This is a genomic window from Microbacterium oleivorans (assembly GCF_001691565.1).
Classification (GTDB): Bacteria; Actinomycetota; Actinomycetes; order Actinomycetales; family Microbacteriaceae; genus Microbacterium; species Microbacterium oleivorans_B.
Map to the genome: position 1 here is coordinate 1,211,256 of NZ_MAYO01000003.1, position 55,680 is coordinate 1,266,935.

59 protein-coding genes and 1 tRNA gene (2 of these 60 running past the window's edge) are annotated in these 55,680 nt (G+C 69.2%); 24 read left to right on the plus strand and 36 right to left on the minus strand.

Annotated elements, in window-relative coordinates:
• From BBA86_RS08580 to BBA86_RS08595, 4 genes are all read left to right on the plus strand, one after another.
• Positions 1-207, plus strand: partial view of a TlpA family protein disulfide reductase gene (locus tag BBA86_RS08580; RefSeq protein ID WP_065571184.1) — the 3' end only. Its footprint begins 231 nt before the window's first position; only the last 207 of its 438 coding nucleotides appear in the window; its start codon lies off the left edge, out of view; its stop codon occupies positions 205-207.
• A complete protein-coding gene (locus tag BBA86_RS08585) occupies positions 200-766 on the plus strand; it encodes a DUF4395 domain-containing protein (RefSeq protein ID WP_065571185.1) in 567 nt (188 codons plus the stop codon). Before BBA86_RS08580 ends, BBA86_RS08585 begins: the two co-directional genes overlap by 8 nt.
• A gap of 94 nt (positions 767-860) precedes the next feature.
• Positions 861-1,286, plus strand: a complete 426-nt coding sequence (locus tag BBA86_RS08590) for an OsmC family peroxiredoxin (RefSeq protein WP_018187194.1) — start codon at positions 861-863, stop codon at positions 1,284-1,286.
• Positions 1,279-2,169 carry a TIGR01777 family oxidoreductase gene (locus tag BBA86_RS08595; RefSeq protein WP_065571186.1) on the plus strand — a complete coding sequence of 297 codons (891 nt, stop codon included), beginning with the start codon at positions 1,279-1,281 and terminating at the stop codon, positions 2,167-2,169. Before BBA86_RS08590 ends, BBA86_RS08595 begins: the two co-directional genes overlap by 8 nt.
• A gap of 17 nt (positions 2,170-2,186) precedes the next feature.
• Here the strand turns inward: BBA86_RS08595 and BBA86_RS08600 are convergent, their stop codons facing one another.
• The 6 genes from BBA86_RS08600 to BBA86_RS08625 form a co-directional block, all read right to left on the minus strand.
• Positions 2,187-2,636 carry a tetratricopeptide repeat protein gene (locus BBA86_RS08600; protein ID WP_065571187.1) on the minus strand — a complete coding sequence of 150 codons (450 nt, stop codon included), beginning with the start codon at positions 2,634-2,636 and terminating at the stop codon, positions 2,187-2,189.
• The gene (gene dapB, locus BBA86_RS08605) at positions 2,633-3,445 is read right to left on the minus strand and encodes a 4-hydroxy-tetrahydrodipicolinate reductase (RefSeq protein WP_065571188.1); all 813 of its coding nucleotides are present in this window, start codon (positions 3,443-3,445) and stop codon (positions 2,633-2,635) included. The genes BBA86_RS08600 and dapB overlap by 4 nt, the downstream gene beginning before the upstream one ends.
• Before the next feature lie 9 nt (positions 3,446-3,454).
• Positions 3,455-4,276, minus strand: coding sequence for a sulfite exporter TauE/SafE family protein (locus BBA86_RS08610; protein WP_065571189.1), 822 nt, complete (start codon positions 4,274-4,276; stop codon positions 3,455-3,457).
• Between the two features lies 1 nt (position 4,277).
• Entirely contained in the window at positions 4,278-4,877 is a 600-nt protein-coding gene (locus tag BBA86_RS08615; protein WP_065571190.1) for a histidine phosphatase family protein, read from the minus strand.
• Between the two features lie 77 nt (positions 4,878-4,954).
• Positions 4,955-5,974 (minus strand): aldo/keto reductase, encoded by a 1,020-nt coding sequence (locus tag BBA86_RS08620; protein ID WP_065571191.1) that lies wholly within the window; start codon positions 5,972-5,974, stop codon positions 4,955-4,957.
• 215 nt (positions 5,975-6,189) lie between these two features.
• Positions 6,190-8,454 (minus strand): polyribonucleotide nucleotidyltransferase, encoded by a 2,265-nt coding sequence (locus BBA86_RS08625; protein WP_065571192.1) that lies wholly within the window; start codon positions 8,452-8,454, stop codon positions 6,190-6,192.
• 295 nt (positions 8,455-8,749) lie between these two features.
• Here BBA86_RS08625 and BBA86_RS08630 point away from each other — a divergent pair, with 295 nt between their 5' ends.
• Positions 8,750-8,932 carry a DUF5302 domain-containing protein gene (locus BBA86_RS08630; RefSeq protein WP_065571193.1) on the plus strand — a complete coding sequence of 61 codons (183 nt, stop codon included), beginning with the start codon at positions 8,750-8,752 and terminating at the stop codon, positions 8,930-8,932.
• A 63-nt stretch (positions 8,933-8,995) separates the two neighbouring features.
• On the opposite strand, the gene BBA86_RS08635 is transcribed toward BBA86_RS08630, so the two are convergent.
• On the minus strand, positions 8,996-10,435 hold the full coding sequence (locus BBA86_RS08635) for a cation:dicarboxylate symporter family transporter (protein ID WP_065572233.1): 1,440 nt from the start codon (positions 10,433-10,435) through the stop codon (positions 8,996-8,998).
• 125 nt (positions 10,436-10,560) lie between these two features.
• Between BBA86_RS08635 and BBA86_RS08640 the strand changes: the two genes are divergently transcribed.
• Complete coding sequence (locus BBA86_RS08640; RefSeq protein WP_065571194.1) at positions 10,561-11,826, plus strand: ATP-binding protein; 1,266 nt, start codon at positions 10,561-10,563, stop codon at positions 11,824-11,826.
• Positions 11,823-12,503 (plus strand): response regulator, encoded by a 681-nt coding sequence (locus tag BBA86_RS08645; protein WP_065571195.1) that lies wholly within the window; start codon positions 11,823-11,825, stop codon positions 12,501-12,503. Before BBA86_RS08640 ends, BBA86_RS08645 begins: the two co-directional genes overlap by 4 nt.
• Positions 12,504-12,510: 7 nt before the next feature.
• On the opposite strand, the gene BBA86_RS08650 is transcribed toward BBA86_RS08645, so the two are convergent.
• Positions 12,511-14,427, minus strand: coding sequence for a GDSL-type esterase/lipase family protein (locus BBA86_RS08650; protein ID WP_223247055.1), 1,917 nt, complete (start codon positions 14,425-14,427; stop codon positions 12,511-12,513).
• Between the two features lie 190 nt (positions 14,428-14,617).
• Between BBA86_RS08650 and BBA86_RS08655 the strand changes: the two genes are divergently transcribed.
• The gene (locus BBA86_RS08655) at positions 14,618-15,214 is read left to right on the plus strand and encodes a DedA family protein (RefSeq protein WP_065572234.1); all 597 of its coding nucleotides are present in this window, start codon (positions 14,618-14,620) and stop codon (positions 15,212-15,214) included.
• 4 nt (positions 15,215-15,218) lie between these two features.
• Here BBA86_RS08655 and BBA86_RS08660 read toward each other — a convergent pair whose 3' ends face one another.
• Positions 15,219-15,863: an FMN reductase gene (locus BBA86_RS08660; protein WP_065571197.1), complete on the minus strand. Its 645-nt coding sequence runs from the start codon at positions 15,861-15,863 to the stop codon at positions 15,219-15,221.
• Complete coding sequence (locus tag BBA86_RS08665) at positions 15,860-17,056, minus strand: LLM class flavin-dependent oxidoreductase (RefSeq protein WP_141677900.1); 1,197 nt, start codon at positions 17,054-17,056, stop codon at positions 15,860-15,862. The genes BBA86_RS08660 and BBA86_RS08665 overlap by 4 nt, the downstream gene beginning before the upstream one ends.
• 142 nt (positions 17,057-17,198) lie before the next feature.
• On the opposite strand from BBA86_RS08665, the gene BBA86_RS08670 reads away from it, so the two are divergent.
• Entirely contained in the window at positions 17,199-18,311 is a 1,113-nt protein-coding gene (locus BBA86_RS08670) for an acyltransferase family protein (protein ID WP_065571199.1), read from the plus strand.
• Here BBA86_RS08670 and ald read toward each other — a convergent pair.
• Positions 18,284-19,393, minus strand: a complete 1,110-nt coding sequence (gene ald / locus BBA86_RS08675) for an alanine dehydrogenase (RefSeq protein WP_065571200.1) — start codon at positions 19,391-19,393, stop codon at positions 18,284-18,286. The genes BBA86_RS08670 and ald overlap by 28 nt on opposite strands.
• 126 nt (positions 19,394-19,519) lie before the next feature.
• On the opposite strand from ald, the gene BBA86_RS08680 reads away from it, so the two are divergent.
• Together BBA86_RS08680 and BBA86_RS08685 are read left to right on the plus strand one after the other, a co-directional pair.
• Positions 19,520-20,023 (plus strand): Lrp/AsnC family transcriptional regulator, encoded by a 504-nt coding sequence (locus BBA86_RS08680; protein ID WP_018187176.1) that lies wholly within the window; start codon positions 19,520-19,522, stop codon positions 20,021-20,023.
• Positions 20,024-20,082: 59 nt separating this feature from the next.
• Complete coding sequence (locus tag BBA86_RS08685) at positions 20,083-21,093, plus strand: isopenicillin N synthase family dioxygenase (protein WP_065571201.1); 1,011 nt, start codon at positions 20,083-20,085, stop codon at positions 21,091-21,093.
• A gap of 96 nt (positions 21,094-21,189) precedes the next feature.
• On the opposite strand, the gene rpsO is transcribed toward BBA86_RS08685, so the two are convergent.
• The 4 genes from rpsO to BBA86_RS08705 form a co-directional block, all read right to left on the minus strand.
• The gene (rpsO, locus tag BBA86_RS08690; RefSeq protein ID WP_018187174.1) at positions 21,190-21,459 is read right to left on the minus strand and encodes a 30S ribosomal protein S15; all 270 of its coding nucleotides are present in this window, start codon (positions 21,457-21,459) and stop codon (positions 21,190-21,192) included.
• Between the two features lie 167 nt (positions 21,460-21,626).
• Complete coding sequence (locus tag BBA86_RS08695) at positions 21,627-21,995, minus strand: FKBP-type peptidyl-prolyl cis-trans isomerase (RefSeq protein ID WP_065571202.1); 369 nt, start codon at positions 21,993-21,995, stop codon at positions 21,627-21,629.
• Positions 21,996-22,037: 42 nt separating this feature from the next.
• Complete coding sequence (locus BBA86_RS08700) at positions 22,038-22,601, minus strand: YceI family protein (RefSeq protein ID WP_065571203.1); 564 nt, start codon at positions 22,599-22,601, stop codon at positions 22,038-22,040.
• 225 nt (positions 22,602-22,826) lie between these two features.
• A complete protein-coding gene (locus tag BBA86_RS08705) occupies positions 22,827-23,984 on the minus strand; it encodes a PrsW family intramembrane metalloprotease (RefSeq protein ID WP_065571204.1) in 1,158 nt (385 codons plus the stop codon).
• Positions 23,985-24,044: 60 nt separating this feature from the next.
• Between BBA86_RS08705 and BBA86_RS08710 the strand changes: the two genes are divergently transcribed.
• Positions 24,045-24,908, plus strand: a complete 864-nt coding sequence (locus tag BBA86_RS08710; protein ID WP_065571205.1) for a fumarylacetoacetate hydrolase family protein — start codon at positions 24,045-24,047, stop codon at positions 24,906-24,908.
• 61 nt (positions 24,909-24,969) lie between these two features.
• Here BBA86_RS08710 and BBA86_RS08715 read toward each other — a convergent pair whose 3' ends face one another.
• From BBA86_RS08715 to BBA86_RS08745, 7 genes are all read right to left on the minus strand, one after another.
• Entirely contained in the window at positions 24,970-25,422 is a 453-nt protein-coding gene (locus BBA86_RS08715; protein ID WP_065571206.1) for a DUF4190 domain-containing protein, read from the minus strand.
• A 78-nt stretch (positions 25,423-25,500) separates the two neighbouring features.
• Complete coding sequence (locus BBA86_RS08720) at positions 25,501-26,958, minus strand: aspartate ammonia-lyase (RefSeq protein ID WP_065571207.1); 1,458 nt, start codon at positions 26,956-26,958, stop codon at positions 25,501-25,503.
• 68 nt (positions 26,959-27,026) lie between these two features.
• The gene (locus tag BBA86_RS08725; protein ID WP_065571208.1) at positions 27,027-28,007 is read right to left on the minus strand and encodes an aldo/keto reductase; all 981 of its coding nucleotides are present in this window, start codon (positions 28,005-28,007) and stop codon (positions 27,027-27,029) included.
• Positions 28,004-28,393, minus strand: coding sequence for a MerR family transcriptional regulator (locus BBA86_RS08730; RefSeq protein ID WP_065571209.1), 390 nt, complete (start codon positions 28,391-28,393; stop codon positions 28,004-28,006). The genes BBA86_RS08725 and BBA86_RS08730 overlap by 4 nt, the downstream gene beginning before the upstream one ends.
• A gap of 45 nt (positions 28,394-28,438) precedes the next feature.
• Positions 28,439-29,341, minus strand: coding sequence for a phosphodiesterase (locus BBA86_RS08735; RefSeq protein WP_065571210.1), 903 nt, complete (start codon positions 29,339-29,341; stop codon positions 28,439-28,441).
• A 36-nt stretch (positions 29,342-29,377) separates the two neighbouring features.
• Positions 29,378-29,713 (minus strand): peptidase, encoded by a 336-nt coding sequence (locus BBA86_RS08740; RefSeq protein ID WP_065571211.1) that lies wholly within the window; start codon positions 29,711-29,713, stop codon positions 29,378-29,380.
• On the minus strand, positions 29,710-30,960 hold the full coding sequence (locus tag BBA86_RS08745) for an inorganic phosphate transporter (RefSeq protein WP_065571212.1): 1,251 nt from the start codon (positions 30,958-30,960) through the stop codon (positions 29,710-29,712). Before BBA86_RS08745 ends, BBA86_RS08740 begins: the two co-directional genes overlap by 4 nt.
• Positions 30,961-31,145: 185 nt before the next feature.
• Between BBA86_RS08745 and BBA86_RS08750 the strand changes: the two genes are divergently transcribed.
• The 5 genes from BBA86_RS08750 (at position 31,146) to BBA86_RS08770 (ending at position 37,130) form a co-directional block, all read left to right on the plus strand.
• Positions 31,146-33,245 (plus strand): S9 family peptidase, encoded by a 2,100-nt coding sequence (locus BBA86_RS08750; RefSeq protein ID WP_065572235.1) that lies wholly within the window; start codon positions 31,146-31,148, stop codon positions 33,243-33,245.
• Between the two features lie 39 nt (positions 33,246-33,284).
• Complete coding sequence (locus BBA86_RS08755) at positions 33,285-34,187, plus strand: hypothetical protein (protein ID WP_065571213.1); 903 nt, start codon at positions 33,285-33,287, stop codon at positions 34,185-34,187.
• 195 nt (positions 34,188-34,382) lie between these two features.
• Complete coding sequence (locus BBA86_RS08760; protein WP_189318443.1) at positions 34,383-35,414, plus strand: TerC family protein; 1,032 nt, start codon at positions 34,383-34,385, stop codon at positions 35,412-35,414.
• A gap of 62 nt (positions 35,415-35,476) precedes the next feature.
• Positions 35,477-36,763, plus strand: a complete 1,287-nt coding sequence (locus BBA86_RS08765) for a hemolysin family protein (RefSeq protein ID WP_065571215.1) — start codon at positions 35,477-35,479, stop codon at positions 36,761-36,763.
• A gap of 70 nt (positions 36,764-36,833) precedes the next feature.
• Complete coding sequence (locus BBA86_RS08770; protein ID WP_065571216.1) at positions 36,834-37,130, plus strand: hypothetical protein; 297 nt, start codon at positions 36,834-36,836, stop codon at positions 37,128-37,130.
• Between the two features lie 14 nt (positions 37,131-37,144).
• On the opposite strand, the gene BBA86_RS08775 is transcribed toward BBA86_RS08770, so the two are convergent.
• From BBA86_RS08775 to BBA86_RS08785, 3 genes are all read right to left on the minus strand, one after another.
• Positions 37,145-37,543: a hypothetical protein gene (locus tag BBA86_RS08775; RefSeq protein ID WP_189318444.1), complete on the minus strand. Its 399-nt coding sequence runs from the start codon at positions 37,541-37,543 to the stop codon at positions 37,145-37,147.
• Positions 37,544-38,017: 474 nt separating this feature from the next.
• Positions 38,018-38,093 (minus strand) — tRNA-Thr (locus tag BBA86_RS08780).
• 30 nt (positions 38,094-38,123) lie between these two features.
• Positions 38,124-39,059 carry a DsbA family protein gene (locus BBA86_RS08785; RefSeq protein ID WP_065571218.1) on the minus strand — a complete coding sequence of 312 codons (936 nt, stop codon included), beginning with the start codon at positions 39,057-39,059 and terminating at the stop codon, positions 38,124-38,126.
• Positions 39,060-39,286: 227 nt separating this feature from the next.
• On the opposite strand from BBA86_RS08785, the gene BBA86_RS08790 reads away from it, so the two are divergent.
• Together BBA86_RS08790 and BBA86_RS08795 are read left to right on the plus strand one after the other, a co-directional pair.
• A complete protein-coding gene (locus tag BBA86_RS08790) occupies positions 39,287-40,390 on the plus strand; it encodes an ABC transporter ATP-binding protein (protein ID WP_065571219.1) in 1,104 nt (367 codons plus the stop codon).
• A 79-nt stretch (positions 40,391-40,469) separates the two neighbouring features.
• Positions 40,470-41,777, plus strand: coding sequence for a DUF4032 domain-containing protein (locus tag BBA86_RS08795; protein WP_065571220.1), 1,308 nt, complete (start codon positions 40,470-40,472; stop codon positions 41,775-41,777).
• 9 nt (positions 41,778-41,786) lie between these two features.
• Here BBA86_RS08795 and BBA86_RS08800 read toward each other — a convergent pair whose 3' ends face one another.
• From BBA86_RS08800 to cysS, 3 genes are read right to left on the minus strand one after another with little or no spacing between them, the layout of a single operon-like run.
• Positions 41,787-42,425 carry an NAD(P)-dependent oxidoreductase gene (locus BBA86_RS08800; protein ID WP_065571221.1) on the minus strand — a complete coding sequence of 213 codons (639 nt, stop codon included), beginning with the start codon at positions 42,423-42,425 and terminating at the stop codon, positions 41,787-41,789.
• Between the two features lie 11 nt (positions 42,426-42,436).
• Positions 42,437-43,423, minus strand: a complete 987-nt coding sequence (gene rlmB / locus BBA86_RS08805; protein ID WP_065571222.1) for a 23S rRNA (guanosine(2251)-2'-O)-methyltransferase RlmB — start codon at positions 43,421-43,423, stop codon at positions 42,437-42,439.
• Positions 43,416-44,822 carry a cysteine--tRNA ligase gene (cysS, locus tag BBA86_RS08810; RefSeq protein ID WP_065571223.1) on the minus strand — a complete coding sequence of 469 codons (1,407 nt, stop codon included), beginning with the start codon at positions 44,820-44,822 and terminating at the stop codon, positions 43,416-43,418. Before cysS ends, rlmB begins: the two co-directional genes overlap by 8 nt.
• A gap of 58 nt (positions 44,823-44,880) precedes the next feature.
• On the opposite strand from cysS, the gene BBA86_RS08815 reads away from it, so the two are divergent.
• Both BBA86_RS08815 and BBA86_RS08820 read left to right on the plus strand, forming a co-directional pair.
• Positions 44,881-45,807 carry a DMT family transporter gene (locus BBA86_RS08815; protein WP_065571224.1) on the plus strand — a complete coding sequence of 309 codons (927 nt, stop codon included), beginning with the start codon at positions 44,881-44,883 and terminating at the stop codon, positions 45,805-45,807.
• A 1-nt stretch (position 45,808) separates the two neighbouring features.
• Entirely contained in the window at positions 45,809-46,282 is a 474-nt protein-coding gene (locus BBA86_RS08820) for a GNAT family N-acetyltransferase (protein WP_065571225.1), read from the plus strand.
• A gap of 8 nt (positions 46,283-46,290) precedes the next feature.
• Here BBA86_RS08820 and ispD read toward each other — a convergent pair whose 3' ends face one another.
• The 3 genes from ispD to BBA86_RS08835 form a co-directional block, all read right to left on the minus strand.
• A complete protein-coding gene (gene ispD, locus BBA86_RS08825) occupies positions 46,291-47,481 on the minus strand; it encodes a 2-C-methyl-D-erythritol 4-phosphate cytidylyltransferase (RefSeq protein ID WP_065571226.1) in 1,191 nt (396 codons plus the stop codon).
• Positions 47,478-48,755 (minus strand): acyltransferase family protein, encoded by a 1,278-nt coding sequence (locus BBA86_RS08830; protein WP_065572236.1) that lies wholly within the window; start codon positions 48,753-48,755, stop codon positions 47,478-47,480. The genes ispD and BBA86_RS08830 overlap by 4 nt, the downstream gene beginning before the upstream one ends.
• Before the next feature lie 91 nt (positions 48,756-48,846).
• Positions 48,847-49,329 carry a CarD family transcriptional regulator gene (locus BBA86_RS08835; RefSeq protein WP_065571227.1) on the minus strand — a complete coding sequence of 161 codons (483 nt, stop codon included), beginning with the start codon at positions 49,327-49,329 and terminating at the stop codon, positions 48,847-48,849.
• A gap of 133 nt (positions 49,330-49,462) precedes the next feature.
• On the opposite strand from BBA86_RS08835, the gene BBA86_RS08840 reads away from it, so the two are divergent.
• Positions 49,463-49,948: a DNA modification methylase gene (locus BBA86_RS08840; RefSeq protein ID WP_065571228.1), complete on the plus strand. Its 486-nt coding sequence runs from the start codon at positions 49,463-49,465 to the stop codon at positions 49,946-49,948.
• A gap of 62 nt (positions 49,949-50,010) precedes the next feature.
• On the opposite strand, the gene BBA86_RS08845 is transcribed toward BBA86_RS08840, so the two are convergent.
• The gene (locus BBA86_RS08845; RefSeq protein ID WP_065571229.1) at positions 50,011-50,694 is read right to left on the minus strand and encodes a response regulator transcription factor; all 684 of its coding nucleotides are present in this window, start codon (positions 50,692-50,694) and stop codon (positions 50,011-50,013) included.
• Entirely contained in the window at positions 50,691-51,887 is a 1,197-nt protein-coding gene (locus tag BBA86_RS08850) for a sensor histidine kinase (protein ID WP_065571230.1), read from the minus strand. Before BBA86_RS08850 ends, BBA86_RS08845 begins: the two co-directional genes overlap by 4 nt.
• Positions 51,888-52,065: 178 nt before the next feature.
• On the opposite strand from BBA86_RS08850, the gene phoU reads away from it, so the two are divergent.
• Positions 52,066-52,737 carry a phosphate signaling complex protein PhoU gene (phoU, locus tag BBA86_RS08855; protein WP_065571231.1) on the plus strand — a complete coding sequence of 224 codons (672 nt, stop codon included), beginning with the start codon at positions 52,066-52,068 and terminating at the stop codon, positions 52,735-52,737.
• A gap of 80 nt (positions 52,738-52,817) precedes the next feature.
• On the opposite strand, the gene BBA86_RS08860 is transcribed toward phoU, so the two are convergent.
• On the minus strand, positions 52,818-53,567 hold the full coding sequence (locus BBA86_RS08860; protein WP_065571232.1) for a phosphoglyceromutase: 750 nt from the start codon (positions 53,565-53,567) through the stop codon (positions 52,818-52,820).
• 41 nt (positions 53,568-53,608) lie between these two features.
• Here BBA86_RS08860 and BBA86_RS08865 point away from each other — a divergent pair, with 41 nt between their 5' ends.
• A complete protein-coding gene (locus tag BBA86_RS08865; protein ID WP_065571233.1) occupies positions 53,609-54,433 on the plus strand; it encodes a class I SAM-dependent methyltransferase in 825 nt (274 codons plus the stop codon).
• 7 nt (positions 54,434-54,440) lie between these two features.
• Here the strand turns inward: BBA86_RS08865 and BBA86_RS08870 are convergent, their stop codons facing one another.
• The gene (locus BBA86_RS08870) at positions 54,441-55,535 is read right to left on the minus strand and encodes an FUSC family protein (RefSeq protein ID WP_223247056.1); all 1,095 of its coding nucleotides are present in this window, start codon (positions 55,533-55,535) and stop codon (positions 54,441-54,443) included.
• Positions 55,536-55,537: 2 nt separating this feature from the next.
• A protein-coding gene (locus tag BBA86_RS08875; protein WP_223247057.1) for a YgfZ/GcvT domain-containing protein crosses the window boundary here: on the minus strand, positions 55,538-55,680 show its 3' portion. It continues 940 nt past the right edge of the window; 143 of the gene's 1,083 nt are visible here — the last part of the coding sequence; its start codon lies off the right edge, out of view — the gene reads right to left on this strand; it ends in the stop codon at positions 55,538-55,540.

Genomic DNA, 55,680 nt, shown 5'->3' on the forward strand with positions numbered 1-55,680 from the left:
GCCGACGACCGCGACGGCGTCCTGCACCTGAACGTCGACCTCACGCACCGCGTCGACATCGCCCAGCACTTCCGCGTCCTGCAGACACCGACGACCCTCATCCTCGACAAGCACGGCCAGGTCCGCTCCCGCTTCGGCGGCGTGCCCGGGCGCCAGGTCGTCGAGATGGAACTCGACCGCGTGACGACGGGAGCCGACCGTGGCTGACGCGCGAGGGATCGATCCCCGGGGTCCGCGCTTCGCGGCATCCATCACGGCGGTGCTTCTGCTGATCGCGACACTGCTGGCCCTGCTCGGCGGCTCGACCGCCCACACGGACGCCGGATTCGGCTCGTTGAGCCCGCTCGGCGGCGGCATGTTCATCGTTCCCGCGCAGGGCTGGGTGCTCCCCTTCACCCCCGTGGACATGCGAGTCCGAGACCTCGGCTTCCTCGCCGTCCTCGTCATCGCACTGCTGTTCCTGTGGGGCGTCGTCTCGCCGCGCACCGCGCCGTGGGGCGTGCTCTACCGCCGGGCGGTCCAGCCGCGCCTCGCTCCCCCGACCGACCTCGAAGACCCGCGCCCGCCGCGCTTCGCGCAAGGGGTCGGACTGTTCGTCACGACCGTCGGCCTCGTCCTGCACGTCCTCGGCGTGCCGCTCGCCCTTCCCATCGCGGCGGCGCTCGCGTTCATGGCCGCGTTCCTGAACGCCGCGTTCGGCCTGTGCCTCGGATGCCGGTTGTGGCTGCTCCTGCAGCGCGTCGGGCTCGTCGGCCGCACCGCCTGAGTCCCCTACGCCACCGCGTCAAGACATATGACCCGCTCATTCGAGCGGCATATGCTCGGCAGCGATCGGTCACGACCACGACAGAGGAGACACCATGAGCGTCACGAGCGAAGCCACCACCAGCTGGAAGGGCACCCTGTTCGAAGGATCGGGCGAGGTCGCCCTGGAGAGCTCCAACCAGGGACCGCTTCCCGTGAACTGGAAGGCGCGCAGTGAGGGCTCGACGTCGGTGACGACGCCCGAGGAACTGATCGCGGCGGCCCACTCGTCGTGCTTCAGCATGGCCCTCTCCAACGCCCTGGCAGAGAACGGCACCCCTCCCGAGAGCGTCGAGACGACGGCATCCGTCACCTTCATCCCCGGGACCGGCATCACCGGCTCGCACCTGAACGTCAGCGCCACCGTTCCCGGCCTGTCGGCAGAGGACTTCGACCGCATCGCGAACGAGGCGAAGACGGGATGCCCCGTCTCGGCAGCTCTCTCGGGCATCGAGATCACGCTCGAGGCGACGCTTGCCTGAGCGTCGCGTCGTCGTGTCGGGTGCGTCCGGCCTGATCGGACGCGCCCTCATCGACTCGCTCACGGCCGACGGCTACACCGTCACGCGGCTCGTGCGACACCCCGCGCAGGGGCGGGACGAAGTGACCTGGGCGCCCGGCGAGAAACCGCTCGAACCCGCCGTGCTGGCGGGCGCAGAGGCGGTCGTCAACTTCAACGGCGCGACCATCGGCCGCTTCCCGTGGACGTCCTCGTACAAGAAGGAGCTGGTCTGGTCGCGCCTGCACCCGACGCAGACGATCGCCCGCGCGCTTCGCGAGCTCGGCGAGGACGCGCCGCTGTTCGTCAGCTCATCGGCGTCGGGCTACTACCCGCCCGACGGCCGTGGGCGCACGTTCGACGAGTCCGGTCCGCGCGGCGACGCATTCCTGTCCGAGCTCTGCGGCGAGTGGGAGGCGGCCGCGGTCGCATCGGGCGCCCGTACGGCGCTCCTGCGCACCGCCCCGGTCGTGCACCGGGAGGGCGTGCTGAAGCCGCTCCTGCTGCTCACGAAGCTCGGACTGTCGGGACCGCTCGGTCGCGGCACCCAGGTGTGGCCCTGGATCTCGCTCGATGACGAGATCCGCGGCATCCGTCATGTCATGGACCGCGGCATCACGGGGCCCGTCAACCTGACCGGGCCCGAGCGCGCCACGGCGAACGACCTCGGGTTCGCGCTCGCTCGTCGCCTGAACCGTCCGTACCTGCTGCGCGCACCGCTGTGGGCGATCCGGCTGGTTCTGGGTAGAGATGCCGTCGACGCGCTCCTCGCCACGGACTCGCACGTCGTGCCCGCGGTCCTCCTCGAGTCCGGGTTCGAGTTCCACCACCCGACCGTCGAAGACGCGGTGGCTGCGGCCATCTGAGGCTGCTCAGCGGTCGATCAGCGGCGGCGCTCAGTCCGCTCGCGCGAGATCGCGGTGCGGATCGCGCCGCGAGCGCGCCGGCGGTCGCCGGCACCGTCGTAGAGCAGCCCGAGGCGGTACCAGGCGCGCCAGTCCCCCGGATCCGCCTCGACGGCGTCACGGTAGGCGGGGAACAGCGCGTCGACCTCGGACTGCACCGGCCTGCCGCTGGGGCGGAGCGCGAGCTCCTCCGCGGGCAGGCCGCCCTCGGCCTCGAGACGTCGACCGAGACGCTCGGCGCCGGCGCCGAAGCTCAGCTCGCGCCACAGCGCCCAGACGGCGACGACGGGAAGCAGCACGAGCGCGACGCCCATCGCGATGCCCACGGCCTCTCCGCTCGTGAACAGCAGGACAGCGCGCTGCGCGACCAGGGCGATGTAGAGGACGAGGACGACGGCGACGATCCCGACGCCGATGCGCGTCCTCATCGGGTGGTCGCCGCCGCGGCCTGATCCGACGCGTCGCCGTCGACGACGGGTGCCGTGCGCCTCGGCTGCGGCAGCCGGATCCCGATGTCGATCATCGAGTCGAGGCCGAGCACGACGCCCGACGCGTCGCGCGCCGCCGCGAGGGCGACGCGGATACCGGGGGCATAGGCCGCGGCCGGGTCGATCGTGTCGTGGACGATGCTGAGCGACTCCCCCGGCCCCGACAGAATCGTCTCCTGTCGGGCGACGACACCAGGCCGTCGCAGGGAGTGCACCGGTACGCTCGCGATCTGCTGGCCGCGAGCGCGCTGGTCGACGTGCGGCGCCTCCACGGGACCGGCCTCGGAGCGGGCAGCCGCGATGAGTTCCGCCGTACGCACGGCGGTACCGCTGGGCGAATCGACCTTGGTCTCGCGGTGCGTCTCGACGATCTCGATCGACGGGAAGAACGGCGCGGATGCCGCAGCCAGAGCGGATCCGACGACGGAGCCGAGCGAGAAGTTCGGGATGAAGACCGCGCCGGTGCCCGCGGCATCCACCAGGGGACGGACGAGGGCGATGCGCTCCGCGGACCAGCCCGACGTCCCGACGAGAACGTTCTTCCCGCGTTCGATCGCGGCACGGACCACGTCGATCGACACCGCAGGGGTCGACGCGTCGACCACGAGGTCAGCGGCGTCGAGTTCCGAGAGATCGCTCGCGGAGCCGAGGACCGCCACGGTGTCGAAGTCCTCCGTCGCGTTGATGACCTCGGCGATGATGCTTCCGAGCTTGCCGGTCCCGCCCACGAGGGCCACGCGCGTCGTCATGCCTCCAGCCTAGGCGGGCAGGAACTCGGCGATCGTGTCCCACGCGAGCTTGACGACCAAGAGCCCGAGCACGACGAGGAAGACCACGCGGACGAAGCCGTTGCCGCCGCGGGTGGCCATCCGGGCTCCGATGAACCCGCCGGTGATGTTGGCGCAGGCCATCACGAGTCCGAGCGCCAGGATGATCTCCCCGTGGACGCCGTAGACGATCAGCGCGGCGAGGTTGGTGGTGAGGTTCGCGATCTTCGCATTGACGCTGGCCTGCAGGAAGCCGAATCCGAGGACCCCGACGAGCAGGATGACGAAGAACGACCCGGTGCCGGGACCGAGGATGCCGTCGTAGAAGCCGACGCCGAGCCCGATGAGGCCCGAGCGCCACATGACCGCGTGCCGTTCGGTGTGGCGCGGCTCGTGATGCAGGCCCATCTTCGGACGAAGGAGCGTGTAGACGCCCACCGCGACGACCGCTACGAGGACGACCGGCGTCAGCACCTCCCGGGGAACGTACCTCGAGAGCGCGGCACCCACGGCGGAGCCGGCGAACGCGCCGAGGACGAGCGGGATGAGGAGGACGAGATGGACCTTCACCCGTCGGAGGTAGACCCAGCTCGCCGACAGCGTGCCGAAGAACGAGCTCAGCTTGTTCGTGCCGAGGATGAAGGGGGTCGCCACGTCCTTCGGGACACCGATGACGAGGGCCGGGAGCTGGATCAGACCCCCACCGCCCACGACGGCATCGACCCAGCCGGCGACGCCCGCCGCGACCACGAGGAACAGCAGTGCGCTCGCGGAGACGGGGAGCCAGTCGGCGAGCAGAGGGCCGGTCAGCACCTCACACCGAGAGGATGTCGGGAAGCCCCGTCCGGAGCTCGACCGGGAGATGCGCGAGGTCGTTGTGAGCCACGAGGGACCACGGTCGCCCCGGACGCTGAGCGAGGACTGTCAGACCGCAGTGCGCCTGGTTGATCGTCAGCCAGCGCCATTCCGGCGCCTGCAGCACCTCTCGGACGAACCAGGCGATCACGAAGTTGTGCGTGATGAGCAATTCGTGCGCATTCGGACGGTGCGCGAGGAACTCCGCGCCGGCATCCGCCATCTGCGCCGCGCCGGCGTCGGCCTCCGCCTCGGTCACTCCCCCGAAGAACGGCTCGTACACGTTCGGAGTGTCGGGGGTCATCCCGCTCGGGACGCAGTCGAACAGCAGGGCGGTCGGTTCGGGATCGACGGCGGGGAGCCGCTCCGAGACGGCGCGCGCCGTCTCGGCGGCCCGCACCAGGGGCGAGTGCCAGACAGCAGTGAGCGGAACGCCGGACAACCGGTCGGCGAGGAGCTCCGCCTGCCGCCGTCCTCGCGGGGAGAGCGGCCCGTCAGCCAGCCCGTGCTCGGCGTCGAGGTGCTCGCCGTGCCGCACCAGGTACAGATAGTGCGTCACGTGGTCGCTCGCTTCGTCGTGGTTCCCAGGGATGTCCCCAGAAGATCCTCCGGGGCGTCTCCCAGCCTAACCGAGGCTCAGTCCGTGGCCCGGGCGATCTCGGCGAGATGTGCGCGGCTGAGGTGGACGCCGACGCCCTGGACGAGCTCCTCGACGTGCGCGACCGCGTAGGCGTTCACGATGGGGGCGACGACGACGCGCTGCGCGAGGAGCCACGCGATCGCGACCGCCGCGGGAGGAACGGCGAGTTCGCCCGCGATGTGATCGAGGGCTCGCAGGGTACGGGCTCCGCGGCGATTCATGCTGGCTGCCAGCTGCCTGCCGCGGACCGACCCGCCCACCCGGTCGCGAGCCCGGTGCACCCCGGAGAGGTAGCCGTGCTCCAGGGCCTGGGAGGGCGTCACGGCGATGCCCTGGGCGCCGGCGACGAGGCGGAGGTCGCCGTCGAACTCGTCGCGTCGCAGGACGTTGTACGGGACGTCCAGCACCGTGAACCGCGGATACCCCGCCGCCGAGAGGATGCGCGCCTCCACCAGCTGCGCGGCGCGGTAGCCGGCGGCACCGATCGCGCGCACCTTGCCGGACTCCACGAGCCACTCCGCCGTGGCAAGGGTGTCTTCGAGGATCGTGGTGCGGTCGGACGTCCCGTCGAGCGCCAGGACGTCGATCCGATCCGTCCCGAGCCGGATGAGGGATGCCTCGACGGCACGCACGAGGTTCACGGACCCGAGCCCCGGATTGTCCGCGCCGCGACCGACCTTGACGGTGAGAACGAGGTCGTCGCGATTGCGCCGCGCGGCCATCCACCGACCGATCGCGTGCTCGCTTCGCCCGGCGGCGTAGGAGTCGGAGGTGTGGACCGCGTTGCCACCGCGCTCGACGTACCGGTCGAGGATCGCGTGCGCCGCGGCGATGTCGACATGCCAGCCGAACTCGGCGCCACCGAGGATGAGCGGGAAGACGGAGAACCCGGTCTCACCGAGGGGGACCCGGATGTTGCGCCCGACGGGCGCGCCGTGGACGGGGAGCGGACCGGACGGGTGGATGCCGGGCACGGCCGTCGGCGACGCGTGACCCGCCGTGTCGAACGCTGCCATACCCGTCTCCTTGCGGAGCGCTCGAGGGTACGCGTGTCCACGCACCCTCTGATGCGCTCACTTCGAGGGTAGAACAGCCCTCGGACGCGACGCGGACGCACGCAGCGCAGCGGGTGACGTTTCCATAACGGTTCGATCACACCGCGCGAGGCGACGTTCCCGCACACGGCGAACGCCCGCCCTCCGAAGAGGACGGGCGTTCGTCAGAGCGTGGCTCAGGCCTCGGCGGGCGCCTCTGCCGGCGCGTCGCCGGCCGTAGCCGACTCCTCGACGACGGGCTCGAGCGAGAGCTTTCCGCGGTCATCGATCTTCGTGATGCGCACGAGGATCTTCTGGCCGACACCGAGCACGTCCTCGACGTTCTCGACGCGCTTGCCGCCGGCGAGCTTGCGGACCTCGCTGACGTGCAGCAGACCGTCCTTGCCGGGGAGGAGCGAGACGAATGCACCGAAGGTCGCGATCTTGACGACCGTGCCCAGGAACTGCTCGCCGACCTCGGGGTTGGTCGGGTTGGCGATCGCGTTGACCTGCGCGCGGGCCGCCTCTGCCGACGGGCCGTCGACGGCGCCGATGTACACGGTGCCGTCGTCCTCGATCGAGATCTGAGCACCGGTCTCGTCCTGGATCGCGTTGATCGTCTTGCCCTTCGGGCCGATCAGCTCGCCGATCTTGTCGACCGGGATCTGGACGCTGATGACGCGGGGCGCGGTGGGCGCCATCTCGTCGGGCGCGTCGATCGCCGAGTTCAGGACGTTCAGGATCGTGAGGCGAGCCTCCTTGGCCTGGGTCAGCGCGGCGGCGAGCACCGACGACGGGATGCCGTCGAGCTTCGTGTCGAGCTGGATGGCCGTGATGAACTCGCTCGTTCCAGCGACCTTGAAGTCCATGTCGCCGAGGGCATCTTCGGCGCCGAGGATGTCGGTCAGCGCGGCGTAGCGCGTCTGACCGTCGACCTCGTCGGAGACGAGACCCATCGCGATGCCGGCGACGGGGGCGCGCAGCGGCACACCCGCGTTCAGCAGGGAGAGGGTCGACGCGCAGACCGAGCCCATCGAGGTCGAGCCGTTCGAGCTCAGCGCCTCGGAGACCTGACGGATCGCGTACGGGAACTCCTCGCGGCTGGGCAGCACCGGCACGAGGGCGCGCTCGGCGAGGAAGCCGTGCCCGATCTCGCGACGCTTCGGGCTGCCGACACGACCGGTCTCACCGGTCGAGTAGGGCGGGAAGTTGTAGTGGTGCATGTAGCGCTTGCTCGTCGTGGGCGACAGCGAGTCGATCTGCTGCTCCATCTTGAGCATGTTCAGCGTGGTGACGCCCATGATCTGAGTCTCGCCGCGCTGGAAGACCGCCGAACCGTGGACGCGCGGGATGACCTGCACCTCGGCGTCGAGCGGACGGATGTCGGCGAGGCCACGACCGTCCATGCGGACACCCTCGGAGAGGATGCGGCCGCGAACGACGATCTTCGTGACCGACTTGTAGGCGGCCGAGAACTCGATCGGCGCCCCCGCGGGGAGCTGCTCGGCCTCGACGGCGGCGATGAGCTCGGCCTTGACGCGGTCCTTGACCTTGTCGTCAGCGGCCTGGCGCTCCTGCTTGTCGGCGATCTGGTAGACGTTCACCAGGTCGTCGTACGCGCGGCCGGCGACGAAGTCGTAGACCTCGGAGCTGTACGGCGCGAACACCGGGTAGACGCCGGGCTCCCGCGACGAGGACGCGGCCATCTGAGCCTGCGCCTCGACGAGCTGCTTGAGGAACGGCTTGGCGGCCTCGAGGCCACCGGCGACGATCTCTTCGCTCGGCTTGACGGCGCCGCCCTTGATGAGGTTCCAGCTGTTCTCGGTGGCCTCGGCCTCGACCATCATGATCGCGACGTCGCCGTCGGGGAGGACACGACCGGCGACCATGAGGTCGAAGACGGCCTCCTCGACCTGAGCCTGGTTCGGGAACGCGACCCACTGGTCCGCGTGCTCGCCGTGACCGGGGATGAGCGCGAGGCGCACACCGGCGATCGGGCCCGAGAACGGCAGGCCGGAGATCTGCGTCGACGCGGAGGCCGCGTTGATCGCGAGCGCGTCGTAGTACTCGCCGGGAGCGATCGAGAGGACCGTGACGACGATCTGGACCTCGTTGCGGAGGCCGTCGACGAACGACGGGCGCAGCGGCCGGTCGATGAGGCGGCAGACGAGGATCGCCTCGGTGGAGGGGCGTCCCTCGCGGCGGAAGAACGAACCGGGGATCTTGCCCGCGGCGTACGAGCGCTCTTCGACGTCGACGGTCAGCGGGAAGAAGTCGAAGCCCTCACGCGGGTGCTTGCCGGCGCTGGTCGCCGACAGCAGCATGGTTTCTTCGTCGAGGTAAGCGGCAACGGCGCCCTGCGCCTGCTGTGCCAGTCGTCCGGTTTCGAACCGGACCGTGCGGGTGCCGAAACGGCCGTTGTCGAGAACGGCTTCGGCGGCGGTGATTTCTGGACCTTCCAAGAGGTCTCTCCTTCTTTGTTTAGACTCGCACGCGCGTTTCGCGCACGAGATCGTGCGAAGGAGCAGGAACAGGCAGATATGGGCGCGCGGAGATATCCGCGAAGTCCGCCTGCGCTGGCCACCAGTCGAAGACCACCATCCGCCAGAACGGGATGGGAATCCACCACAGGGGACCAGCTTCCTGCCGGGCCTGCTCCATGAGCTCACTGTGAAGTTGAGCGGATGCCGCGAACAGAACCGCGGGCAACCCGAGCCAGCCTATCAGCGCACCCCCTTCGGTGCGTATCGTGGCGGGATGAGCGACGACGAGAAGACCGCGGACGCGGCATCCGATGACATGAAGCGGAAGTTCCGCGAGGCGCTCGAGAAGAAGAACTCGCAGAGCCGGAAGGGCGAGGCGCACCTCGACGGAGACTCCTCCGTCCACGGTACGCACGGCGCCGTCACCAAGCGCGAGTTCCGACGCAAGAGCGGCTGATCACGACATGACGAAGGCCCGGATGCCGAGCGGCTTCCGGGCCTTCGTCGTGAGCGTCGCGTGTCAGCTGCCGAGTTCGGCGCGTCGCGCGCGGGCCCGTTCCTCCTTGGCCTCCGCCTCGGCGAGCGCGGCGTCGTGCAGCCCCGAGGTGTCGACCGCACCGGTGTCATCCGAGACGCCGTGGGCCGTCAGGGTCGCCTCGTCGAACGGACGCCGCCCGGCGAGGACCGCCGCGACCTGCTCGCGGTCGATCTGCTTCGTCCACGTGCCGATGAGGAGGGTGGCGACGGCGTTGCCGGTGAAGTTCGTCAGCGCGCGTCCTTCGGACATGAACCGGTCGATGCCGACGATGACACCGACGCCGTCGACCAGGTCGGGGCGGTAGGCCTGCAGCCCGCCCGCGAGGGTCGCGAGTCCCGCTCCCGTCACACCCGCGGCGCCCTTGGAGGCGATGATCATGAAGACGAGGAGGCCGATCTGCTCGGGGATCGACATCGGGGCGCCGAGACCGGTGGCGATGAACAGCGAGGCCATCGTCAGGTAGATCGCCGTGCCGTCGAGGTTGAACGAGTACCCGGTGGGCACCGTGATGCCGACGACCGGCTTCGAGACGCCGAGGTGCTCCATCTTCGCGATCAGGCGCGGCAGGGCAGACTCGCTCGAGGACGTACCGACGATGAGGAGGTACTCGCGGCCGAGGTACTTCATGACCTGGAAGATGTTGACCCGCGCGACGGCGTAGAGGATCGTGCCGAGCACGCCGACGATGAACACGATGCACGTGATGTAGAACGCGATCATCAGGATGCCGAGGCTCACGATCGCCGCGAACCCGGTCTTGCCGACGACGGCGGCGATGGCTCCGAAGGCGCCGACCGGAGCGAGCCAGAGGATCATGCCGAGGATGCGGAAGACGAGCGCCTGGAGGTTCTTGACCGCGTCCATGATGGGCTCGGCCTTCGCGCCCATCTTCTGGAGGGCGAACCCGACCAGCAGTGCGATGAAGAGGACCTGCAGCACGCTCTCGCCGGTGAAGGCCGAGAAGAACGTCGTCGGGATGATGCCGAGGATGAACTCGGTCGTGGTCTTCGCCTCACTCGCATCGCCCGCGTCGTACTGGGCGTTCTGCATGTTCAAGCCCTCACCCGGGTGGATGATGTTGCCCACCACGAGACCGATCGCGAGCGCGAAGGTCGACATGGCCATGAAGTACAGCAGGGCGAGACCGCCGATGCGGCCGACGGTCGCCGCCTTCGCGATGGATCCGACGCCCACGACGATCGTGCAGAAGATGATCGGCGCGATCATCATCTTGATCAGGTTGACGAACGCCTTGCCGACCGGCTCGAGGGACTCGCCGAAAGCCGGCCAGACCAGGCCGACGACGCAGCCGAGGACCACGGCGATGATCACCGAGACGTAGAGCCACGTGTGCTTGTCCCACGCCTGCTTGCCACGGCGCGGGTTGTATCCGGGAAGCCGGAACGAGGATGTGAGGGCCATGATCTCTCCTGGGTGACAGTCGTTGTCGGAGTCGACGGCCATGTCGACGAGGATCAGCGTGCCGGGTGTGCACGCGACCGGGCAGTTGTGGTCGTATTGGTCGCAGACCGGCGAGAGGAGGCGATGTGGCCCGTTCCGTCGCCGCGAGCGCGGCATCCCGCGTGTTCCTGGCCGTCGCGGCGGCAGTCGTCGTCCTGTCTCTGGCGATCGCGGGCATCCTCCTCTGGGAGGGGCAGCGTGCCGCCCGGGCCGAGGCGGAGCGCGTCACCCGTGCCGTCGCCGAGACGATCGCCGACAGCACCGGGGTCGCCGATGCCCTCGCGCGCGGAGACCGCGCCGCCGCGACGCGCCTCCTGCAGCCCGAGATCCAGGCGGTCACGGCGGATGCCGACGTCGATTTCGTCACGATCATGGACCCGGCCGGCATCCGCATCACCCACCCGGACCCGGCGCGCATCGGTGAGGCCTACATCGGGACGATCCCGCCCGGGACGGCATCGCTCACGGAGGAGTTCACCGGCACCCTCGGGCCGTCGGTCCGCACGATCGTGCCCGTCCTGTCCGGGGGCGCGGTCGTCGGACGGGTATCGGTCGGCGTCACGATCGGCTCGATCACCGAAGCCCTCGGCCCGCGCATCCTCGTCGCCGTCGCCATCGCCGTCCTCCTGGCGGCGGCGGGGCTCGCGGGCGCGGTCTACGCCCGCCGGGTGACACGGCGGGTCGCGGGGGACCTGCCCGCCGGGGCCGTCCGCGACGCCGTCTCGTCCTACGAATCGATGCGGACCCTCGGCGACGCCCTCAGGGCGCAGACCCACGAGCACGGCAATCGCCTCCACACCGCCATCGCGCTCCTCGAACTCGGCCGCACGACCGAGGCCATCGACATCCTCTCGGAGGACGCGCGGCAGAGTCAGCTCCTCGTCGACCAGGTGGCCGCACGCCGTGAGGGCGATCCGACCGTCGGAGCGCTCCTGCTCGGCAAGGCGTCCCAGGCGGCCGAGCGCGGCGTGGAATGGCGCGCCCGCATCGACGCCGATGCTCCGCGCTCGGTCCTGTCCCCCGTCGACGCGGTGTCCGTCGTCGGGAACCTCATCGACAACGCTCTGGATGCCGCGGCATCAGGTCCTCCGCCGCGCTGGGTCGACGTCCAGATGACACGGACCACCGAGGACGAACTCGCTCTGGAGGTCGCCGACAGTGGAACCGGGATCCCCGCGGACGTCGCGGACCGCATCTTCGAGCACGGGTTCTCGACGAAGCCCGCAGGCAAGGCCGGAAGAGGCGTCGGGCTCGCCCTCGTCCGCGCGATCGTCGACGAGGCCGAGGGCACGATCTCCCTGCATTCCGACCCGACGACCTTCCGCGTGATCCTCCCCCGGGGTGACGCATGATCGGCGTCATGATCGTCGACGACGACGCTCTGACCCTCGAACTGCACCGCGGCTACGTCGAGCGGCTCGACGGCTTCGAGGTCGTCGCGGAGTGCACGGGCGCGCGCGCCGCCGTCTCCGCGCTCCTGGGCAGCCCCGGGGCGGGCGAGATCGATCTGGTCCTCCTCGACATGACGATGCCCGACGGCTCCGGACTCGACGTCCTCCGCCACCTGCGGGCGCGCACCGGCACCGTCGACGTGATCGCCATCACCTCGGTTCGGGATTCCGAGGTCGTCCGTCAGGTGATCGCCCTCGGCGCCGCGCAGTACCTCGTGAAACCGTTCACCTTCAGCGACTTCCGCGACCGGATGATGCAGTACCTGCGGTTCCGCGAGCGACTTTCGCTCGCGGCGGGGACAGCGACCCAGGCCGAGATCGATGCGATGGTGGGCGCCCTCCGCACCTCACCGACCCCCACCCTTCCGAAGGGGCTGTCCGCAGAGACGCTGGACAGGGTGAGCGCGCTCCTGCGGTCCGGACCCGCATCCGCGAGAGAGGCCGCCGACAGCCTCGGGATGTCGCGGGTCGCCGCGCGACGCTACCTCGAACACCTCGCCGAGGCGGGGCGCGCCGAGCGTGCGCAGCGCTACGGGACTCCCGGCCGCCCTGAGGCGGAGTACCGCTGGGTGCGCTGACCGCCTGCTACCGGCGGACGTCCGCACGACCCGCGGGCCGTCCGACGAGGACGTAGTCGGGCAGCTTCGCGGATCGTCCGTCCCCTGCCGTGCGGCCGCGCAGGCGGCGCCACACCCACGGGAGCGCGTCGCGGCGCAGCCACGTGCCGGGAGACGGCGGATCCTCGTCGACGTGGAAGGCCTCGTCGAGGTCCGCGAGGGCGTCGGCATGCGGCACACCGAGCGCCTCTGCCGCGCGATACGCGACGTAGCGATGACCACGGGACCGCAGGTGGACCTTGTCGTCGGCCCACAGGTCGGTCTTCGCGAGATCCGACTCCGCCGCGAGGTCGAGGAGGATCGCGCCCGTCCGGGTGGCGACATCCCGCAGCCGGGCGTTGTAGATCGCGAAGCGCCGCGTGAAGACGCGGGCCGCCGCGCGGTCGGGGAGGAAGATCGTGGCCAGCAGGACATCAGCCCCCGTGCTCTGGAGCCGCGTCACGGCATCCTCCACCGTCGCCGCGAGCGACAGCGGATCGCACAGGGGCCGCACGAGGTCGTTGGCGCCGATCAGGACCGACACGAGGTCCGGGCGCATCTCGAGGCAGCGCGGGAGCTGCTCGTCCACGAGGTGGGAGACCCGACGGCTGCGGACGGCGAGGTTCGCGTAGCGGAACGGCCGGGTCCCCCCGCCGCTCAACGCGAGCAGGTGCGCCAATCGGTCCGCCCAGCCGCGGAACGCGCCGGCCGGCATTCGGGAGGTGTCGCACAGCCCCTCGGTGATGGAGTCGCCGAGGGCGACGTACCGCGACCATCGACGCGCGGGCGCGGAGGTGACCACCGTGTCGGGCCGAGGCCACGCGACGACGCGGCGCCCGGCATCCCGTCGGTGAAGGACGGCCGCCCGGTCGTAGTGCTCCAGCAGTCGCTCGGCGAGCGCGTCCCAGGTGCGGCCCGCGACGGCGGTCCTCGCGGCATGGGCGAACGCACGGCGCTTCGCATCGTCGCCGGCGAGGTCGGCGACGCGCGCGCGAAGGTCGTCGGCGTCGCCGGGTCGGTACAGCCACCCGTCCACACTGCTGCGAACGAGATCGACCGGCCCGCCGACACCGGTCGCGACGACAGGGATGCCGCTGGCCTGCGCCTCCTGGATGGTCTGCCCGAACGTCTCGCTCTCACCGGGGTGGACGAAGACGTCGAAGGACGCGAGCGCCGTCGCCAGCGCATCCCCCTCGAGGTGCCCCAGGAAGACCGCGTCCGGGAGGAGCTGTTCGAGCGCCGGCCGGGCAGGACCGTCACCGACGATGACGAGGCGGATGCCGGGGGTCCCCCGCAGGGCGACGAGATCCTCGACCTGCTTCTCGGGCGCGAGCCGGCCGACGTATCCGACGATCACCTCTCCAGGGGCGATGCGGGCGCGCCACGCGTCGTCGCGCCGCTCCGGAGAGAAGCGCTGCCCGTCGACACCTCGTCCCCACAGCCCGACGCGATCGACGCCGAGCGCCGCGAGTTGGGCCCGCGCCGCCGCGGACGGGGCGAGCGTGAGAGTGGCCCGACGATGGAGTCTTCGCACCTGCGCCTCTGCGAGGGCGGCGGCTTGGGGCACGCCGTATCGTCCCGCGTAGGCGATGACGTCGGTCTGATAGACGGCGACGCTCGGCAGACGCTGCGACTCGGCGGCGATGACGCCCTGCCACCCGAGGAGGAAAGGCGACGCGAGGTGGACGACGTCGGCGCCGAAGCGCGCCAGGTCCCGCGCGATCGAGGCAGACGGCGGAACGGCGAGGCGGACGGCGGGGTACTTCGGGAGGGGGACGGACGCGACGGTGCGCCCCGGCATCCCGAGGTCGTGGTTCCGTACCCCGGGAGCGACGACGAACACGTCGTGCCCGCGACACTGGAGGTGCTCCCGGATCTGGAGGACGGATCCGGTGACCCCGTTCATGTGCGGGAGGAATGACTCGGTGACGACCGCGACTCTCACACGACCAGGGTGCCCGTGTACGCGCATCCGACGACGGCTCAGACACTCCGATCGCGGACTGTTCATGCACCTCTCCCCTGCGGGTCACCGGCGCGTTCCGCGACGGTTCCCCGTTCGCGCGGCGTTCATGTGCCGCTGGTACGCAGAGGGTGTGATCGGCGACCTCCTGACGAGCCTGGCCTCGAGCCCGTGGGCGCTCCCCGCACTGTTCGCCCTCGTCTTCGCCGACGCTGTCCTCGTCGTCGTTCCCGGGGAGGTGGCGGTGACCGCCACGGGGGCACTGGCCGCCGCCACGGGAACGCCCCCGCTCGCGGCTGTCGTCGCCGTCGCAGCCGTGGCCGCGTTCTGCGGCGACGCCCTCTGCTACGGCGTGGGCAGGGTTGCGGGGGTGGATCGGTGGCGGTGGATGCGGCATCCCCGCGTGCGTGCGACGTTCGCGTGGGCCGGCACCCGTCTCGCGCGGGGCACGGCGACGGTCGTCTTCACGGCCCGGTTCATCCCGTTCGCACGGCTCGCGGTCAACCTCACGGCCGGGGCCACCCGGGTCCCGCCCGGTCGCTACTTCGCGGCGGTCGCCGTCGCGGCGACCGCGTGGGCCGTCTACCAAGCCGTCATAGGCGCCGCGATCGGCACCCTCCTGCCGGGGAATCCGGCGGTGGCGGTGATCGCCTCCGTCGTCGTCGCGATCACCCTCGGGCTCGTGATCGACATGGCGGCGGCCCGACTGGCGGGCCGCCGCATGCGGTGATCGACTATTCGCCCGTCAGCCCGCCCAGCAGGTGGCCGAACGAGCCGCCCTTGCCGAGGTAGGACTCGGGGTCGAAGGGGTCGAGCGTTTCCTCCGCCGGGCGCCGAGTGACGGCATCCGCGAGTTCCCGGGCGCCGCGGTCGATCCGCGCCGACAGGGGCGACACGTCGTCCGCACGGGCGCCCCAGTCCGACGATGCGGCGAACACGCCTGTCGAAACGGCCTCGGCGTGCAGGTAGGCGAACAGCGGTCGGATCGCGTAGTCGATGGCGAGCGAGTGCCGCGCGGTGCCTGCATTCGCCCCGATCAGCACGGGCTTGCCCTGGAGCGCATCGGGGTCGAGCACGTCGATGAACGACTTGAACAGCCCCGAATAGCTCGTCGAGAAGATCGGGGTCACGACGATCAGCGCATCCGCCGAGACCACCGTGTTGATCATGGTCTCGAGGGCGGGCGGAGCGAAGCCCGTCAGCAGGTTGTTCGTGATGTCGTGCGCGTACTCGCGGAGCTCGAAGGTGTCGACGGATGCCTCCACCCCCCGCTCGCGCAGGTCCGCCAGAACGGCGGCCGCGAGCTTGTCGGCCAGCATGCGCGTCGACGAGGGGTTGGACAGCCCCGCCGAGACGACGGCGATGCGCCGGGCGGTCATCGTGCACCGCCCAGACCGAACGCGGCACCCACGGGCGTCGGGGTGTCCTGGTACGGGCTCGGACCCGACAGGTTGTCGCCGCGGTTCGCGCGGGGACGCGCCTCGCGGGCCGGCCCGTCTCCGTAGGTCGCGGCCACCCGCGCCGCGTGCGTGGGCGCGTCCGGGACGGATGCCGGGCGATTCTCTGCGAGCTCCTTGCGGAGGACGGGGACGACCTCACCACCGAGGAAGTCGAGCTGCTCGAGCACCATCTTCAGCGGGAGCCCCGCGTGGTCGACCAGGAACAGCTGCCGCTGGAAGTCGCCGAACAGATCGCGCATACCGGCGTAGCGGTCGATGACCTGCTGCGGCGAGCCGACGGTGAGCGGCGTCATCTCGGAGAAGTCCTCCATCGACGGACCGTGGCCGTAGACGGGGGCGTTGTCGAAGTACGGGCGGAACTGGGCGACGGCATCCTGTGAGTTCTTCGCCATGAACGCCTGACCGCCGATGCCGACGATCGCCGTCTCGGGGGTTCCGTGACCGTAGTGCTCCCAGCGCTGGCGGTACAGGCCGATGAGGCGCTGGTAGTGCTCGGCGGGCCAGAAGATGTTGTTGGCGAAGAAGCCGTCACCGTAATAGGCCGCCTGCTCGGCGATCTCGGGCGTGCGGATCGAGCCGTGCCAGACGAACGGGGCCACCCCGTCGAGCGGACGCGGTGTGGAGGTGAAGCCCTGCAGCGGCGTGCGGAACTTGCCCTCGAAGTCGACGACGTCCTCGCGCCACAGCTTGTGCAGCAGAGCGTAGTTCTCGATCGCGAGCGGCACGCCCTGACGGATGTCCTTGCCGAACCAGGGGTAGACCGGGCCGGTGTTGCCGCGGCCCAGCATGAGGTCCATGCGGCCGCCCGAAAGGTGCTGCAGCATCGCGTAGTCCTCGGCGATCTTCACCGGGTCGTTCGTGGTGATGAGCGTCGTGGAGGTCGAGAGGATCAGGCGCTCGGTCTGCGCGGCGATGTACGCCAGCGTCGTCGTCGGCGAGGACGACCAGAACGGCGGATTGTGGTGCTCGCCGATCGCGAACACGTCGAGGCCGACTTCTTCGGCGTGCTTGGCGATCTCGACGGTCGCCGAGATGCGCTCACGCTCGCTGGGCGTGCGACCCGTGGTCGGGTCCTGCGTGATGTCGGTGACGGTGAAGATGCCGAACTGCACCCCGGGCCAGCTGGCGGTGCTGTTGGTGTCGCTCACGATGTCTCTCTCGATTCCCGGACGGTTCGCGTCCGATTCATGCAAGTGAATATACCGGAGTCAACGTCTCAGCGTCCACGTTATTCCCGCAGGTACGCTGACCCGGATGAGCACCCCCGGCCGCACCCGCCGCGTGCCCATCTGGGACAACGCCCGGGCCGCCTGCATCCTCCTGGTCGTCCTCGGTCACGCGATTCAACGTCTGACCTACGATTCCGACATCGCGCAGAGCCTCTACTACCTGATCTACGCGTTCCACATGCCGGCCTTCGCGCTGATCTCCGGGTACTTCTCGAGGTCCGACCCGCCGAACCGGCGTCGGATGGTCCGCATCCTCACCGACATCGTCCTCCCCTACGTCGTCTTCGACGGGCTCTGGACTCTGACGAAGCTCCTCGTCGAGGGACGCACCAACCCCAACCTCACGCAGCCGTCGTGGACCCTCTGGTTCCTGCTCGCCCTCGCGATCTTCCGGCTCGTACTCCCCTACCTCGCGCTCCTCCGGATGCCGCTGCTCTGGACCCTCATCGCCTCGATCTCGGTGGGGTACCTCCCGAACGTCGACTCCACGCTGTCCTTGTCGCGGACGCTCGGCCTGCTGCCCTTCTTCACCCTCGGCTGGTGGCTGCACCAGCACCGGTGCCTGGAGCGGCACGGCATCCTGGAACGGCGCCGCACGTCGCTCCGGATCGCCGCCGGGATCGCCCTCATCGCGGCGGGCGTCTGCGCATGGCTCTTCGTCGACGAACTGAAGGCCATGCACCTCGGGCGATGGCTGTTCTACGAAGAGGACTACGCGGACCTCGGCGGGACGCAATGGTGGGCAGGCGGCATCCGCCTGCTCCTCCTGGCCGTCGCGCTCGTGCTGAGCGTGGCCTTCTTCCTCCTCGTGCCCCGCCGGGAGTACCGCTGGACGGCCATCGGCCGCTACACGATGTACGTGTACCTCCTGCACTCGTTCGCGCTGTACCCGTTTCGCGAGTCCGGGATCCTCCGCGGACTCGACCCGACGTGGCTGTGGCTCCCCCTCGTCGCCGTCCTGTCGGCCGCGATCACCGTGCTGCTCGCCTCGAAACCGATTCGCCGTGTCTTCCGTCCACTCATCGAACCGCGCCCGCGATGGCTCTTCGCCGATCCCGACCTGGTCGGTCCCGGCGACACACGTACCGACCCGACCGGGTCGAAGCGCCCTCAGGCCCCGACGACGGCGGGGTCGTAAGCCAGCCCGAAGGCCGCGGCGACACCCTCGTTGGTCACGCGACCGGCGCGGACGTTGAGCCCCTTCGCGAGCGCGGGATCGGCCGCGGCCGCAGCATCCCATCCGCGGTCGGCGAGCGCCGTGACGTAGGGGAGGGTCGCGTTCGTCAGCGCGCGCGTCGACGTCGCGGGAACCGCCCCGGGCATGTTCGCGACGCAGTAGTACACCGCGTCGTGGACCGCGAACGTCGGGTCGTCGTGGGTCGTGGGCTTGGATCCTTCGAAGCACCCGCCTTGGTCGATCGCGATGTCCACCAGGACCGCGCCCGCCTTCATCCCCGCGACCATGTCGAGCGTCACGAGCTTGGGCGCCGCCGCTCCCGGGATGAGCACCGATCCGATGACGAGATCGGCGGATGCCACCTGCTCGGCGACCTCGAAGCGGGTGGAGGCGCGGGTGTGGAGGCCCGCGTAGCGCTTCTCCAGTTCGCGCAGACGCGGCAGCGACACGTCCAGGACGGTGACGTCGGCTCCCATGCCGAGCGCATTGGCCGCCGCGTGCTCGCCGGCGACGCCGCCGCCGATGACGACGACCTTCGCCTTCGGCGTCCCGGCCACGCCGCCGAGGAGCGTGCCACGGCCGCCGGCCGCGCTCATGAGGGTGTGCGCACCGACCGTGATCGAGATTCGGCCCGCGACCTCGCTCATCGGCGACAGGAGCGGCAGTGCGCGATCGGCGGTCTGCACGGTCTCGTACGCGACGGCGGTGGTCCCCGCGGCGACGAGGGCGTCGGTCAGCGGCCGATCCGCCGCCAGGTGGAGGTACGCGAACAGGGTGAGGTCGTCGCGCAGGTGGGGGTACTCCGCGGCGATCGGCTCCTTCACCTTCATGACCAGTTCCGCCTGCCCCCATGTCGACTCCGCGTCGGGAGTGATGACGGCTCCGGCCGCGGCGAAAGCCTCATCCGCGATGCGCGACCCGGCGCCCGCGCCGGACTGCACGAGCACGTCGTGACCGCGCGCGACGAGCGCATCGACACCTGCGGGGGTGATGGCCACGCGATTCTCGTTGTTCTTGATTTCCGTAGGGATGCCGATACGCATGGCGTCACGCTCCTCGTCAGCGAGTGATGTGCGAAACATCCTGCAGAACATCCGTTACGACCGGGTGACAGTCGAAGATCCTTCGGCGAAAATGATTCAGCACCCCCGAAATGAGGATGAATCCCCGTGAGCACGTCTGATCCGACGAAGAATCATCGGCCTCCCGCCGACCTGGACGATGTGGACCTCGCCATCGTCGACGAGCTCGCGGCCGACGCCCGGCTCACGAACGCCGAGGTCGCCGCGCGAGTCGGAGTCGCGGCATCCACCGCCCATGCGCGCACCCGCGCGCTCGTGGAGCGCGGCGTGATCACCGGCTTCCACGCGAGCGTGGACCAGCGGGTCGCGGGCGCGGGCCTGCAGGCGATGGTGCACGTGACGCTGCGCCCGGGCTCCCGTCACGAGAGCATCACCGAGTTCGCACACGAGGTGCGCGGTCTCCCCCAGGTGATCCAGATGTTCTTCCTCGGCGGGTCCGACGACTTCCTCATCCACATCGCCGTCGCCGATTCCAGCGATGTGCGCGCCTTCGTCGTCGAGCACCTCTCAGCGCAGCGCAGCGTCGCGAACACGCGCACGAGCATCATCTTCGACTACCACCGCAACCGGGTCGCGGCTCCGTTCCACTGAGTCGGTAACCGCTTGAAACAATGCGCCGACCCCCTGAAACCTCTGCTTATCCTCGGACCATGTCTGTCCAGAGTCTCCCCGTCCTCGACCTGTCCCGCCTCGATGAGGGGCCGGATGCTGCGGAAGAATTCCGAGCCGATCTGCGCCGCGCGACCCACGAGGTCGGCTTCTTCTATCTGACCGGCACCGGGGTCTCGCCCGAGCTGGAGGATCGCCTCCACCGCGCCGCGCGCACCTTCTTCGAACTCCCCGACGAGGCGAAGCTCGAGATCGAGAACATCAAGAGCCCGCACTTCCGCGGGTACACGAGGATCGGTGGCGAACGCACCCAGGGGCTCGTGGATTGGCGGGAGCAGATCGACATCGGCCCCGAGCGACCCGCGATCGACGATCCCGACGCTCCCCCCTATGCCGCCCTCGTCGGACCCAACCTGTGGCCGAGCGCCCAGCCCGAGCTCCGCGAGATCGCCGACGAGTGGACGACGATCCTGTCCACCGTCGGTCGCAAGCTGCTTCGCGCGTGGGCAGAAGCCCTCGGCGCGCCGGCGACGTACTTCGACGATCACTTCGGCGAGGCGCAGACCCTGCTGAAGATCGTCCGTTACCCCGGGTCGAGCGCCCCCGAGCCTCAGCAGGGCGTCGGAGCGCACAAGGATGCCGGCGTCCTGACGCTGCTGTGGGTCGAGCCCGGCAAGGGCGGCCTGCAGGTCGAGAAGGACGGCGAGTGGCTCGACGCCCCCGCTGTGCCCGGGTCATTCGTCGTCAACATCGGGGAACTCCTCGAACACGCGACCGGTGGCTACCTGACGGCGACCAACCATCGTGTCGTCTCGCCGCGCGCACCCGAGGACCGCATCTCCGTGCCGTTCTTCTTCAACCCCTCGCTCGACGCGGAGCTCCCCGCGATCGACCTGCCCGCCGAGCTCGCGGCGCAGGCGCGCGGGATCTCCCAGGACCCTCGCAACCCGATCCACGGGCGCCATGGCGACAACGCGCTGAAGTCACGGCTGCGGGCGCACCCGGACGTCGCCGAGATCTGGCACCCCCACCTCGTCAGCGCGCGCGTCTGACCGGCAGAGACCGTCCGGGAACGATGAAGGCCGCCCCACACCGTGGGGCGGCCTTCTCAAGAATGTTCTGCGCGATTGAACGCTGGCAGCGATGCCTTATCGACGGAGGCCGAGGCGCTCGATGAGCGAGCGGTAACGGTTGATGTCGACGTCCTGGAGGTAGCCCAGGAGACGGCGGCGCTGACCGACGAGCAGGAACAGCCCACGACGCGAGTGGTGGTCGTGCTTGTGCTCCTTGAGGTGCTCGGTGAGGTCCTTGATGCGCTGCGTCAGCATCGCGACCTGCACCTCGGGGGATCCGGTGTCACCGGGGTGCGTCGCGTACTCTTCGATGATCGCCTTCTTGACGTCTGCTTCCAGTGCCATAGGTGATCCCCTTCCTCTTCGTTGCGCGGCGCCCGACGCCTGATGCGTGGGCTCTCTTTATCCGCGGCCGATCGAACGGCAACCACAGGAGTCTACAGGACGACGCGCCCCGCAGACGACCGAGGGCCCGGCCGCCGAAGCGACCGAGCCCTCGTATGCGTTGCGTCTCAGCCGACGGCGAGCAGATCGATGATGAAGATCAGCGTCTTGCCGCCGAGGAAGTGACCACCGGCGGGACCGTAAGCCAGGTGCGGCGGGATGACGAGCTCGCGTCGTCCGCCGACCTTCATTCCGGGGATGCCGTCCTGCCACCCCTGGATGAGGCCGCGGAGGGGGAACTGGATGCTCTCGCCGCGGTTCCACGACGAGTCGAACTCCTCACCCGAGAGGTACTCGACACCCACGTAGTGGACGGTGACGGTATCGCCGGGCTTCGCCTCGGCACCGTCGCCCTCGATCAGGTCGCGGACGACGAGGTCGGAGGGGGCCGGGCCCTGGGGGGCGTCGATCTCGGGCTTGGTGCGGTCTGCAGTCATGAGTCCATCCAAACCGAGCGGCATCCGGTGGTCAAACGGGGATCAGGCCTGGACCGAACCCTGGAGGTCCAGCTCGATCGTGACGTCCTTGCCAACGAGGACACCACCGGTCTCGAGGGCGGCGTTCCAGGTGAGGCCGAAGTCCTCGCGGTTGATGACGGTCTTCGCCGTGGCGCCGGCCTTGTAGTTGCCCCAGGGGTCGGTGCCGAAGCCGCCGAAGTCGACCTCGAACGTGACGGGCTTGGTGACGTCCTTGATGGTCAGGTTACCGTCGACGAGGAAGTCGCCGTTCTCGATGCGCACACCGGTCGAGGCGAAGGTGATCTCGGGGTAGGTCTCGACGTCGAAGAAGTCGGCGCTGCGGAGATGACCGTCACGGCCCTCGTCCTTGGTGTCCAGCGACGCGGCGTCGACCTTGGCCTCGAGCTTCGCGTCCAGCGGGTTCTCGGGAGCGATGAGCGTCGCTTCCTTGACGTTGAAGTGGCCGCGGACCTTGGAGATCATCATGTGGCGGACGCTGAAGCCCACCTCGCTGTGCGACGCGTCGAGGATCCAGGTCCCCGCCTTGTAGCCGGGGATGTCGAGAGTGGCGGTGGAGTCGGTCATGATCGTCCTTCGTGGAGGGGTTCCGGCGCGCGCCGGCGGTCAAGGGGGCGAAACGTCGCCGCACCCGATCCTATTCCCGTGAATGCAGATTCGATCGCACGCTACCCCTCTTGACAGCGCACGGGGGCGGCGGGATCATTTCTTTACACCAACTCAGCGCCCGGAAGACTCGCAGGCATCGCCGCGGCACCGGGCGCTGAGTCTTTCTCCCGGGGACTCGTCGCGTCAGCGCGCGAGGACGTCCTGACGCGCCCGGGTGGCGCGCTCGAGATAGACGCGTTCGTCTGCGGCGGCACGAGGATCGCGGCCGATGACGACGCGTTGCCGGGCTGCGGCGAGGGATGTCGCCTCAGCGATGAAACGGCGCATCGCGCCGACGCGATCGCCCGGCAGCGACCGCGCCCAGGCGATCGCGCGGGAGCGCCCGCCCCGAGTCGCCAGCATGTCGACCTCCGCGGGCGAGAACCATCCCACAGCTGCGTAATCGGCGAGGCGCAGGCGCGTCAGGCGCGCCTCCTCGTTGCGAAGCAGGACGATCCCGACGATGAAGGCGAGGAACAGCGGCACCTGCAGCGTGGCGTACAGGACGAAGAAGTCCGCGACGACCGCCGAGCCGTTCCACAGAGCGTGGAGGAAGACGGCGACCAGAAGCCCGACACCCCACCTGCCGAGCGCCGCGCCACCCTTCGCACCAGAGCGTGCGGCGAGCCCAAGAGCGAACCCGGTGGCGGCCGTGAACATGACATGGGCGAACGGAGAGAGGATGCCGCGCAGGAAGAACGTGAAGGCGGCTCCCTCCGCGCCCCCCGTGAGCAGGCTCTCGCCGAAGTAGAGGATGTTCTCGGTGAAGGCGAAGCCCGCTCCGACGAGAGCACCATAGACGACACCGTCGACGGGACCGTCGAACGCCCGGCGGGCAGCGACGAACAGAAGAAGGACTCCCGCACCCTTTGCGACCTCCTCCACGATCGGCGCCTGCACAACGGTCGATATCGTCTCAGGGAGCCAGGGTGCGGCGAGTGCGACCGCCAGGCCGACCCCCAGCGCCATCGCGACCGCAGCCACTGCTCCCCACACCAGCGCGAAGACGATGAGTCCGGGCGGCTCCGGCTCCCAGCGGTCGATGATCCGGATGACCGTCAGCACGATCGCGAACGGCACGAGAGCGAGGGCAGCCGAGACGATGGCGGCGGCCGGTCCGAGGAACGCCAGGAAGTAGATCGCGAGCCCGAGGGCGACGACCCCGAGCAGAATCGCCACGACCCACAGAACGACGCGCCCGCCGGAAGGCACCGGCAACGGGAGTTCGCGATGCGGCGGAGCCGGAGGTGGGGTCGCCGCCGTCGCGTGGACCGGCTGCGCGAGGGGCGACGGGAACGACATGGGGTCAGCCTAGGGTGACGTCGATCGGACCACGGAGCGGCAGGACGATACCCTGGAGCAATGCGCTTCGCCCACGTTGTCCCCGACGGAGTCGACGAGCCGCAGCTGGTTCTCGTCGAGGAGGATCGCGCCACCGTCGTGTCGCGTCTGTTCGACGGTGCACCGTCGCGGCTTCAGCAGCTCATCGAGGGAGGCGACGCCCTCCTCAACCGTGTGCGCGAGAGCGCACCCGCTGCCGAATGGATGCCGCTCGGCGCCCCCGTGTTCGCGTCTGCGGTCCTGGACACCCCGATCACGATCGCCATCGGGCTGAACTACTCGGCGCATTCGAGCGAGCTCGGTCTCAAAGCGGACGCCGCCCCGACGGTCTTCATCCTCTGGCCCGGCTCCCTCTCGGGCCACCGCCAGACGACGTCCTGGCCCCGATCGCTCAGCCAGTCGGTCGACTACGAGGCGGAGCTCGGCGTCATCATCGGACGACCCGCCCGCGACGTCGCGCGCGAGGACGCGCTGGACCACGTCTGGGGCTACACCGTGGTGAACGACATCACGGCTCGCGACATCCAGTTCTCCGAGGCTCAGTGGTCGCGCTGCAAGTCCTTCGACGGCTTCACCCCCACGGGGCCGTTCGTCGTGACGGCGGACGAGATCCCCGACCCGCAGGATCTGCACATCTGGGCGATCGTCGACGGGAAGATGGTGCAGGACGCCTCCACTGATCAGATGATCCACCCCGTCGACAAGCTCATCTCGTTCCTCTCCCAGTCCGCGACGCTGCTGCCGGGGACGCTCATCTCGACCGGGTCGCCCGGCGGCGCCGGTTACTCGCGCGACCCGCAGATCTTCCTCCGCGACCGCTCGACCGTCACGGTCGGCGTCGACGGCATCGGCGAACTCACCACCTTCTGCCGCATCCTCGACTGACGCCGCGCAGGAACGACGAAGCGGCGACCGCCCGAGGGTGGTCGCCGCTTCGCGGATCAGATCAGTTGTTGAGCTGGCTCTGGTCGAACTGCTCGCACGGGATCCGCTGACCGAGGTAGTCGACGAAGCCCGAGCCACCTGCGGACAGGCAGTTGGTCTGGTACTGCTGGTACAGATCGGTGGTCGAGTTGGCGAAGGCGGCCACGAGAGCGATGATGACGATGATCGCGATGATCATCAGGACGATGCTCACGATGATCGCCGCGATCGCCAGGCCGTTCTTCGCGCCGGCCTTGCGGCTCTGCACGAGGGCCACGATGCCGAGGATGAGACCGATGAGCTGCGTGCCGGGGATGATCGCCAGGATGAGGGCGACGATCGCCATGGTGCGACCCGGAACCGGCGCATTGGCGGGACCGCCCGCGTACTGCGGCGCGTTGCCGTAGGCCGGAGCCTCGTACGCCGGAGGAGCCGGCGGGATGTTCTGGGAGTTCGGCTGGTTGGGGTCGGTCATGGGGTGTCCTTCACATCGCTGATCGGCCGAGATACGACCATGACGCTAGCGTTCATGGTTCTCTCAGACAACCTGGAATCATTTCTGGTCCGCAGAGCCCGTTTTCGTGATAACCGGGATGGCTCGCGTCACCGCCTGCAGCCCCGACAGCCGTGCCGGCGACAGCTGCTTGTCGACCTCTTCGCGTGACATCAGGCCGGCTTCGACGACGAGGTCGCCGACGTTGCGCTTGGTCAGCAGAGCCGTCTTCGCCAGGGCTGCCGCCGCCGTGTAGCCGATGAAGGGCGTGAGCGCCGTGATGACGCCCACCGACGACCCCACCATCGTGCCGAGCCGCTCACGGTTGGCGGTGATGCCGTCGACGCAGTTGACGCGGAGGGTGCGCATGCCGCGCCGCATCCAGGTGATCGACTGGAAGATCGAGTGCGCGATGACCGGCTCGAAGGCGTTCAGCTGCAGCTGGCCGCCCTCGACGGCCATCGTGACCGTGAGATCGGCCCCGGCGACGGCGAAGGCGACCTGGTTGACGACCTCCGGGATGACGGGGTTCACCTTGCCCGGCATGATGCTGGACCCCGCCTGCCGGGGCGGCAGGTTGATCTCACCGAAGCCCGCCTGCGGGCCGCTGGAGAGCAGACGCAGGTCGTTGCTGATCTTCGACAGCTTGATCGCATTGCGCTTGAGCGAGGACGAGAACGACATGAAGGCACCGGTGTCGCTCGTGGACTCGACGAGATCTTCCGCGGTCTCGAGGTCGAGCTCGCTGATCTCGCGCAGGTGCCGCAGGACGGCACCGGAGTAGTCCGGGTGCGTCGTGATGCCGGTGCCGATGGCCGTTGCGCCCATGTTGATCTCGTAGAGGAGGTGGGCGTTCTCCCGAAGGCGGTGGTAGTCCTCCCCGAGCGTCGTGGCGAAGCCGTGGAACTCCTGCCCGAGCGTCATCGGAACGGCATCCTGCAACTGGGTGCGCCCCACCTTGAGGACGTCGTGGAACTCGTCGGCCTTCTTCAGGAACGACTGCCGGAGCAGGTCCAGCTCTTCGAGGAGCGACTGCAGGTCGAGCCCGAGCCCCACCTTGATGGCCGTCGGATAGACGTCGTTCGTGGACTGGCTGCGGTTGGTGTGATCGATGGGCGAGAGGAAGGCGTAATCCCCCTTCTCGCGGCCAGCCATCTCGAGCGCGACGTTGGTGATGACCTCGTTCGCGTTCATGTTGGTCGAGGTGCCGGCGCCGCCCTGGATGACACCCACGACGAACTGGTCGTGGAATTCTCCGTCGATGACGCGCTGGGACGCCTGATCGATGAGATCGGCTCGGGATGCCTCGAGCACCCCGATTTCCTTGTTGGCGCGCGCGGAGGCCTGCTTGACCATCGCGAGGGCGACGACGAGGTCGCGGTAGACCGAGATCGGTCGCATCGAGATCGGGAAGTTCTCCAACGCCCTCGCTGTATGGATGCCCCAGTAGGCGTCGGCGGGGATCTCCATCGATCCCAGGGAGTCGGTTTCGGTACGCGTCGTCGCGTCAGATGCCATGGCGGTGTCCTCATGGGTCACGGGGGTGGTGCGGGGATGGGACGAGCCTATCCCCGCACCCCGCGACCTCAGCGGTTCACGCTGGACATGTCGGCATAACGATCGCCCACCGCCGGGGCGACGTCGCCGAGGCGCCGCAGCTGGTCCTCGTTCAGCGTCAGATCGGCGGCGCCGATGTTCTCCTCGAGCCTCTCGAGCTTGCGCGTGCCCGGGATCGGGACGATGTCCTCACCCTGCGCGAGGAGCCAGGCGAGCGCCACCTGCGCCGGGGTTGCCTCCGCCTCGGCCGCGATCGCCTCGACGACCTCGACGATGCGGAGGTTGGCGGCGAGCGCCTCGTCCTCGAATCGCGGGTTGCTGCGACGGAAGTCGTCCTCGGCGAGCTGGTCGACCGAGCGGATGGTGCCGGTCAGGAAGCCGCGACCGAGCGGCGAGTACGGAACGAACCCGATGCCGAGTTCGCGCAGCGCCGGCAGCAGCTCCGCCTCGGGGTCGCGGGTCCAGAGGGAGTACTCCGTCTGCACGGCGGTCACCGGGTGCACCGCATGCGCGCGGCGGATGGTGGCTACGGATGCCTCCGACAGTCCGTACCCGCGGATCTTGCCTTCCTGCACGAGCTCCGCGAGCGCACCGACGGTCTCCTCGATGGGGACGCCCGGGTCCATCCGGTGCTGGTAGTAGAGGTCGATGCGATCGGTCTGCAGGCGCTGCAGCGCCCCCTCGACCGAGCGGCGGACGTTCTCGACGCTGCCGTCGACACCGGAGCGGCCGTCCGGGTGGCGGACGATGCCGAACTTCGTCGCGAGCACGACCTCGTCGCGGCGACCCGCCTCCGCGAGCGTCTTCCCGAGCAGCTCCTCGTTCGTGTGGGGGCCGTACATCTCTGCGGTGTCGAGGAGGGTCACGCCGCGGTCGAGGGCGCCGAGGATCGTCCGCACCCCTCCCGCATCGTCCTGGCCTGCGCCGGTGTAGAAGGCGCTGATCCCCATGAGACCGAGGCCGATGCGGCCGACCTGCGGTCCGTGGGCTCCGAGTGCGGTGTTCTTCATGATGGGCCGATCTCCTTGTCGTAGATGTCGATCTTGTGGTCGATGGCGGCGAGGCTGAGGGTGACCTCGTCGAGCTGGCGGCGGACGACCTCCCGGTGTTCGACGAGCAGCCGTCGACGCTCGGCGACCGTCGCCTCCCCATCACGGACGAGCTCCGTGTAGCGCCGCATGGTGGCGATCGGCATCCCGGTCCAGCGCAGCCTCGCGAGGAACCGGATCCAGGCGAGGTCGGCGTCGGAGTAGCGACGGTGGGACGATGACGCCCGGTCGACGGGATGCAGCATCAGCCCGGCACGCTCGTAGTAGCGCAGCGTGTGCGCGCTGACGCCGGTGGCCTCGGCCGCTTCGGCGATCGAGGCGCCGACGGAACCGGAGAGGAGGGTCATGCCTTCACGGTAGAACTTCGAGCGCGCTCGAAGTCAAGCGGTGGCTCAGGAAGGTTTGCGCGAGAAAGCTTCGAGGCGCTCCTGCGGGCTGAGCTCTGCCATCCTTTCGACCCACTGAGCCGAGAAGTAGTCCCCGGTGGGCGCTTCCACCACGGGCACGACCGTATGGGTGATCGTGTCGTCATACACGTGGACCAGATGGAACGACTGGCCGGCATCCATCCCGTTCACCCCGGTGGCGGGACGCTGCAGGTTCATCGTGTAGCAGGTCGCCGATGCGACGCTGACGGGAATCCCCGCGAACGTCCCGCTCGTCGAGTAGTGCAGGTGTCCGGCGAGGATGCCGCGCGCGTCGCTCCCCGCGATGACATCCGCGAGGGCGTCCTGGTCGCGGAGTTCGAGGATGTCGAAGAACGGGATGTGGCTCGGAAGCGGCGGGTGGTGCAGCGCGAGGAGGGTGCCGAGCGGTGCCGGCTCGGCGAGGACACGGCGGAGCCAGTCGAGCTGCGCCGCGTCGATCTCGCCGTGGTGCCAGCCGGGAACCGTGGAATCGAGCACGACCAGGCGCAGCCCCTCGAGGTCGTGCACCGCAGTGAGGGGTTCGAACGAGCCGGGCTCGTCGAAGAGCCCCTCGCGCATGGCGGGCCGCTCATCGTGGTTGCCCGCGACCCACACGACCGGCGCCTCGAGCCGCGCCGCGACCGGCTCCACGATCTCGCGCAGACGACGGTAGGCGTCGGGCTCGCCGAGGTCGGTGAGATCGCCCGTCACGACGAGGGCGTCGGGACGGATGCCGGTGCGCTCGATCGCGGCGAGCGCGGCCACCGCTCCCCCGGTCGAGTCGTACGTTCCCCCCAGACGACGATCGCCCGCGAGCAGGTGGGTGTCGCTGAGGTGGACGATCGAGCGATGGGCGGGCGCGTGCCGGCCGAAGGAAACGGACTGCATGCCGTCAGCCTATTGACGGTGTCCGACGGCGGGCGATCAGTGGTTGAAGAGGATGAGCAGGAGCCCGCCGAGAACGACCAGGCCGCACACCGCGAACGAGCCGTACGCACCCACGAGGGCAACGCGCTTCTGGGCAGGGCTGAGCGGGTTCTTCTTCGCCGCCTTCTTCGCGGCTTTCGCGGCCCGCTTCTGTTCCTTGGGGGTCATGACCGTCAGCGCGTCCGTGAAGGTCGCGGGAATCACGACGGGCACGCGGCCGGCACGGACGAGCAGGCGCAGGCCGATGGCGTAGAAGGACACGACCACCGACGCGGCGAGGAGCGCGGCGACGAAGACCTGGACGAAGGCGAGCCAGTCGATGGTGAGGTTCATCGGGCGTTCTCCTCGTCGGTCGCGGCGGCCGCCTGCGCGACGCGCTGCTGGCGGCGGGTGGGCGGCGGCTCCTCCGTGAGGTCGACGGCGGCGCCGGAATCGGCGACCTCGCTCATGGCGTTCGCCGCGGTGATCTCGTTACGGCGCGAGCGCAGGAAGATCGCCAGGACGATCGCGACCGCGATGACGGCGCCGATGATGACGCCGATCAGCTCACCGACGCCCTGGCCGAACAGGTTCTCGAACCCGACGATGAGGAAGGCTGCGAGCGCTCCGACGATACCGGCGGCCGGAAGGGTCAGCACCCAGCCGACGGTGATGCGGCCGACGGTTCCCCAGCGGACGACCGCGCCGCGGCGGCCGAGTCCGGAACCGATGACCGAGCCCGAAGCGACCTGCGTCGTGGAGAGGGCGAACCCGAGCGCGCTCGAGGCGAGGATCGTCGAGGCGGTGGATGCCTCTGCCGAGAAGCCCTGCGCCGGCTTGACGTCGGTGAGGCCCTTGCCGAGGGTGCGGATGATGCGCCAGCCGCCCATGTAGGTGCCGAGGGCGATCGTGAAGGCGCAGGCGAAGATCACCCAGAGCTGCGGGTCGGACTGGGTCTGCCAGCCGACCGTGATGAGCGCGAGGGTGATGACGCCCATCGTCTTCTGCGCGTCGTTCGTGCCGTGGGCGAGCGCGACCAGCGATGACGTGAAGATCTGTCCCCAGCGGAAGCCGTCGCGCCCGTCGGGCTTGTTGTCGTAGCGACGGGTCACGACGTAGGCGATCTTGGTCGCCACGAAGGCGATGATGCCGGCGGTGAGCGGCGCGATGAGCGCCGGGAGGACGACCTTCGAGAGCACGACTCCGGTGTCGATGGCGCTGATGGAGGCGCCGACGATCGTCGCGCCGATGAGGCCGCCGAACAGGGCATGCGACGAGCTCGAGGGGAGCCCCAGGAGCCACGTCAGCATGTTCCAGGTGATGGCTCCGATGAGCCCGGCGAAGATGATGGCCGGGAAGATCGATTGCGAGAGCTGGTCCTCGCGGATCATGCCGCCCGAGATGGTCTTGGCGACCTCGGTCGACAGAAAGGCGCCGACGAGGTTGAGGACGGCCGCCAGGAGAACGGCGACCTTGGGCTTCAGGGCACCCGTCGCGATGGGCGTGGCCATCGCGTTCGCGGTGTCGTGGAAGCCGTTGGTGAAGTCGAAGAACAGTGCCAGTGCGATGACTAGGACGACGATGAGTGCTGCGGTCTCCACAGTTCGCTTTCCGTCGGGAATCGGGGGAACGGGCGCCGCGGCGATCGGCAGTGCGAACGAAAAGTTCACCCAGACGTCAGCGAGTGTTCAGTCGGGCCTGGAAAATCCTCGCACACGTTGCGCCATGGCATAACCCGCGCGCGCCCGCGAGGGTCGGTTAGCGTTGTCGGGTGACCTCCGAAGCCGTGACACCGCCCGTCGCCGACCGCCGCCCCTTCACCCGGACCCATCACGGCGACGCCGTCTCGGATCCTTACGAGTGGCTGCGCGCGAAGGAGGATGCCGAGGTCGTCGGACACCTCGAGGCCGAGAACGCGTACACCGATCAGCGCACCGCGCACCTCGAAGGGCTCCGGAACCGGATCTTCGACGAGATCAAGGGGCGCACGCTCGAAACGGATCTCTCGGTCCCCTCCCGCCGCGGTCAGTGGTGGTATTACGGACGGACCCTGGAGGGCAAGCAGTACGGCATCAACTGCCGCGCCCCCATCGCGGACATCGACGACTGGACCCCACCGGTACTCTCCCCCGACACCGATGTCCCGGGCGAGCAGGTCCTGCTCGACGGCAACGTCGAGGCCGACGGCCACGATTTCTTCTCCCTCGGCAGCCTCGATGTCTCCAACGACGGCACGCGCCTGCTGTACGGCGTCGACGTCGCCGGCGACGAGCGCTACACCCTCCGCATCCGCGACCTCGCAACCGGCGAAGACCTGCCGGACGTCGTCGAGAACACCTCCTCAGGTGCCGTGTTCTCCCCCGACGGCCGCCACGTCGTCTACACGACCGTCGATGACGCCTGGCGCCCCGACACCGTCTGGCTGCACGAAGTGGGGACGGATGCGGCATCCGATCGGATCCTCTTCACGGAGCCCGACGAGCGGTACTGGGTCGGAGCCGGTTTCACTCGTAGCGACCGCTTCCTCGTGATCGGGGTCGGATCCTCCATCACCTCCGAGGAGTTCCTCGTCCCGGCCGACGATCTGACCGCGGAGCCCCGGTCCGTATGGCCCCGTCGCGAGGGCGTGGAGTACTCGCTCACCCACGCGGTCGTCGACGGCGAGGACGTGCTCTACATCCTCCACAACGACGGCGCGCTGGACTTCGAGCTGGTCCGGGTCGCGGCATCCGACCCGACGGGTTCGCGTCACATCGTCCTGCCGCACCTTCCCGGGCGTCGCCTGCTGGACGCCTCGGCGTACCGCGACTGGGCGATCGTCGAGTACCGACGCGAGGGACTCGCCCGGGTCGGCATCCTCGACTACGCGACCGACGAGGTGCGCGAGATCGCGTTCGAGGAGCCGCTGTACGCGGTCGGCGCGAGCGGTTCGTCGGAGTGGGCACCGCCGGTCATCCGGCTCGGCTACGCCTCGTTCGTGACGCCGGGCACGGTGTTCGACTACGAGGTCGCCACCGGTGAGCTCCTGCACCGCAAGAGCCAGCCGGTCCTCGGCGGCTACGACCCCGCCGACTACGGGCAGGAGAGGGTGTGGGCGCTCGCCGACGACGGCACGCGGATTCCCGTCTCCCTCGTCTGGAAGCGCTCGTTCGGCGAGCCAGGGGCCTCACTGCGCCCCGTCCACCTCTACGGCTACGGCTCCTACGAGCACTCCATCGAACCGGGCTTCTCGGTGGCTCGACTCTCGCTGCTGGACCGCGGCGTCGTCTTCGCCATCGCGCACGTCCGCGGCGGCGGCGAGATGGGGCGGCAGTGGTACGAGGAGGGCAAGCTCCTCCACAAGCGCAACACCTTCACCGACTTCGTCGCCGTGGGTCGCCACCTCGTCACCGCGGGGTACACCTCGCCCGACCGTCTCGTCGCCGAGGGCGGATCCGCCGGTGGGCTCTTGATGGGCGCCGTCGCGAACCTGGCCCCCGACCTGTTCGCCGGCATCCTCGCCGGCGTCCCCTTCGTCGATGCGCTGACCACGATCCTCGACCCGTCGCTCCCCCTCACTGTCATCGAGTGGGACGAATGGGGCGACCCGCTGCACAACGAGGACGTGTACGCCTACATGAAGTCGTACACGCCGTACGAGAACGTGCGTGACGGCGTCTCCTACCCCCGCATCCTCGCCGTGACCTCTCTCAACGACACCCGCGTCCTTTACGTCGAGCCGGCGAAGTGGGTGGCGCGTCTGCGCGAAGTCGGTGCCGACGCTCTCCTGAAGTGCGAGATGGTCGCCGGTCACGGCGGGGTCAGCGGCCGGTACAACTCGTGGCGGGAGCGTGCCTTCGAGCTCGCGTGGCTACTGGACGTGCTGGGACTCGCCGACAGCGAGTGACCGTCGCGATCGCGTCGCCCCGCTGGGTACGATTCCGCCATGGCCTCTGATCCTCGCTACCGCGCGTCGGTCCGGATCGATCTCGATCTGGTCTGCGCGCATCCCGACGACCTCCTCGCCGGCATCGACGATGCTTCCCGCATGTCGGCAGCGACGATGAATGCCGAAGACGCCCTGCTCTCGCTCCTGGACGTCGCGGTCACCCCGGGTGCGGAGCGCCTCGTCCGCGTCGAATCGACCAGTACGACCATCGTCGACTCCGAGTGGGAGGGAACATCGGGCGGCGTCCCGGACGGCTCATCCGACACGGCCCGGGTGGCCCGTGCGGGCGCGAGACTGGCGGGGATCGACTGGGCGCTGAACGAACTTTTCGGCGGCGCCACCGGTGACGCGACGGCATCCGAGCTGCGGCAGCGCACCATCATCAAGGGTCTCGTGTGGAACGCCTCCGTCATGATCGTCGACTGCCTGTTCGACGACGTCCTGCATCTGGCGGATGCCTCGGGGGATCACTCCGCATGGCGGGACACCCACGTCATCTCGCAACTGCCGCCGCAGTACGCGACCCATTACGACCGCGGATTCGCGCAGAAGTTCCTCGCAGCGACGATCGAGGTCACGTCCCGCCTGAGCGCGTCGCCCGTGTACCCGCCGACCGTCGCGCACGAGCTGGCGCTGAAGCTCGTCCTCGACGAGGCGGAGCGCAACGCCGACCGGCTGGGCGGCGACCTACCCGAAGGCTGGCGGGGACACCTCGACACCGTGCTGTTCCAGGATCTCGACGTCGACTCGCTGTTCGCCGAGCAGGACGAGACATCGAAACGGGATGCCGCAGCCGCGACCCCTCCGCTGGACTTCGCGAGCTGGTTCATCCCCTACGCGCACGCGCCGGCTCCCGCGCCCTACGCGAGTGACGACATCAAGGAGCCCGCAGGCCGCTAGCACGACGGATGCCGTCGGGGCAATTGTCAGTTTTCGCTTCCGGGATCCCATAAAATCGGAAGTCCCCAGGGGGAGTACTCCGATACGGTCGGTTCGTCATTACGGATGTGAAGGCGCATCCCGGACCACCGGTCTCGAGACATCGAGATGGAGAAGACTCTGGCGTCATTCGTTCACGCCATTGAGGAGACTCCTGTGGAAATCACGCCGCTCGTATGGGGCATCACGATCGCGGTCACGATCGCGTTCTTCGTCTATGAATTCTTCGCGCACGTCCGCAAGCCGCACGAACCGTCGATCGGGGAATCGGCCCGTTGGTCGGCGTTCTACATCGGTCTCGCTCTGCTGTTCGGTGTCGCGATCGGCTTCATCCCCGGATGGGGTTGGGTCTACTCGGGCGAGTACTTCGCCGGGTATCTGACCGAGAAGGCTCTGTCGATCGACAACCTGTTCGTCTTCCTCATCGTCATGACCGGGTTCGCCGTCCCCAAGAAGTACCAGCAGAAGGTGCTGATGATCGGCATCGTGATCGCCCTCATCATGCGCGGCGCGTTCATCGCCGTCGGCGCCGCCCTCATCGAGAATTTCTCGTGGATCTTCTACGTGTTCGGCGCCCTCCTGCTGTTCCTCGCCTACCGTCAGGCGTTCTCACACGGCGAATCGGACCCGGCCAACGGCAAGTTCATGCAGTTCGTCCGGCGGATCCTCCCCGTGAGCGACGAGTACAACGGCGACAAGCTGACGGTGAAGAAGGCCGGCAAGCGCTTCGTCACCCCGATGCTGCTCGTCATCGTCGCGATCGGCTTCGTCGACCTCATCTTCGCCGTCGACTCGATCCCGGCGATCTACGGTCTCACGAATGAGGCGTACATCGTCTTCACCGCCAACGCGTTCGCCCTCATGGGCCTCCGCCAGCTCTACTTCCTCATCGGCGGCCTGCTGGAGCGTCTCGTCTACCTCGCACAGGGCCTGGCCGTCATCCTCGCCTTCATCGGGGTGAAGCTCGTCCTGCACGCCATGCACGTCAACGAGCTGCCGTTCATCAACGGCGGCGAACCGATGCTGTGGGCCCCCGAGATCCCGATCTGGTTCTCACTGCTGTTCATCGCCGCGACGATCGTCGTGGCCACCGTTGCGAGCCTCGCCAAGACGCGGCGCGACGATGCCAAGGCGCTCGCGACCGGAGCCCCCACGGCCACCCCTGAGCAGACGAAGGAGCACAGCTGACCGATGATCAGCGACCATACGCAGGCGCCCACCGTTGAGGCCGACGCCATCGAGGTGACCCGATGAACGACCTGGCCCTGAACATCGCGCTCGTCGTGCTGTTCGTCCTGGTGGGCGGTGTGTTCGCCGCGACCGAGATGGCTCTCGTGACGCTCCGCGAGAGCCAGATCAATGCGATCGCCGCACGCGGCAAGCGGGGCGCCAAGGTGGCAGGGCTGGCGCGGAACCCCAACACGTTCCTTTCGGCCGTGCAGATCGGGGTGACGGTGGCGGGCTTCGCCTCGGCCGCCTACGGCGCCACGTCGATCGCCCCCTCCGTCGCCCCGCTCATCGAGTCGGCGGGTGCGGACCCCGGGTTGGCGCTGACGCTCGCGACGCTGATCCTGACCCTGCTGATCGCCTATCTGTCGCTCGTGCTCGGCGAGCTCGTGCCCAAGCGCCTCGCGATCCAGCGGAACGCTCAGTTCGCGTACGCCGTCGCGCCCGTCCTCGACGGGTTCGCGAAAGTCATGCGGCCCGTGATCTGGCTGCTGTCGGTCTCGACGAACGCCCTCGTGCGCCTGCTCGGCGGTGATCCTCACAAGACCGGCGAGGAGATGACCGACGAGGAGGTCCGCGACATCGTCGCGAGCCATGAGGGCCTTCCTGAGGACGAACGCCGGATCCTCGAGGACGTCTTGTCGCTCCGAGGCCGCCAGCTCAGCGAGGTCATGCGGCCGCGGCCGGAGGTGACGGCGTTGGACGACACCGCCACGATCGGCGAGGCCGTGGCCGAGGCACGGGAGCTGCCGTTCTCGCGTTACCCGGTCGCCGACACCTCCATCGACGACATCGTCGGCTTCGTCCACGTCCGCGACCTCTTCGAGGCGGTCGTCGAAGGACGGGATGCCCCCTTGTCGGGAATCGTACGCCCGATCCCCTATTTCCCCTCGACCGCCCGCGTCCTCCCCACGCTCACGAAGATGCGTGCCGAAGGCCATCAGATCGCGGTGGTCGTCGACGAGTACGGCGGGACGGACGGCATCGTCACCCTCGAAGACCTCGTGGAGGAGGTCGTCGGGGAGATCTTCGACGAATACGACACCGCGGTCCCGCCGGGCGGGGATCGCGAGATCGTCGACGGCCGATTGAACCTGCAGGACTTCTCCGAGGCGACGGGGATCGTCCTCCCCCGCGGCGCCTCCGACACGGTCGCCGGCTTCGTCACCGAGCGCCTCGGCCGCCTCGCGGTGGTCGGCGATGTGATCGAGGTCGACGGCGCGACGATCGAGGTCACGGCGCTCGACCGTCGCCGCATCTCCGAGGTGCGCGTCACCGCGCGGGATGCTGTCGAGGCGGGCCAGGGCTGACCGCGTGGAGCCCCTCTCGAGCAGATGTGGGCCGGAAACCACGAGATCCGCCGTGAACTATCGTCGGGCCATGGAGTCTGAGGACGGCGAGCGCGTCGCGGTGAAGACCTCCGCGCTGGTGTGGGGTTCGCTCTGGATTCTCGGCATCGGCCTAGCGGCGATCTTCTTCACTTTCGTCGCCGTCCAGGAGTTCGGCGAGGCCATGGGGCGATGGTCCGAAGTCACCGCAGCCGGCGCCAAAGACATTCGGATGCCACGCTGGATGAGGTTCTCGATGCACGCGGGCACCGTAGTCTTCTTCGCGATCTTCATCCTGGTCATGGCGCGGTTCGTCGTCCGCGAACTTCGCCGGCGTCGTAGGAGCTGAGCTCCCGAGCGCTGTCAGCGAACCGAGGAAGTCGAACCGCCCTTACGCGCGACGAGGCTTCGCACCTCAGCCACCGCTGAGAGCCCGAGCTCGAGGCTCTCCTCCTGCTCGCATCGCACGTCCGGGTGCAGGTCTTCCTCCGCCAGGATCTCGAGCGTGACCGCGTTCCCTTCTTCCAGTCGATCGAGGATGAACGGCAGATCATCCTCCATCAGCGGCACGTCGAACGGCGCGTCCTCGGGCAACGGTGAGGCATACGGCTGATCGTCGGCGGTCTCCTGGGCCGGCTCATTCACCCGCCGAGCGTCATCGATGATGTCCCAGATGCGTTCGAGTTCGCCGAGGATGCCTCGCGGATCCATTTCAACACGGTCACCGGAGGACTGATTCTCCATCTCGGCGCTGATCGCCAACGCGGTTCGGTAGGTCAAGAGCACAGAGCGGACAGTACATGGATCACCACCCGAATCGATGCACAGCGATTGGTGCCGGTTACAGGACGAGAACGTGCCACCCCGGTATTGCCGGTCGCAACTGGTGAGGGCTTGTCGGGAGTGGTGATCCCCGTGAGGTTCCGCGGCGTCCGGCGATCAAGGCGCTCTCGAGTGGTGAAGATCAGGGTGTGTTCGTGGCTCAGAACACGCTCGAGCCGAGATGACGCCGTCGTGTCAACCCTCTCCGGGTCGCGTGCGACACGGCGTTGCATGGGCGGGTCGAAAGGAGACATCATGAGCGATTCCATCCCCGACAAGCCGAGCCAGGCCGAGGGCGACATCGGCGACGACGACATCACGGCCGCCGAGCAGGAGTCCGAGGAACAGGACGACTGACCCTCGAATGGCGAAGAGCCCCCGCATCCTGGACAGGAACGGGGGCTCGACCCGTCGTGGTGCCGGCTACAGGACTTGAACCTGCAACCCCCGTATTACAAGTACGGTGCGCTACCAATTGCGCCAAGCCGGCAGATGGCCCAGTCTAACCGGGCCGCGAGCCTCACTCTGCGGGCGGCGTGGGCGTCGGGGAGGCGGTCTGGTCCGTGTAGAACTTGTCGCTCGCGCTCGTGAGCACGAACTGCGAGAACTCCGCGGCATCCTGCAGCGCACCCATGTACGGCTGGCCGTTGACGAGGATCATCGGGGTCCCGGCGAGCTGGAGACCGTCGGCATCGGGGATGCCGGCGATCGCGCGCTCCGTCGCGTCCTTCGTCCACTCGATGTAGTCGCCGTCCTCGATGCAGGATCGCACCGTGTCGGGGTCCGTCGCGCCGACGGCCTGCGCGAGATCAGCGAGCTCCGTGTCGGAGAAGCCGTCGGTGTCCATCGCCGGCTGACGGCTCAGCAACTCGGTGTTGTACGCGAAGAAGACACTCTCGTCGTGCGTCGCGACGCACGCGGCGGCGGCGGCGGCGCGCAGCGAGTACTTGGTGCCGTTGGACTTGGCGGTCAGCATCGACACGGGGTGGTAGCTGAGCGTCGCCGCACCCTCATCGACCCACGTCTTCAACTGATCCACGTTGGCGAGCTGCCACTCGCGTGCGCCCGGAGAGAGGTAGTCGACGTAGACGCGGATGTCGACGGGAGCAGCGGATGCTGTCGGTGCCGGCGCTGCCTTGTCGGATTCCGGAGTGGCCTCGACCGCACTGTCGTCGATCGCGCCTTGGTCACCCGACACACCTGCGACGTCACTGACGGCGAATCCGTCCGAGCTCGCGGTGTCCGGGGTCAGGTCCCGCCCACCCATCGTGGACGTCACCGACCAGACCACGACCGCTGCGACCGCAGCGACAGCGCCGGTCGCGAGGACACCCAGCGATAGGCGGCGCGCCAGACGGGCTCGTGACTGTCGAACGTGGACGCGCTGCGCTTTCTCGCGCACGGCCTCGCGACGATCGGTCGCGGATGACGGGGTGTCGCCGGAATCGGTGGACATGAAACCTCGGGGAGATCTGTGGTGCGGCCAGGGGCCCGGCGCCCGGGTGTGGCGCACTGTCCGATGTTAGTCAGACGCGCTGGAAAAAGGCTGACGAGGCGGCATCCCCCTGCTCCTCGCAGCCGTGGCATACTGAACACGCACCCGATGGCGGGTGTGCGGGGTGTCCCCCGCTCGCTTCACAACGGATCGTCCGGCACGTACCTGCCGGTGAAGGAGAAGAAAAGATGGCGTCCGTCACGTTCGACAACGCAACCCGTCTGTACCCCGGTGGCACCCGCCCGGCGGTCGACAAGCTCAACCTCGAGGTCGCCGACGGCGAGTTCCTCGTCCTGGTCGGTCCTTCCGGCTGCGGTAAGTCCACCTCGCTCCGCATGCTCGCGGGTCTCGAAGAGGTCAACTCCGGCTCGATCCGCATCGGCGACCGCGACGTCACCGACGTGCCGCCGAAGGACCGCGACATCGCGATGGTGTTCCAGAACTACGCGCTCTACCCCCACATGACCGTCGCCGAGAACATGGGCTTCGCGCTCAAGATCGCCGGTGTCGGCAAGGAGGAGCGCGCCTCCCGCGTTCTCGAGGCAGCCAAGCTCCTCGACCTCGAGGAGTACCTCACCCGCAAGCCGAAGGCCCTCTCGGGTGGTCAGCGTCAGCGCGTCGCCATGGGCCGCGCGATCGTTCGTCAGCCCCAGGTGTTCCTCATGGACGAGCCGCTGTCGAACCTCGACGCCAAGCTCCGCGTGCAGACCCGTACGCAGATCGCGTCGTTGCAGCGCCGCCTCGGCGTCACGACGGTCTACGTCACCCACGACCAGACCGAGGCCCTCACCATGGGCGACCGCATCGCCGTCCTGAAGGACGGCCTCCTGCAGCAGGTCGGCACCCCTCGCGACCTGTACGAGAAGCCGAACAACGTGTTCGTCGCCGGCTTCATCGGGTCGCCCGCCATGAACCTGTTCCCGGCCGACCTGGCCGAGGGCGGCATCCGCTTCGGCTCCGAGATCGTCCCCCTCGACCGCGACACGGTCGGCCGCGCAAACGGCAGCCAGGTCACCGTCGGCGTCCGTCCCGAGGACATCGAGGTCGGACCGGCCGACGGCAAGGGCCTCGCGGTCCAGGTCGACCTCGTCGAGGAGCTCGGCGCGGACGGCTACCTCTACGGCCACGTGGACATCAACGGCAAGCGCACCGACATCGTCGCGCGCGTCGACGGTCGCAACCACCCGAACGCGGGCGAGACGGTCACCCTGGCCGCCAAGCCGGGCCACGTGCACGCGTTCGACATGGAGTCGGGCGACCGCCTCAACGACAAGCCGGTCGTCTCGGCCTGATCGTCATCATCAGCAGGACCGCGGCGCGGGAAGGTCTCCGGACCTCCCGCGCCGCGGTGCGTGAGTCGGAGGTCACCGCGTGGTCCATTCCCTGAGCATCACCGCCAGCAGCGTCGACGCAGGGCTCCTGGCCCTGCCCTGGTCCACGCCTCTCGGCGAGTGGCCGAGCGACGCGATCGTCTCCCTCCCCAAGGGACTCTCCCGCCACCTCGTGCGCTTCGCGAGCCTGTCGGGCCGTGTCGTCGCGGTGAAGGAGACCACGGCCGAGATGGCCCGTCGCGAGTACGAGATGCTCGGCTCGCTCGCTCGCCTCGACGTGCCCTGCGTGAGTCGCGTCGCCGTCATCGACGGGCGCCGCACGCCGAAGGGCGAGCCGCTCCCCGCCGCTCTGGTCACCGCCCACCTGCGCTTCTCCCTCCCCTATCGCGCGCTGTTCACGCAGGTGCTGCGACCCGACACCGCTACGCGCCTCGTCGACGCTCTCGCAGCGCTCCTCGTCCGCCTGCACAACGTCGGCTTCTTCTGGGGCGACGTGTCGCTGTCGAACACGCTGTTCCGGAGGGATGCCGGGGCGTTCGCCGCGTACCTCGTCGACGCCGAGACGGGTGAGCTCCACGAGGGGGGTCTGACGCGCGGCCAGCGCGAGCACGACCTGGACGTCGCGCGCACCAACATCGCCGGCGAGATCATGGACCTCGAAGCCGGCGGACGACTCGAGGGCGGTGTGGATGCCGTGGCGATCGCCGACGGCATCATGTCGTCGTACCGGTCGCTGTGGAGCGCGCTCACCGAGACGGAGACATTCTCGGCCAACGAGACCTGGCGCATCACCGAGCGCGTGCAGCGCCTGAACAGCCTGGGGTTCGACATCGGCGAGATGTCGATCGACGAGACCTCCGACGGCACCAAGGTGCTGATCCAGCCGAAGGTGGTGGATGCCGGGCACCACCAGCGGCGCCTGCTGCGCCTGACGGGGCTCGACGTCGAGGAGAACCAGGCTCGGCGTCTGCTCAACGACATGGACGAGTTCGCCGCCCGCGTCTCACGATTGGGCAGCGACGAGGAGATGGTCGCGCACGAGTGGCTGACCCGCGTCTTCGAACCGGTGGTCAAGGCCATCCCGTGGGAACTGCGCAGCAAGCTCGAGCCGGCCGAGGTGTTCCACCAGGTGCTCGAGCACCGGTGGTACATGTCCCAGGCCCGCGGACGGTCGATCCCGATCGCCGAGGTCCTGTCCTCCTACATCGACGGGGTGCTGCGCCACCGCCGTGACGAGGCGACGGTGATGGGTCCGCCGACCGAGACGACGGCGCTTCCGGTGATCACCTCCGACGTCCCCGTCAGCGACGACGACGAGGACGAGGTCGACTGGCGCGACCTCGTCTGATCGGGCCCGTCAGTAGCCGACGGTGAACCGCTCGCGCACGTGGGTGGGCGACTCGATCTCGTCGAGGACGGCGATCGCGAAGTCGGCACCGGAGATGAAGGACTCGCCCTCGTCATCCGTGACGAGGACGTCTCCGCCGGTGCGGTAGGCGCCTGTGCGCTCGCCCGGCGCCCAGGCGCCGAAGCCGCCGGCCGGGTGGATGTAGAACCAATCGCGACCGCTGGTGTCGGCCTGGAGGTCCTCGAGGATGCCGATGGCTTCCATCGCCTCGGGCTTGATCTCCTCGGGGAAGCCGCTGTCGATGACGCGGGGACCGCCCGGGGCGACGAGGCTGCCACCGGCGCCGCCGATGACACCGACCCGCACGGACAGCGGCAGCGCCGCGATGACGTCGGCGACGGCATTCCTCATCTTGCCGACCATGTCGTCGCGAGGTGAGGTGGCGAACACGACGACCTCGGCACCCTCGATCTCCGCGGCCAGCGCGGGAGCCTCGAGGATCGACCCCTCGAGGTATGTCGCGCCCTCCACACGCTCTGCGGGGACCTTGCGGGCCACCGAGACGACGGTGTGGCCTCGGCGGACGCCCTCGGCGACGATGTTGCTGCCGGCGTACCCGGTGCCTCCGATGACGGCGATGCGGGTCATGGTGATTCCTCTCACTCCATCGACGCACGCAGCGTCGACACCTGGTACAGCGCGACGGATGCCGCGATGCCGGCGTTCAGCGACTCGGTCGCCGCATTGATCGGGATCGACACGATCTGGTCGCACGTCTCGGTGACCAGGCGCGACAGGCCCTTGCCCTCGGAGCCCACGACGATGACCACGGGGCGGTCGGCGAGCTCGAGCGCCGGGAGGGAGACGTCTCCGCCACCGTCGAGGCCGAGGATGAAGACGCCCTGCTTCTTGAACTCCTTGAGGGTCGTCGTCAGGTTCGGGGCGATCGAGACGGGGATGCGAGCTGCCGCACCGGCGCTCGTCTTCCACGCGGCGGAGTTGACGCCCGCCGACCGGCGCTGCGGGAGGATGATCGCCTGCCCGCCGAAGGCGGCCGTCGAGCGGATGATCGCGCCGAGGTTGCGGGGGTCGGTCACTCCGTCGAGGGCCACGAACAGCGGCAGCTGCCCGCGGTCGATGACCTGCTCGAGCAGATCCTGCGGGTGCGCGTACTCGTACGGCGGCACCTTGAGCGCGACGCCCTGGTGCACGCCGTCGAAGCCGGCCATGCGGTCGAGCTCCTGCCGGGTGACCTCGAGGACGGGGATGTCGCGGTTCGTGGCGATCGAGAGCATCTCCTTCACGCGATCGTCCATCTCGACGCGCTGCGCGATGTAGAACGCCGTCGCGGGGATCTTGGCGCGCAGCGCCTCGAGCACGCTGTTGCGGCCGGTCACGGTCTCCGTGTCGTCCCCGGACTTCGCCTTGGGCGCGCGCCCGCCGGTCGTCTGTCGGATCTGCGGCTTGCCGCCGGCCGCGGCGAAGCGCTCTTTCGCGGCTTTCCGCTTGCCTGCGGGGTGCCAGGCGCGGTCCTCGGCCTTGGGGGTCGGGCCGCGACCCTCGAGCGAGCGCTTGTTCTTGCCGCCGGTCCCCTTGGTGGGGCCTTTCTTGCCGCGTCCCGCGGAGGGGTTTCCAGGCTTAGCCATTGTTCAGACTCCAATGGGTCCCCGAGGGACCGTCTTCGAGGACGACGCCGGCCGCCGCGATCGCGTCGCGGATGCGGTCGGCTGCCGCCCAGTCTTTCGTCGCGCGGGCCTCCGCGCGCTGGTGGATCATGGTGGTGACGAGGCAGTGCAGCGCGGTCGCCATGGATGCCGCCGACCCTGCGGACCACTTCGCGTCCGTGGGATCGAGGTCGAGAACGCCGACCATCGCCATCACCTGGCGAAGGGCATCATCGGCGAGAGCGGAATCACCGGCGTCCAACGCTGCATTGCCCCGACGCACCGTCTCGTGGAGCACCGCGAGCGCCTGCGGCACGGCGAGGTCGTCGTCCAACGCGGCCGTGAACTCGCGGGGCAGATCCGCACCGGCGAACCAGCCGGCCGATCCGTCGCCGGCGCGGAACGCCCGCTGCAGGAAGGAACGGATGCGGCCGAGCGCGGCATCCGCCTCGGCGAAGGTGGACTCGGTGATGTCGAGATTCGACCGGTAGTGCGCGGAGATGAGCGCGTAACGGACCACGAGGGGATCGGTGTCCCGCAGGACGTCGTCGGCGAGGAGGAAGTTGCCGAGTGACTTCGACATCTTCTGATCGCCGACGGTGACGAGTCCGTTGTGAACCCAGTAGCGGGCGAAGCCATCACCGGCAGCCGTCGACTGGGCGAGCTCGTTCTCGTGGTGCGGGAAGCGCAGATCGAGGCCACCGCCGTGGATGTCGAACTCGGGACCGAGGTAGCGACGGCTCATGGCGGAGCACTCGATGTGCCAGCCCGGCCGCCCGGCGCCCCAGGGCGAATCCCATGCGGCGTCGGCGGGCTCACCCTCCTTCGCGCCCTTCCAGAGCGCGAAGTCACGGGGGTCACGCTTGCCACGCGGATCGGCATCGGTCGCGGATTCCATGGCGTCTACCGACTGATGGGTCAGCGCGCCGTAGGGCTCCCAGGATCGCACGTCAAAGTAGACGTCGCCGGCGGCGGCGTACGCGTGCCCCGCCTCGATGAGGCGCTCGATGAGCTCCTGCATCTGCGGGATGGATGCCGTCGCGCGCGGTTCGTACGTCGGGGGCAGGATGCCGACCGCCGCATACGCGCGCGAGAACTCGAGCTCCGTGCGGTAGGCCAGCGCCCACCACGGCTCCGCGTCCGTTGCGTTCGCCAGGACCTTGTCGTCGATGTCGGTCACGTTGCGAACGAACGTGACCCGGCCGAACCGGTGCGCCAGCCAGCGGCGGAGAATGTCGAAACTCAGTGCGGCACGGACGTGCCCGATGTGCGGACCGGACTGCACGGTCGGCCCGCAGACGTACATCGTGACGTTCTCGGGGTCGGCGGGCGCGAAGTCGCGCAGTGCCTGAGCCTGGGAGTCGTAGAGCCGAACCGTCACCGGTCCATGCTACCGGCGGGTGGCTTCGGCGCCCGCTCCGAGGCGATAGAAAGGACGGGTGCTGCACGTGTTCGCCGTCTTGGCCGCCGCCCTCCTGTTCGGGACGACCGGCACGGCTCGGGCGCTTGGACCGGCGGAGGCCTCAGCGCTGTCGGTCGGGGTGGCGCGTTCGGTGGTCGGGGGCACCGCCCTGGCCCTTCTGGCGTTCTCTCTTGCCGCGGCGCATCATCGCCGCTCATCCCACCGGCCACGGCCGACGCTCACCTGGCGATCGCTCGCCCTCATGGCCGTCACCGGCGTGGCGCTCAGCCTCTACCAACCGCTCTTCTTCCTCGGAACGCAGACGAATGGTGTGGCCGTGAGCACCGTCATCGCGCTCGGATCCGCGCCCGTGCTGGCCGGCATCCTCGAATGGGCCCTCTCCCGTCGCGCTCCGTCGCCGCTGTGGCTGGGTGCGACCACCCTCGCCGCCAGCGGTGTCGTCCTTCTCGGGATCGGCGGCGGAGCCGGCACGGGCGGTGTCGACGGGCTGGGACTCGCTGCGGCCGTCGGGGCAGGAGCGTGCTTCGCCGTCATCGCCAATGCGCAACGCCGCCTGCTCACCGCGGGGTGGGACGCCTTCACCGTCGTCGGCGCCATGGGTGTCGGCTCCGCGGTCGTGTGCGCGGCCGTCATCCCCTTCGTGGACCTGTCGTGGATCGTCTCGCCGCCCGGCGTCCTGATGGCGCTGTGGCTCGGACTCGCGACGATCGCCGTCGCCTACGCGCTCTTCACCTGGGGGCTGCAAGGACTCACGGCGGCCACCGCAGCGACATTGACGCTCGCCGAACCGCTGACCGCGACCGTCCTGGGGGTGACCGCGCTCGGCGAGACCTTGTCGCCCCTCGCGCTGCTCGGGCTCGCGATCCTGGCGGCCGGCCTCGTCACTCTTGCGTGGGGGACCCGCCGGCCCCGCGATCCCCGACCTTTCGCCGTGGAGGCCTGACATGTCCGCGTCCGGCGACCTCGACATCCGCATCGACGACCTGACCGGCGAGGCGACCGTCGCCCTCGTGCGCCGGCACCTGGCGGGGATGCACGAGCTCTCACCCGCCGAGAGCGTGCACGCGCTCGACGTCTCCGCGCTTCAGGACCCTGCCGTGACGGTGTGGTCCGCGTGGCGCCGAGGCGACCTGGCGGGGATCGGCGCGCTCGCGCGGCTGAGCGATACCGACGGCGAGGTGAAGTCGATGCGGGTTCACGCTACGCATCTGGGGACGGGAGTGGGACGGGCGATCCTCCGTCACATCCTCGCGGCCGCGAGGTCGGAGGGTCTCACCCGGGTGTGGCTCGAGACGGGATCGGATGCCGGGTTCCTGGCCGCTCGCATGCTGTACGCCAGCGAGGGGTTCACCGAGTGCGAACCGTTCGGCTCCTACCGTCCCGACCCGGCGTCGACCTTCATGACCCGTCCACTCTGACGAACCGCTCAGGCGGGCATGACGACCGCGACCGCGAAGGCCGCCACGCCGTCGCCGGTCCCGGTGAACCCGAGCCCGTCGGTCGTCGTCGCCGAGACGGACACCGGCGCACCGAGAGCGTCCGACAGGACCTGCTCTGCCTCGACGCGACGCGCGGCGAAGCGCGGGCGATTGGCCTGGACCTGGACGCTGACGTTGCCGATCACCCATCCGGCCTCCGCGGCGAGGGCGCGGGTCCGCGCGAGGAATGCCGCGGCGTGCGCGCCGGCGTACTGCGGCTGATCCGTTCCGAAGTGGGTGCCGATGTCCCCCAGGCCCGCCGCGGCGAGGACGGCGTCCACGATGGCGTGCGCGACGGCATCTCCATCGGAGTGCCCCTTCAGCCCGGGCTCGCCGGGCCATTCCAGGCCGGCCAGCCAGAGGGTGTCGTCCCCACCGAAGGCGTGCACGTCCGTGCCGATGCCGACGCGCGGGACCGTCGCGAGCGGCACGGGCACGACCGGCGGGATCGGCGCGACGAGAGCTCGCGCGCGCTCGAGGTCGGCCGGCGTCGTGATCTTGAAGGCGAGCTCGTCGCCCGGGACGGTCCGCACGACCGTGCCCGCCGCCTGGAGGAGCGCAGCGTCATCGGTGTGGTCTGCGGCCGCGTCGCGGTAGGCCTCGTCGAGGACCGCGCGCCGGAATCCCTGCGGAGTCTGCGCGGCGGCCAGGACCGAGCGGTCGACCGGCTCGACCACCGCATCGGCCTCGACGCGTTTGAGCGTGTCGACGACGGGGAGGACCGGGATGACGGCATCCGATCCGCCCTCGACGGCGTCGATCACGCGGGCGAAGACATCCGGAGGCGTGAGGGCGCGAGCCGCGTCGTGGACGAGGACGGTCTCGACGTCCGCCCAGACCGCCCCGAGCCCCGCCGCGACGGACGCCTGCCGGGTGTCCCCGCCCGCCACGACCGCGACGAGGTCCCTGCGCTCCCCCGCGGCGTCGAGAACCTCGGTCTGCGCGTCGCCGACGCGCTCCGCCGGCGCGACCACGATCACTTGGGCCTCAGGGCCGGCGAGCACTCCCCGCAGCGCGTGACGAAGGATCGTGTGCGAGTCGATCCCGACGAACGCCTTCGGCGATCCGCTGCCGAGGCGTGTGCCCGAGCCCGCGGCGACGACGATGACGGCTACACGCGGAACGGGGAGGAGGCTCATGCCTCCGAGCGTACCGAGCCGCCGCCGGCCGGACCGCGCCGCAGGAGGAGGACCGCGACTCCCAGGAGGAGGGCACCGACCAGTGCGATCGGCAGGTCGAGGAACCATTCCATGACGGCGAAGGGCGGCACGAACGCGCACACCCACGCGAACGCCACGACCCCCGTGGCCGGCGTGCGGCCGAGCGCGCCCAACGCCTCCCACTTCGCGAGCACGACCGAGAGCGCCAACAGGACTCCGAGGACGACGACGAACAGGACCGGACGCGACCACCACCATGCGGGTGATGCCGGTACGGGTGCGGCCCCCGGGATCAGCAGACTCACGCCGGTGAGGGCGAGCATGACGGGGAGATGCCAGAGGTAGATCGTCATCAGCCTCGAGCCGAGCACGAAGACGACACCCTGCATGGCCCGGAACGACATGAGACGGGCGAGCACCGGTTTCAGCAGCCGCAGCAGGCATGCCTGCGCGATCCCGAGGATGACGAGGGGCACCGTCGGCGGGTTGAGGTTGCCGAGCATGCTCATCGAGTACGGCCCGGCGGCGGTGAGCGGCCACAGCAGGAGATAGCACGCCGCCGCGACGGCGACGAGCGAGAGCGGATGCCGACGGTCGAACCATCCGTCCGCGTACCAGAAGCCGAACTGCTGGACGAGAGGCCATACGAACAGGAGGTTGAGCAGGCCGATCTCCGTGATCCCCGTGGCGAAGCGGGCGGCGTCGACCAGGACGACCCCTGCGGCGAGGACGACGAGCGTGAGCACCGGACGACGCGCGTGACATGCCGCCAAGAGCGGCACCGCCGCCTGGCAGAGCAGATAGGCCGCCAGGAACCAGAGCGGCGACCCCGCGCCGATGGCGGCATCGGCCACGAGTTCCTCGGGGAGCCCCGCTACCGTTGCGACGCCGAGGACGACGGCGAAGAAGATGAACAGCGGTAGAGCGGGCTGAGCGAGCCGGAGCGTGCGGGTCCGTACGAAGCCGGCGGCGTCTCCGCCTTTGGCCGTCCAGGAGCGCCACCCGGTCGCCGAGGCGAACCCGCCGACCACGAAGAACAGCGGCATGATCTGGCCCACCCAGGTCGCCGCGTTGAACCACGGCTGCTCCTCCGCGGGGCGGGATGCCACGAGCCCACCATCCGGACCGGGGCCGATGCCCACCTGCACGAGGTGGACGACGATCACGAAGAGGACGCACACCACCCGGGCGAGATCGAGAGTGAGGTCGCGGCGCGACAGATCGACGGCGGCGGGCGCGGAGCGGGTGGTCACGGCCACATCATGCCGTACGGCGTCCCCGAACCGCGGAATGCGGCTGACAACGAAGAACGGCCGGCTGATCAGCCGGCCGTTCTTCGTTGTGTCAGGAAGCGAGGACCTCGTCGAGGACGGTCGATGCCTTCTCCTCGTCGGCCTTCAGCGCCAGAGCGATCTCGGAGATGAGGATCTGACGGGCCTTGGCCAGCATCCGCTTCTCACCAGCCGACAGACCGCGGTCCTGATCGCGGCGCCACAGGTCGCGGACGACCTCGCTGACCTTGATGACGTCGCCCGACGCGAGCTTCTCGAGGTTCGCCTTGTAGCGACGCGACCAGTTGGTCGGCTCCTCGGTGAAGGGTGCGCGCAGGACATCGAAGACCTTCTCGAGCCCGTCCTTGCCGATCACGTCGCGGACGCCCACGAGATCGACGTTGTCCGCAGGGACCTCGATGATGAGATCGCCCTGGGTGACGTTGAGCTTCAGGTATTTCTTCGTCTCGCCCTTGATGACGCGATCCTTGACCTCGATGATGGTCGCAGCGCCATGGTGCGGATAGACGACGGTTTCGCCAACCTCAAAAAGCATGCAGTTGTGTCCTTTCGGCAACCTCCAGAATACCACAGGCGACATACGCTAAGGTTCGCCGCCCTCCTGCCCGACGCCACTCCCGTGACCCCATAGGATGAGAGGGTCGACGTTCGTGTCATCTGGAGGATCCGTGAAATCGCGTCTCATCGCGTCCCTGGCCCTGGGCGCCGCAGTCGTCCTGGGAACGACCGGCTGCAACATGCTGGCCCCGCAGGCGACGACCATCCAGTACTCCGCTTCCGACGGCGTCAACATCCCCGACTCCGGTCCGCTGAAGGTGCGCAACGCCCTGATCATCGCCAACGAGGACGGCACACTCGGCAACCTCGTCGCCTCGGTCGTGAACTCCACCGATGACGCCTTGGCCCTGAACGTCTCGATCGACGGACAGCCGCAGAGCGTCGAGGTCAGCGCGGGGTCATCCGTCACGCTCGGCATCGACATGGCGAACATGACGTTCGACAACGTCGGCAAGCCCGGCGCCAACGCCGAGGTCTCCTTCCAGTCCGGCGAGGGCGAGGGCGTCCGCGTCTCCGTGCCGATCATGGACGGCACCCTGCCCTACTACACGCAGTTCGTGCCGACCCCCGCCGCGACGGCGACGCCCGCTGGCTGACCCCGAACCATACGACGAAGGCCCCCACCGCCGCGGTGGGGGCCTTCGTCGTACCGGCCGCGTCAGGCCTCGAAGCGATAGCCGAGCCCGCGCACCGTGAGCAGCATGCTCGGGTCGCTCGGGCTCTTCTCGATGCGGGACCGGATGCGCTTGATGTGGACATCGAGCGTCTTCGTGTCACCGAAGTAATCACTCCCCCACACCCGGTCGATCAGCTGACCGCGGGTCAGGACGCGACCGGCATTGCGCATGAGGAGCTCGAGCAGCTCGAACTCCTTGAGCGGCATCGAGATCTCCTTCCCCTCGACCGAAACGGTGTGCCGGTCGATGTCGAGCGTGACCCGGCCGCCCTCGATGACACGGTCATCGACGTCGAGGTCGTCGTACTCGCTCCGGCGGAGGACGGCACGCATCCGCGCGAGCAGTTCACGCGACGAGTACGGCTTGGTGATGTAGTCGTCCGCGCCCAGCTCGAGGCCCACCACGATGTCGACTTCGCTGTCCTTGGCGGTCAGCATGATGATGGGGACCTTGGAGGTGGATCGGATGACACGGCACACCTCGGTCCCCGGCATCCCGGGCAACATGAGGTCGAGCAGCACGATGTCCGCACCGCGCGAGGTGAAGGAGTCGAGGGCGATTCCGCCGTCTTCCGCGATCTCCACCTCGAATCCCTCCCTGCGCAGGAGGTAGGCGAGCGGGTCGGCGAGGTCGGGCTCGTCTTCGACGATCAGGACGCGGGTCATGGTGTCTTCCTTTTGGCGGGCGCCTTCGCGCCGGTCTTCTTGGGCTTCTTCTTACGCGTGTGGGTGTCGCCGAGGCCGGCCGCAGCGACGAGCGGCAGCCGGATCGTGAACGTCGACCCGCGCCCGGGTCGAGACCAGAGCTCGACGGAACCGCCGTGACGCTGCACGGCATGCTTCACGATCGCCAGGCCCAGCCCGGTCCCGCCGGTGCGCCGCGACCGCGCCTGGTCGGCGCGGTAGAACCGTTCGAAGACGCGCTGCTGATCGTCCTCGGGGATGCCGATGCCGTGGTCGGCGACGGCGATCTCGACGGCACCGTCGGCCTCGCGCACGCCGATTCCCACCTGCGCCCCGCCGGGTGAGTACGCGATGGCGTTGGCCAGCAGGTTGCTGACGGCCTCGGTGAGGATCTGCGGGTCGCCTCGGACGAAGAGCCCCCTCTCCCCTCCCCTGGCGACCGTGATCTCCGCCGACTCCGCGGCGATCGCCTGGGATTCGATCGCCGACCGGACCACCTCGTCGACCGGCACGTCGCGCATCTCGGCGATCTCGTCCGCCGACTGCAGTCGCGAGAGGTTCATGATGCGGGAGGTGAGCTGCCCGAGACGGGTCGCCTCACCGCTGAGCCGTCGCACGAAGTGACGCACCTGATCGGGGTCGTCGGCGGCCGATTCGATCGCCTCGGCGAGGAGCGTGACCGCCCCGACGGGCGTCTTGAGTTCGTGCGAGGTGTTCGAGACGAAGTCGCGGCGCATCTGCTCGACGCGTTCACGCTCGGTGATGTCGCGGATCACGATCAGCGTGAGGCGCGGGGTGATCACACTGGCCCGCGCGGCGACGACCCGCGGCTCGACGCCGCGGTTGAGGGTCATGTTCTCGGCGGCCGGAAGCCCCGTCTGGCGGGCGTTTCGCACGAGGTAGCGCAGGCGCTCGGAGTCGAGCGTCTCGTTGACGGTGAGGGCGAACACCTCCGCCGTCGCGGATGCCGCCAGCACGAGCATGGACGGATCGACGACGACCGCCGCGTCGTCCATGGCCTGCAGGACGGATGCGGTCCCCTCGGGCATGTCCAGCGACGTGACGAGTCGCGTGCGCGCCCGCTCCTGCATCGCGTAGACCACGAGTCCGACCGCACCGGCGCCCACGAAGAGCCCCACGACGAGCGCCAGCAGCTCGAGCTGCGTCGAATCCATGACCCCAGCGTAAGGTGGTCGCACCCCCGCAATCGGACGGAAATCGGCCCGTGCGCCGCGCACCGCCGAGTGTTCACCGTGTCGGCACCGACCGTTAACCTGAGCACGGGAGGATCGCCGAGGTCTCTGCGCGACAGGTCGCGCCCCTCACCCGCCCCGCACGAAGAGAAGGTGCTCCATGCGCGAAGTTTTCCACCAGTCCCTCGAGGACGTGCAGACCCGTCTCGTCGAGATCTCCGACCTCGTCGCCGTCGCGATCGAGCGTGCGACCCGCGCGTTCGCGACCAGCGACGTCGCCCTCGCCGAGGACGTCATCGACAACGACAAAGTCATCGACGACAAGGCCATCGAGCTCGATGAGCTGGCGATCGAGATCCTCGCCCGCCAGCAGCCGGTCGCCCGAGACCTGCGCATCGTCGTCGCCGCTCTCCGCGTCAGCGCCTCGCTCGAGCGGATGGGCGACATCGCCGAGCACATCGCCCAGCTGACGCGCATGCGCTTCCCCGAGCGCGCCGTCCCCAAGGGCCTCAAGAACACCTTCACCAAGATGGGCGAGATCGACACCGAGGTGGCACGCACCCTCGCCGACCTGCTGCGGACCGAGGACCTGTCCCTGGTGAGCCGTCTGCACGAGCTGGACGACGACCTCGACGCCCTCCACCTCGCGGTGTTCGAGAAGGTGCTGAGCGACAACTGGCAGGGCGAAGCCTCCGCCACCGTCGACGCGACGCTCGCCTCGCGCTACCACGAGCGTTTCGGCGACCACGCCCTCTCGGTTGCGAAGAAGGTCTCCTACCTGGCAACGGGCACGTGGTCGGCCGACACCGAAGGCGTCGACGCCGAGGTCTGATCCCGGCCCGGGCGAGCCCCGGACGACGAAGAGCGGATGCCGTGAGGCATCCGCTCTTCGTGTTCCCGGGCGCGTGCCGGTTACTTCTTGCCCTGCGAGGCGACCGCGGCGGCGCCGGCGGCGGCGGCTTCGGGATCGAGGTACTCGCCCGGTCCGAGGGGCTCGAGGTCCTCGTCGAGGCGGTACACGAGCGGGATGCCGGTGGGGATGTTCAGCTCGGCGATGTCGTCGTCGCTGATGCCGTCGAGGTGCTTCACGAGCGCGCGCAGCGAGTTGCCGTGCGCCGTGACCATGACGGTCTTGCCGGTCTTGAGGTCGGGGACGATCTCGCTCTCCCAGTAGGGCAGCAGACGGTCGATGACGATCTTGAGCGACTCGGTGCGGGGAACATCGCCGTCGATGTCGGCGTAGCGTATGTCGCCGACCTGCGTGTAGGGGTCGCTGTCGGAGATGTCCGGCGGCGGAACGTCGAACGAGCGACGCCAGAGCATGAACTGCTCCTCGCCGAACTCGTCGAGCGTCTGAGCCTTGTCCTTGCCCTGCAGCGCACCGTAATGGCGTTCGTTCAGACGCCACGAGCGCTTGACGGGCACCCAGAGGCGGTCGGCCGCGTCGAGGGCGATGTTCGCGGTCTGGATGGCGCGGGAGAGAAGCGAGGTGTGCAGGATGTCGGGCAGCAGACCCGACTCCTTGATCAGCTCGCCGCCGCGCTGGGCCTCGGCCTTGCCCTGATCGGTGAGACGGACGTCCACCCACCCGGTGAACTGGTTCGACTTGTTCCACTCGCTCTGGCCGTGCCGGAGGAGGATCAAGGTGTAGGGGGCTGTCATGCCCGCAATCCTACCGGCGCGGTGGGTGCGATCATGGGGGCATGACGCGTTCCGATCCGGTCGTGGGGCAGGTGACCCGGGGGACGACGAACACCAATCGGCTGCGCCGGGTGGACCGCTGGATCGCGCGGCATCCGATCCTGCGACGGACGGCGGACCCGCTTGTCGTCGACCTCGGCTACGGGGCGAGCGGCGTGACCGCGTTCGAGCTCGAGGCGAGGCTCCGTCGCGCTCGCCCCGACGTCGAGGTGCTGGGACTGGAGATCGAACCCGCGCGCGTCGGTCGGGCCCGCGAACAGCTCGCGCGGGTGCGCGCCGGCGAGACGAGCTTCGCCCCCGACGCCCGCGTCTCGTTCGCGCGCGGAGGGTTCGAGGTACCGGTGCCTGGCGCTCGGCGCCCGGCTATCATCCGCGCCTTCAACGTGCTGCGGCAGTACGACGAGCACGAGGTCGCCGACGCGTGGGCGCGGATGGCATCGCGTCTGCGCCCCGACGGAATGCTCGTCGAGGGGACGTGCGACGAGCTCGGTCGGATCTCGACCTGGATCGAGGTGGGGCCGGATGCCGCGCCTCGCAGCTTGACCATCTCGTTGCGGCTCGCAGGACTGGACTCCCCCGCGATCGCCGCGGAGCGCCTGCCGAAGGCGCTCATCCACCGGAACGTTCCCGGCGAACGGGTGCACGATGTGATCGAGGCGCTCGACCGGGAGTGGACGCGCGCCGTCGCGGCCTCGTCCTTCGGGCCGGTGCAGCGGTGGCGCGCCGCACTCGACGCACTCGCGGGTGCGGGGTGGCCGGTCGGCGGGCGCGCGCGGTGGCGACTCGGCGAACTGACCCTGCCGTGGGATGCGGTCGCGCCGCGGTGAGCCCGGTTCAGACCCGGGGCAACCGCGCCCGCGCGTCCGCCGGGCTGAGACCCGTCGCGCACAGCAGGTCGGTCGCCAGCGGCCGGAGCGCCGTAATGAGCGTCTGGTCGCCGAGCGATCCGTCGGGCACGAGCGCGATCGGATCGAGCCGCGCGGCGACTGCCGTGAGCACCTCGCGCGCAGCGGGCTCGTACGTGATGTCGGTGAGGGACTGCTGCACGAGGTCGGCGCCGCGGATCAGCTCGACGAGCAGGTCGGCGGCGACGTCGCGCTCGCGACCGTCGTCGACGAGGTAGGCGGCGCGGCGTGCGACGACGCGGAGGTTCCGCACCGCGAGATCCATGCTCGCCCGCATCCGCTCGTACCGTTCCAGTTCGAACCGTTGCCGCCGCAGGAACGGCGAGATGCGGGCGATCGCCGCGCCGGATTCGACGGACGTCCTCCAGTCGTCGACGAGGCTCTGCAGCTCGCGGGCCTTCTCGAGACCGCGTTCGGTGCGCACCCGGCTGCCGCGACGCAGCCCCTGTGCGACGGTGCCGGCGGCTCCCTGGAACGCGGTGAACAGGCGGGCGGCATCCGTCCGCGCGGTCCGCAACGGACTGCGCGGGATGAGGGCGGTCACCAGCAGCGCCATGGCGCCGCCGATCAGCGCGTCGAGCAGGCGGAGGAAGGGCACCTGCGCCGGGACGACGACGACGATGATCGATTGGATCGCGGCGGCGATGGCGAATCCCGCCTGCGGCGACACGAAGCGGGCGATCGACAGACTCACCCCGAGCGTCAGCGCGAGCTGCCACCAGCCGTTGCCGGCGAGGAACACGACGAGCTCGGCGACGAACACGCCCAGCGTCATCCCGATGACGGTTTCGAGGACGCGCCACGGCCTCGCGTCTCGGACGAGTCCGAGGCTGGAGATCGTCACGGTCGCCGCGATCAGCGGAGCGGGATGTCCCAGCCCGTAATGGGCGATCGAGAACGCCGTGCTGGCCGCGACGACGAGCTGCAGGATGGCGACGGCCGAACCTCTGAGGCGGGCCCACCCCTCCCGCGGATACCGGCGGGCGGTGGGCACCGGAGCCGTGGCCGTCGGTTCCCCCGTCATCGTCAGCGGCGCTGAGACAGTCGTGGCAGGCGCGGGACGGATGCCGCGCGTCCCGCGTCCGGAGGCACGACGACCTCCTGCGCCGCAGCGATCTCCCCGTCGGGCACCTCGACCGTCAGCGCGGCGTCGACCGGCACGGACCGCT

Excerpts from the sequence above, each read along its gene's own strand:
- BBA86_RS08635 (WP_065572233.1), bottom strand. The coding sequence starts at position 10,435 with ATGGCCCTCACATCCTCGTTCCGGCTTCCCGGATACAACCCGCGCCGT.
- BBA86_RS08730 (WP_065571209.1), bottom strand. The coding sequence starts at position 28,393 with ATGACCCTCCTCTCCGGTTCCGTCGGCGCCTCGATCGCCGAAGCGGCC.
- BBA86_RS08705 (WP_065571204.1), bottom strand. The coding sequence starts at position 23,984 with ATGTCGTTCCCGTCGCCCCTCGCGCAGCCGGTCCACGCGACGGCGGCG.
- ald (WP_065571200.1), bottom strand. The coding sequence starts at position 19,393 with ATGCGTATCGGCATCCCTACGGAAATCAAGAACAACGAGAATCGCGTG.
- BBA86_RS08835 (WP_065571227.1), bottom strand. The coding sequence starts at position 49,329 with ATGCTTTTTGAGGTTGGCGAAACCGTCGTCTATCCGCACCATGGCGCT.
- ispD (WP_065571226.1), bottom strand. The coding sequence starts at position 47,481 with ATGAGCCTCCTCCCCGTTCCGCGTGTAGCCGTCATCGTCGTCGCCGCG.
- BBA86_RS08700 (WP_065571203.1), bottom strand. The coding sequence starts at position 22,601 with ATGACCGACTCCACCGCCACTCTCGACATCCCCGGCTACAAGGCGGGG.
- rpsO (WP_018187174.1), bottom strand. The coding sequence starts at position 21,459 with ATGGCACTGGAAGCAGACGTCAAGAAGGCGATCATCGAAGAGTACGCG.
- BBA86_RS08845 (WP_065571229.1), bottom strand. The coding sequence starts at position 50,694 with ATGACCCGCGTCCTGATCGTCGAAGACGAGCCCGACCTCGCCGACCCG.
- BBA86_RS08820 (WP_065571225.1), top strand. The coding sequence starts at position 45,809 with ATGTCCGCGTCCGGCGACCTCGACATCCGCATCGACGACCTGACCGGC.
- BBA86_RS08770 (WP_065571216.1), top strand. The coding sequence starts at position 36,834 with ATGGAGTCTGAGGACGGCGAGCGCGTCGCGGTGAAGACCTCCGCGCTG.
- BBA86_RS08630 (WP_065571193.1), top strand. The coding sequence starts at position 8,750 with ATGAGCGACGACGAGAAGACCGCGGACGCGGCATCCGATGACATGAAG.
- BBA86_RS08785 (WP_065571218.1), bottom strand. The coding sequence starts at position 39,059 with ATGTCCACCGATTCCGGCGACACCCCGTCATCCGCGACCGATCGTCGC.
- BBA86_RS08650 (WP_223247055.1), bottom strand. The coding sequence starts at position 14,427 with ATGAACGGGGTCACCGGATCCGTCCTCCAGATCCGGGAGCACCTCCAG.
- BBA86_RS08755 (WP_065571213.1), top strand. The coding sequence starts at position 33,285 with ATGGCCTCTGATCCTCGCTACCGCGCGTCGGTCCGGATCGATCTCGAT.
- BBA86_RS08870 (WP_223247056.1), bottom strand. The coding sequence starts at position 55,535 with ATGACGGGGGAACCGACGGCCACGGCTCCGGTGCCCACCGCCCGCCGG.
- BBA86_RS08645 (WP_065571195.1), top strand. The coding sequence starts at position 11,823 with ATGATCGGCGTCATGATCGTCGACGACGACGCTCTGACCCTCGAACTG.
- dapB (WP_065571188.1), bottom strand. The coding sequence starts at position 3,445 with ATGACGACGCGCGTGGCCCTCGTGGGCGGGACCGGCAAGCTCGGAAGC.
- BBA86_RS08590 (WP_018187194.1), top strand. The coding sequence starts at position 861 with ATGAGCGTCACGAGCGAAGCCACCACCAGCTGGAAGGGCACCCTGTTC.
- BBA86_RS08600 (WP_065571187.1), bottom strand. The coding sequence starts at position 2,636 with ATGAGGACGCGCATCGGCGTCGGGATCGTCGCCGTCGTCCTCGTCCTC.
- BBA86_RS08850 (WP_065571230.1), bottom strand. The coding sequence starts at position 51,887 with ATGGATTCGACGCAGCTCGAGCTGCTGGCGCTCGTCGTGGGGCTCTTC.
- BBA86_RS08715 (WP_065571206.1), bottom strand. The coding sequence starts at position 25,422 with ATGACCGACCCCAACCAGCCGAACTCCCAGAACATCCCGCCGGCTCCT.
- BBA86_RS08800 (WP_065571221.1), bottom strand. The coding sequence starts at position 42,425 with ATGACCCGCATCGCCGTCATCGGAGGCACCGGGTACGCCGGCAGCAAC.
- BBA86_RS08790 (WP_065571219.1), top strand. The coding sequence starts at position 39,287 with ATGGCGTCCGTCACGTTCGACAACGCAACCCGTCTGTACCCCGGTGGC.
- BBA86_RS08710 (WP_065571205.1), top strand. The coding sequence starts at position 24,045 with ATGCGCTTCGCCCACGTTGTCCCCGACGGAGTCGACGAGCCGCAGCTG.
- BBA86_RS08860 (WP_065571232.1), bottom strand. The coding sequence starts at position 53,567 with ATGACAGCCCCCTACACCTTGATCCTCCTCCGGCACGGCCAGAGCGAG.
- rlmB (WP_065571222.1), bottom strand. The coding sequence starts at position 43,423 with ATGGCTAAGCCTGGAAACCCCTCCGCGGGACGCGGCAAGAAAGGCCCC.
- BBA86_RS08865 (WP_065571233.1), top strand. The coding sequence starts at position 53,609 with ATGACGCGTTCCGATCCGGTCGTGGGGCAGGTGACCCGGGGGACGACG.
- BBA86_RS08765 (WP_065571215.1), top strand. The coding sequence starts at position 35,477 with ATGAACGACCTGGCCCTGAACATCGCGCTCGTCGTGCTGTTCGTCCTG.
- BBA86_RS08620 (WP_065571191.1), bottom strand. The coding sequence starts at position 5,974 with ATGGCAGCGTTCGACACGGCGGGTCACGCGTCGCCGACGGCCGTGCCC.
- BBA86_RS08740 (WP_065571211.1), bottom strand. The coding sequence starts at position 29,713 with ATGAACCTCACCATCGACTGGCTCGCCTTCGTCCAGGTCTTCGTCGCC.
- BBA86_RS08725 (WP_065571208.1), bottom strand. The coding sequence starts at position 28,007 with ATGAAGAACACCGCACTCGGAGCCCACGGACCGCAGGTCGGCCGCATC.
- BBA86_RS08720 (WP_065571207.1), bottom strand. The coding sequence starts at position 26,958 with ATGGCATCTGACGCGACGACGCGTACCGAAACCGACTCCCTGGGATCG.
- BBA86_RS08660 (WP_065571197.1), bottom strand. The coding sequence starts at position 15,863 with ATGACCGCCCGGCGCATCGCCGTCGTCTCGGCGGGGCTGTCCAACCCC.
- BBA86_RS08735 (WP_065571210.1), bottom strand. The coding sequence starts at position 29,341 with ATGCAGTCCGTTTCCTTCGGCCGGCACGCGCCCGCCCATCGCTCGATC.
- BBA86_RS08670 (WP_065571199.1), top strand. The coding sequence starts at position 17,199 with ATGAGCACCCCCGGCCGCACCCGCCGCGTGCCCATCTGGGACAACGCC.
- phoU (WP_065571231.1), top strand. The coding sequence starts at position 52,066 with ATGCGCGAAGTTTTCCACCAGTCCCTCGAGGACGTGCAGACCCGTCTC.
- BBA86_RS08695 (WP_065571202.1), bottom strand. The coding sequence starts at position 21,995 with ATGACTGCAGACCGCACCAAGCCCGAGATCGACGCCCCCCAGGGCCCG.
- BBA86_RS08685 (WP_065571201.1), top strand. The coding sequence starts at position 20,083 with ATGTCTGTCCAGAGTCTCCCCGTCCTCGACCTGTCCCGCCTCGATGAG.